We start from the raw sequence: 57,097 nt of genomic DNA, 5'->3' as shown, positions 1-57,097 counted from the left end.
TAACCATAACAGTTAAACGACGACTTCCGAATGGACAAGCGGTGGCCTAATATCCAATCACTACGTGGCGAACCTTGTAGAACGGGCGTCAGATGCCCAAATGCCAACGTCCGTTTCATTGTGGCCACTCTGTGCCACTTTATTTGCTCATCTACAGGAGTTACCCCATGTCCCGTCTTCGCCTGCTGTGCACTGCCGCCCTGTTGGCCGTTGCTGCCAATGCCAACGCGAGCAGCTTTATCGTCACCACCGATTCGATCGTTGGCGCACTGAAAGCCACTTCCGATGCCACCTCTGATGCCACGTCCTCCCTGCGCGACAACAAAGTGGTGCGAGCCGCCCGTGACGACGCGGCCAGTTTTGTCGCCAGCGAAGGCGCCATTCGAGGTGTGAAACTGGAAAGCGCCCTGGCCCAGATCCGCCAACAGGCGCCGCAGTTGAACACCGCCACTGACGCTCAATTGGCCCAGGCCATCCTGGCGATCTAAAACCAGGGGAAGGGCCAGTCGCACTGGCCCTCATCCGGTCATTGCGCTAGCCTTGGCGCTCGTTTTCAGTTGTCGAGTCCCATGGCTTTTTCATACCGTCTGTTGATTGTTCCTGTGATGTTCTGCGCCTGCTGGGCACCGCCGGCTTCGGCCTTTGACGTGTCCATCCAGAGCACCGTTGTCAGCGCGTACGCCACCAGCAAGGTGACCTCTGCGCCGTTCGACAACAAATTGGTACGGGTTGCCAAGGATGATGCTGCTGCTTTCATTGCCACTGACGGCCAATGGCGGGGCGCACGCTTGGAGTCCGCGCTGGATTACCTGCGCCGTACCCAGCCAAAACTTCATGCGAGCGACCTTGAACTGGCGCAGGCAATTCTCGTCCAATAATCATCTTTGTATGTCCATCTTTGTATTGGAGTCACCCCATGCGTAGCCCGTTGATCATCGCCGCCCTCGGCCTGCTGTTTTTGGCCGATGTCGCCCAGGCGCAAACCCTGAAGGCCACCAGTAACATTATCGTCCGTGCTTCGGCGCGCACTATTGATTTCACCTCGGACACCACCACCTCCATCCGCGACTCCAAAATCGTGCGCGAAGCCCACGATGATGCCGCCAGCTTCGTCGCCACCAACGGCGAGATCCGTGGCGCGCAACTTGAGGCGGCGTTCGACACCTTGCGCACCCGCGTGCCGGAAGCCCGTGATGCCAGCGACCAGACGCTCGCCGAAGCTATCCTCGCTCTGTGAGGCGAATCAACGCCTGGCTCCTGGCCGGGGCCGTGCTGCTGTGTGCCGGTACAGCCCAGGCCGGCCTGCAACTGCGGCTCAAGACCGATGGCTTGAGCCCGGCGGAACGGCAGGCCAGCCAGGCGTTGCTCGATGAAGCGATGGGCGCCTTGCCGCCGCGTTTCATCGAGCAGTTGGACCGCCGTATCGACGTCGGCTGGACCGACAAGATGCCTGAAAACGCTTATGGCCAGGCCTCCCTGGTGTCCGAACTGGACCTCAACCAGAACCTGCTTGCCAGCCTGACCGACGGCAGCGCCGCCACGCAGAAAACCAACCGCCCCCACGGCACCGTGCGCAAGGAAATGCTCGCCACCGTGCTGCATGAACTGACCCATATCTACGACCGTGCGCGCCTCTGGTCCAAAGACGAGCGAGCCCTGATCCAGCGATGCAGCCGCCAGAACAGCATCACCGGTTTGATTGGCCTGCCCGATCAATGCCGTGGCCAGAATGACCGGCGCTTCACGCTCAGTGACGACCCACGCTTGCTGGACCTCGCCGGCTGGCCGCAATACGTCGGCCGTCGCGGCGAACGCGAACAGCACAATAATCAAGTGGTGCGCAGCCCGGACATCTACGAAACCACCAGCCCGCTGGAATTCGTCGCGGTCAACATGGAGTACTTCCTCCTCGACCCAAGCTACGCGTGCCGCCGCCCCGCGCTGGCGCGCTATTACAAGGAACATTTCGGCTGGGCACCGCCCGGGCAGGACGCCTGCGGCAATACCTACGCGTTTTTGAACGCCGGCAATGACTTCGCCAAGACCCCGCTGGGCCAGATCGACCCGGAGCGCGTGTACGAAATCGACTACCTGCTCGCCGAAGCCAACCAGAATCTGGTAAGCCGCTGGGGCCATAGCATGCTGCGCCTGGTGATCTGCGCGCCGGGCCGTCCGCGCGGGCCGGATTGCCGGCTGGACCTGGATCAGCATCTGGTGTTGTCCTACCGCGCCTTCGTCGGTGACGTACAGCTGTCGAGCTGGGATGGCCTGGTGGGCAAATACCCGTCGCGCCTGTTTGTGCTGCCGCTGGCCCAGGTCATCGACGAATACACCAAGACCGAGCTGCGCGGCTTGGCATCCGTACCGCTGAAGCTCAACCGCCAGGAAATCAACGACACGGTCGAACATGCCGCCGAGATGCACTGGAGCTACGACGGCAACTACTTCTTTATTTCCAACAACTGCGCGGTAGAAAGCCTGAAGCTTTTGCGCAGCGGCAGCGCCAACCCCCAATTGACCGGCCTGGACAACATCACCCCCAACGGCTTGCTGGAAGTGCTCAACGCCCGTGGGTTGGCCGATACCAGCGTGCTGAACGACAAGCGCGAGGCGTTGCGCCTGGGTTATCACTTCGACTCGTTCCGCGAGCGCTACCAGGCGATGTTCGATGTACTGCGCAAGCGTCTGCCGATCAAGCAGACCCAAGTCGAAGAGTGGCTGTCGCTGAATGCGCAAGAGCGCCGCCAATGGTTCAGCCAGGCCGATTTGCGCACCAGCGCCGCGTTGCTGTTGCTGGAACAAGCCAGCTATCGCAAACAACTGATGCTCGCCCAGGACGAGGTCAAACAACGCTACCTCAATGCCCGGGAGCTGAAAAACGGCGGCATGGAGAAAGCCAATAACACGCTGCAGCAAATTCTCGCCAACAGCGGCTTCCTCAGCCGTCCGGCCGAACTGCTCGACAGTGGTGGCTACGGCCTGCCGCAACCTTCAGAAGCCAAGCGGCTGGAATCGGAAAGTGCCGAGCGCCAGAAGCAACTGCAATCGCTTACCGGTGAACTGGATAAAGAGGTGAGGGCGCTGCTCGAGCCTGCCCGTGCTGCCGAGATTGCCGCTTGCGAAGCCAATCTCAAGCAGATGGGCGAACATCTGCGGGCGTTGCACAAGGCGGCCGGTGGTCTTGAACTGCCCTGAAGATTCAGCGGTACGCAAAACCCAATTGTGGGAGGGGGCTTGCTCCCGATGGCATTGGGTCAGCTGATACATGTGCTGGCTGACCCACCGCTATCGGGAGCAAGCCCCCTCCCACATTTGTATCTGAATAAGCCTCACGACCGAGTATCACCCGTTTTCTCAGCGAAAGCTGGCTGAAAGCTTACCCGTCTAGGATCACCCCCACTGTCGGCAACAGACCGACTATTAACAACAACAATGGTGATTCTCGATGTCCGCCCGTACCCGCCTGTTTGCCCTAGCTCCCCCCGTACGCCACGTGCCTTTCGTTCTGCGCTGACCCCACCCGGTTCGCCATTCCCTAGCCGCGCTACGCCTGGAGTATTCCTATGCTGACTTTCCTTGGCTTTGCCATGGTCATCACGTTCATGTTCCTGATCATGACCAAGCGCCTGTCTGCGCTGATCGCCTTGATCATCGTGCCTATCCTGTTCGCGCTGTTCGGCGGTTTCGCGCCGAAGATCGGCCCGATGATGCTCGAAGGCATCACCAAGCTCGCGCCGACCGGCGTGATGCTGATGTTCGCCATCCTCTATTTTGCTCTGATGATCGACTCCGGCCTGTTCGACCCGGCCGTGCGCAAGATCCTCAAGATGGTCAAGGGCGACCCGCTGAAAGTCTCGGTTGGCACCGCCGTGCTGGCCCTGGTGGTGTCCCTCGACGGTGACGGCGCCACCACTTACATGATCTGCGTCGCCGCCATGTTGCCGCTGTACCAGCGCATCGGCATGAGCCCGCGGATCATGGCCGGCCTGATCATTCTTGCCGGTGGCGTGATGAACATGACCCCCTGGGGTGGGCCGACGGCCCGCGCCGCCAGTGCGCTGCATGTGGACCCATCGGACATCTTCGTGCCGATGATCCCGGCCATGGCCGCCGGCGTGGTGGCGATCCTGGTGATTGCCTATATGTACGGCAAGCGCGAGCGCGCCCGCCTGGGTGAACTGCACCTGCAGGGCGACGAGATCGACCACAGCGACATCAGCGTGTCGCAATTCCCCGACGCCCGCCGTCCGAAGCTGATCTGGTTCAACGGCGCGCTGACCCTTGCGCTGATGTGCACGCTCATCGCCGGCCTGTTGCCGCTGCCGGTGCTGTTCATGGTGGCGTTCAGTATCGCGATGATCGTCAACTACCCGTGCCTGCAGCAACAGAAAGACCGCGTCGCGGCCCACGCCGGCAGCGTATTGGCGGTGGTCGGGTTGATCTTCGCCGCCGGTATCTTCACCGGCATCCTGTCGGGCACTGGCATGGTCGATGCAATGTCCAAGAGCCTGCTGGCGGTCATCCCTGAAGCCATGGGCCCGTACCTGGCGGTGATCACTGCGCTGGTGAGCATGCCGTTCACCTTCTTCATGTCCAACGATGCGTTCTATTATGGCGTGCTGCCGGTACTGGCCGAAGCCGCCAGCCACTACGGCATCACCGCTGTGGAAATGGCGCGTGCGTCGATCGTCGGGCAACCGGTGCATCTGCTGAGCCCACTGGTACCCTCGACCTACCTGCTGGTCGCGCTGGCGGGTATCGAGTTTGGCGATCACCAGCGCTTCACCCTCAAGTGGGCAGTACTGGTATGCCTGTGCATAATGTTCGCCGCGTTGCTGATGGGGATTTTTCCGCTGTTCAGCACTCTATAATCGTACCGACTCACCTACCGCGCGGCGCTACAGCTTGCGCGGTCTAACATTTGCTCAAAGGAATACACATGGAATGGCTGACCAATCCGGAAATCTGGATTGCCTTCTTCACCCTGACGGCCCTCGAGATCGTCCTGGGCATCGATAACATCATCATGATTTCGATCCTGGTCAGCCGCATGCCCAAGCACATGCAGGCACGCACCCGGATCTTCGGCCTCGCGCTGGCGATGGTCACGCGTATCCTGTTGCTGCTGTCGATCACCTGGGTCATGCAACTGACCGCCGACCTGTTCGTAGTGTTCGGCGAGGGCATTTCCGGTCGCGACCTGATCCTGTTCTTCGGTGGCCTGTTCCTGTTGTGGAAAAGCTCCCAGGAGATGTACCACGCCCTGGAAGGTGAAGATGAAACCAACGACGAGCCTAAAGGCGCCGGCGGCAAGTTCATCTACACCATCATCCAGATTGCGATCATCGACATTGTGTTCTCCCTGGATTCGGTCATCACCGCCGTCGGCATGGTTTCTCATGTGCCGGTAATGATTGCCGCTATCGTGGTTGCCGTACTGGTGATGATGCTGGCCGCTGGCACCATCAGCGAATTCATCGACAAGCACCCGTCGCTGAAGATGCTGGCGCTGTCGTTCCTGCTGGTAGTGGGTACCGTGCTGATCGCCGAATCCTTCGACGTGCACGTGCCAAAAGGCTACGTCTACTTCGCCATGGCGTTCTCGCTGGCAGTGGAAGCGGTGAACATCAAGATGCGCACTGCCATCGCGAAAAAGAAGAAACAGCAGGACCCGGTGAAACTGCGCAAGGACGTTCCGGGTCAATAAACCTGTAGGAGCGAGCTTGCTCGCGAAGAACCCAAGGACAACGCGTTAAACCAGGCAGTATGCGTAATCGTTGACGTTCTTCGCGAGCAAGCTCGCTCCTACATATGACAGTTTTGTTTCAATCCCGAGTTTAGCTATGCGATGCTGGCGCAGAGCCCATTCGCCAACTACAGCTTAAGTACAAGACGTAGAACGGCACGCGGCAACTTTCCTTCGCTCCTGTTGGAGCGCACCCACACGGGGGGCCGAGCATGCTGACCTTGCTCAATCTGCTTTCCGCCGTGACCCTGCTTATCTGGGGCACGCACATCGTCCGTACCGGCATCCTGCGGGTCTACGGCTCCAACTTGCGCCAAGTCATCGGGCAGAACATGTCCAAGCGCTGGCTGGCGTTTGTCGCCGGTATCCTGGTGACGGCCATGGTGCAAAGCAGCAATGCCACGGCGATGCTGGTGACGTCCTTTGTCGGCCAAGGGCTGATGAGCCTTACGCCCGCCTTGGCCACCATGCTCGGCGCCGACGTCGGCACCGCGTTGATGGCGCGGGTACTCACCCTGGACCTGTCCTGGTTATCGCCGCTGTTGATCTTCCTCGGGGTGATTTTTTTCCTGTCGCGCAAACAGACGCGGGCCGGGCAACTCGGCCGGGTCGGGATCGGCCTCGGGCTGATCATTCTCGCCTTGCAATTGATCGTCGAAGCCGCCGGGCCGATTACCCATGCCCAAGGTGTCAAAGTCATCTTCGCTTCGCTGACCGGCGACATCTTGCTCGATGCCCTGGTCGGTGCGCTGTTCGCGATGATTTCCTACTCCAGCCTCGCCGCCGTGCTGCTGACGGCAACGCTGGCCGGTGCCGGCGTGATCGGTTTGCACGTGGCCATCGGCCTGGTGATCGGCGCCAACATCGGCAGTGGCATCCTGGCCTTTCTCAGCACCAGCATGCAGAACACCGCCGGGCGGCAAGTCGCCCTGGGCAGCCTGTTGTACAAGTTGATCGGCCTGCTGTTGATCATTCCGGTACTCGACCCCCTCGTAAGCTGGATGGACGGCCTGGACTACAGCACTCAGGCCATGGTCATCACGTTCCACCTGCTCTACAACGTCAGCCGCTGCCTGATTCTGTTGCCTACCATTGGCCCGATGGCACGGCTGTGCGAATGGCTGCTGCCGGAGCGTCCCGAGACCGATGGCAAAGCCAAGCCGCGCCATCTGGACCTGGCCTCACTGAATACGCCGAGCCTGGCGCTGGCCAACGCCGCCCGCGAAACCCTGCGGCTCGGCGACCTGATCGACAACATGCTCACCTCGATGCAGGAAGTGCTGCGCGGCAAACAAACCGCCATTACCCAGGAAATGCGCAGCCTCAGCGATGACGTCGAGGCGCTTTATAGCGCGATCAAACTTTACCTGGCGCAAATGCCCCGTGAAGACCTGAGTGAACAGGACAACCGACGCTGGGCGGAAATCATTGAGCTGTCCATCAACCTGAAGCTGGCGGGCGACTTGATCGAGCGCATGCTGCGCAAAGTCCAGCAGCAGAAGACTTCGCAACGTCGGCAATTTTCCGAGGTCGGCCTGGAAGAACTCAGCGGCCTGCACAGCCAGTTGATCGCCAACCTGCGCCTGGGCCTGTCGGTCTTCCTCAGCGGCGATCCGGAAAGTGCCCGCCAATTACTGCGTGAGAAGCGCCGCTTTCGCGCCCAGGAACGTCGCCTGGCCCACGCCCACGTCAGCCGCCTGCAACGTAAAATCGTGCAGAGCCTGGAAACCAGTTCCCTGCACCTGGAGCTGATTGCCGACATGAAGCGCTTGAACTCGTTGTTCTGCAGCAGCGCCTATGTTGTGTTGGAAACGTCCGACACCGGCGCACTCTCTGCTGAAGATATTGCCGACATCACCCATTCGCCCTGAACGTACGCCAGCCAGCGAAGTCAGTTAACAATGGACCTCGTTCGCCAGGAAGCTTGTTATGCGTCGCCTGTTACTCGCCTGCCTGCTGCTGGGCTCGGCACACACCTTTGCCTTTGACCGCCTGCAAGTCGAGGGCTACACCTTGCCCAACGGCCTGCAACTGTTGCTCAAACCGGGCACCGAGCGCGGGCATGTGGCCATCCGCCTGGTGGTTGGCGTGGGCCTGGACGATTTCAGCTGCGACCAGAAAGAACTGCCGCATTTGTTCGAGCATCTGCTGTTCAGCGGTATCGACGGCGGTGGCGAAGGCGACCTCGAAGACCGCATGCAAGCCCTGGGCGGCGAGTGGAACGCCTACACCAGCAACGCCGACACCACGTTCGTCATCGAGGCGCCCGCGCAGAACCAGCGCAAGGTGCTGGACCTGCTGCTGGCAATCATCACCCGCACCCAACTGACCGACGCCCATATCAACGCTGCCAAGCAGGTGGTCGAGCGCGAGGACGGCGGCCATTACTCGCACTTGCAACGCCTGCTCGACCGCCAGGACCTCGGCCACAACGCCAGCAACCAGTTAGCCGTCGAGCTGGGCCTCAAGTGCGCCGAACGCGCCGAGGTCAGCCACCTCGCGCGCGATCAGTTGGAGGCGCTGCGCAAAAATTGGTACGCGCCGAACAATATGACCCTGATCGTCGTCGGCGATCTGGACAAACTGCTGCCGGCCTACCTGGAACGCACCTATGGCCAACTCGACCCGGTAGAGCCGAGCGAACACCGGCCGCTGCCGCAAATCCAGCATGCCGCTGCCAGCCAGCGTGACCTGATCCACGGCTGGGTCGGCGACAACGCCAAGCTGCACTGGCTGTTCCCGGAACCGGTGCTGGACGACCAGCATGATGAAACCTACGACCTGCTCAAGGACTACCTCGACTGGACGTTGTACCGCCAACTGCGGCTCAGGCACGGTTTGTCCTACGGCCCGTGGACCGAACGCGAAGTGCTCGGCGGCGTCGGTTTCCTCAGCCTGAACGCCGACCTCGAACGGGAAAACCTCGAGCAAGCCGAACAGGTATTGCAAGACCTCAAGGCGCAGCTGCTCAAGGACGGTCTCGACCCGGTGGTGTTCGCTCGCTTGCAGCAAGCCGCCATCGCCCGCCAGGCCTGGGCAGTGCAGGGCAACAGCGCGTTGGCCGACTATTATTGGAGCGCGGCCGGCGAATATGCCGATGGCCGCTTCGGCGACCCGGCCAAACGCATCAAGGCCGTGACCCTGGCGCAGACCAATCAGGCCATGCGCCAGGTGTTGGAGCAGCCGGGCTACTGGCGCGTCGAAAAGCCGTTGTTGAGCTATAACGCCCTGAGCTGGATCGGCGCGGGTGTGCTGGGACTGATCATCCTGGCTGGGGCGGCGCTACGGTTTTCTCGCAAACGGACCCTGTAATGAAGCACCGAACAACGGACTAAGACGTTATTCTGTCTCGGATTTTTCCTACACACATTGTGAATCGTCCATGCCGAACTTACCGCCCCTTATCCAGCGCGTTATAGAACTGATCAAACGCTACCCTGGGGTGATCGCACTCGGCGGTTTCATATCGGGTGTGGGCAGCTTCATCCTGGTGGACCGCCAGCAGGGCATGGCCAGCTGGATCGCCGTGATCATGCTGGTGAGCTGGCTGTGGCTGATGCTGGAAAACAGCTTCACGCAACTGTTTACCAAACTGTTCAACCGCGAAATACCCGAACCGCTGCTGCGCTACGCCACCCAGATGATCCACCAGGAAAGTCTGTTTTTCGTGCTGCCGTTCTTTTTCGTCACCACGGCCTGGAACAGCGGCCAGTCGGTGTTCACCGGCCTGCTCGGTGCGGCGGCGCTGGTGTCGATCATCGACCCGCTGTACTACAAGTGGCTGGCGCCCAAGCGCTCCCTATTCCTCGCCTTGCATACACTGACGTTATTCGCCGCACTGCTGACCGCACTGCCGATCATCCTGCACCTGACCACTGCCGAGAGTTACAAGCTGGCCCTGGGCGTGGCCATGGCCCTGTCGATTCCGAGCCTGGCCGTCAGCCTGCCGCTGCGCAGCATCAAGGGCTGGGCGATGCTGCTGGGGGTCACGGCCGCGATCGGCTGCGCCGGCTGGCTGCTGCGAAGCTGGGTGCCACCTGCCACCCTGTGGATGACCGAAGTGGCCATCAGCACCCAGCTCCAAGACCGCACACCGGGCGACGACCTCAAGCAGGTCAGCGCCGCCCAACTGCGCAGCGGCGGACTGTACGCCTACACCGCCATCAACGCCCCGCGCGGCCTGGATGAGCGGATCTACCATGTGTGGAAATTCAACGGCAAGGAAGTCGACCGCATTGCCCTGGATATCCATGGCGGCCGCAAGGAGGGCTACCGCGCCTGGACCCACAAGCAGAACTTCCCGCCGGACTCGGTAGGCCGCTGGCAGGTGCGGGTGCTGACCGAAGACGGCCAAGTCATTGGCGTGCTGCGCTTCAACGTCACCGACTCAGCACAAACGGACAACCCAGAGTAGGCCCGATCATGCTATTACGTAGGAATTGTGGATAGCCAAACAAGCTCGGAGCTTATGACCACTCGTACGACAGCCGGCGCGGCCCAACTCGATACGTCTAGCACACCGCCGCTGCTGCGGATTACCGGTGACTGGACGCTTGCCCACTATGCAAACCTGAAGAAGTTGTCGGCCACCCTCGACGGCCGATACGACGCCGGCGCGCGCATCGACCTTAACGGCCTCGGCGCCCTGGATACCGCCGGTGCTTCGCTGCTGGTGGAGCTGCTGGGCCCCGACCGCATCGAACATTCCGCCGAGCAGACCGATTGCAGCCTGTCCGCCGCCGACCGGGCGCTGCTCAAGACGGTCTACCGCTCGCTGAATGATTTTTGCGTACCGCTCAAAGAACCGGAAGAGAGCACCAGCATCCAGGTGCTGGCGCGCATCGGCCGCGCCGTGGACACCGTCTGGCAAGACGGGATGAAACTGCTGGGCTTCATCGGCCTGATCCTCGAAACCTTCGTGCGCGGCATCTTGCGGCCTAAACGCTGGCGCCTGACGCCGATGGTGGCGCATATCGAACAGACCGGTCTCGACGCCGCGCCGATCGTCGCGCTGCTGACCTTCTTGGTCGGTGCCGTCGTGGCCTTCCTCGGCGCCACCGTGCTCAAGAGCTTTGGCGCGACGGTATTCACCGTGGACCTGGTGGCGTTCTCTTTCCTACGCGAATTCGGTGTATTGCTCACCGCCATCCTGATCGCCGGCCGCACGGCCAGTGCCTTTACTGCACAGATCGGCTCGATGAAAGCCAACGAAGAAATTGACGCGATCCGCACTCTGGGCCTGGACCCCATGGAGCTGCTGGTGCTGCCACGGGTGTTGGCGCTGCTGGTGGCGCTGCCGATGCTGACCTTCCTGGCGATGCTTTCAGGGATCGTCGGCGGCGGTGTGGTGTGTGCGGTGGCCCTGGATATTTCGCCAGCGATGTTTCTGTCGCTGCTGCAATCGGACATCGGCGTGCAGCATTTCCTGGTAGGCATGGTGAAAGCGCCGATTTTCGCGTTCCTGATCGCCGCAATTGGTTGCCTGGAAGGGTTCAAGGTCAGCGGCAGTGCCGAGTCCGTCGGCGCGCATACCACCTCCAGCGTGGTGCAATCGATTTTCGTGGTGATCGTGCTGGACGCGGTCGCTGCCATGTTTTTCATGGAGATGGGCTGGTGAGTCGTCTACATCGAGCGCCCACTGAGGCGGTGATTGAGGTACGCGGCCTGTGCAACCGCTTTGGCAGCCAGAGCGTGCACGAAAACCTCGACCTGGATTTGTACAAGGGTGAAATCCTGGCGGTGGTCGGCGGCTCCGGCAGCGGCAAGTCGGTGTTGCTGCGCAGCATCGTCGGCCTGCGCCGGCCCAGCGAGGGGCAAGTTCGGGTGTTCGGCAAGAACCTGCCGAGCTTGCCCGAGCATGAACGCTCATTGGTGGAACGGCGCTTCGGCGTGCTGTTCCAGAAGGGCGCGTTGTTTTCCTCGCTGACCGTCACCGAGAACGTCGCCTTGCCGTTGATCGAGCACGCCGGGCTCAGCCGTGCGGATGCCGAGCATTTGGCGGCGGTCAAGCTGGCCCTGGCCGGGCTGCCGTTGTCGGCGGCCGACAAATACCCGGCGTCGCTGTCCGGCGGCATGATCAAGCGCGCCGCCCTGGCGCGCGCGCTGGCCCTGGATCCGGACATCCTGTTTCTCGACGAACCCACCGCCGGCCTCGACCCGATTGGCGCGGCGCAATTCGATCAACTGATCCTGACCCTGCGCGATGCGCTGGGCTTGAGTGTGTTCCTGGTGACCCACGACCTCGACACGCTGTACACCATCACCGACCGCGTGGCGGTGCTGGCGCAGAAGAAAGTGCTGGTGGCCGATGCCATTGATGTTGTCTCGGAAACCGACGACGCCTGGATTCACGAATATTTCCACGGCCCCCGAGGCCGCGCGGCATTGGATGCCGCTCAATCGCTCAACGAGGTATGACATGGAAACCCGAGCCCATCATGTGATGATCGGATTGTTCAGCGTAATTGTGGTGGTCGGCGCGATGCTGTTCGGCCTGTGGCTGGCCAAATCCAGCGTCGACAGTGCTTTCCGCGATTACGAGGTGGTGTTCAACGAAGCGGTCAGCGGCCTGTCCCAAGGCAGTTCGGTGCAGTACAGCGGGATCAAGGTGGGCGATGTCACCAGCCTGCGCCTGGACCCCAAGGACCCACGCCGCGTGCTGGCGCGCATCCGCCTGGCCGGGCAAACGCCGATCAAGGAAGACACCCAGGCCAAGCTGGCCCTGACCGGCATTACTGGCACCTCGATCATCCAGCTCAGCGGCGGCACCCCGCAAAGCCCGGAACTCAAGGGCAAGGATGGCAACCTGCCGGAAATCATCGCGTCACCATCGCCCATCGCACGTCTGCTCAATAACAGCAACGATCTGATGACCAGCATCAACCTGCTGCTGCATAACGCCAACCAGCTGTTCTCCCGGGAAAACGTCGAACGCTTGAGCACGACCCTGGACAACCTGCAGCAAACCACTGGCGCCATCGCCGACCAGCGCGGCGACATCAAAGTGGTGATGCAGCAATTGCTGCAAGTGAGCAAACAGGCCGGCGGTGCGTTGGAGCAGACCACGGCGCTGATGCGCAACGCCAACGGCTTGCTCAATGATCAAGGCAAGCAAGCCTTTGGCAGCGCGGAGCAGGCGATGAAGTCTCTTGAGCAAAGCACCGCCACCCTCAACACGTTGCTGGCCAACAACAAGGACTCGGTGAACAGCGGCCTGCAGGGCCTCAATGAGCTGGCACCGGCCGTGCGCGAACTGCGCGAAACCCTCGGCTCGTTGCGCGCCATCTCGCGCCGCCTCGAAGCCAACCCCAGCGGTTACCTGCTGGGCAGTGACAAGAACAAGGAGTTCACGCCATGAAGCGTGCTTACCGAATGATCGCCCCGGCAGCCTTCGCGCTGATGAGCGCGTGCTCGATCCTGCCCAAGCCGGACCCGTCCGACGTGTACCGCCTGGCTTCGGCCCAGCCCGTCAGCCAAGGCGCACCAGTAAGCTGGTCACTGCGCGTGACCAAGCCACAGACCAGCGAATTTCTCGACAGCCCGCGCATTGCGGTGGTGCCCAATGGCGATTTGATCAGCAGCTATGCGAACTCGCGCTGGAGCGATCCGGCGCCGGTGCTGTTGCGTAATCGCCTGCTGGATGGCTTCCAGCGTGACGGCCGGGTGACGCTGTTGAGTACCGACGAAACCAACCTGCAAGCCGACTATGAGCTCGGCGGCCAGTTGCAGGTGTTTCAGAGTGAATATCACGGCAAGGCCGTGGACGTGGTGATTCGCCTGGATGCGCGGCTGGTGCGCGGCAGTGATCAGCGCATCATTGCCAGTCGCCGGTTTGAAGTGCGCCAGCCAGTGAGCGATACCCAGGTGCCGGCGGTGGTGGCTGGGTTTGGGCAGGCGGGGATAGGTTGAACAGACAGGTGGTGGATTGGGTGGTCGCACAAGGCAATAGCGTTGCGAAACGCTGAGGGCCACATCGGGGGCAAGCCCCCTCCCACAGTTTTTTGAATGTATTCACAGATCTAAATGTGGGAGGGGGCTTGCCCCCGATAGCTATCTAAGCCTCAACCAAAGAACCAGTAACACACCGCAATAGCCGCAACGACTCCGGCGAATTCTGCCAGCAACGCACACCCCACCGCATGCCGCGCCCGTTGGATACCCACCGAACCAAAGTACACCGCCAACACATAAAACGTGGTCTCGGTACTGCCCTGGATCGTCGCCGCCACCAACGCCGGGAAGCTGTCTACACCCTGGGTCTGCATGGTCTCGATCAGCATCGCCCGCGCCGCGCTGCCGGAGAACGGCTTGACCATCGCGGTCGGCAGCGCGTCGACAAAGCGGGTGTCCATGCCGGTCCAGGCCACCAGGTGGCGAATCCCTTCCAGGCCGAAGTCCAGCGCGCCGGACGCACGTAACACACCCACCGCACAGAGCATCGCCACCAGATAGGGCAACAGGTTCTTGGCAACGTCAAAGCCTTCCTTGGCGCCTTCGACGAAGGCCTCATACACCTTGACCTTGCGTAACGCGCCGATCACCAGGAACAGCATGATCAAGCCAAACAGGGTGAGGTTGCCCAGGATCGACGACAAGCCGGCCAGTGCGGTCGCGGACAAAGTCGCCAGCAGCGCCATGAAGCCACCCAACACCAACGCGCCGGGAATCAGATAGGCCAGCACGACCGGGTCCCACAAGCGCAGGCGCTGCATGACCGCCACCGACAGCAGGCCGACCAGGGTCGACGCGCTCGTGGCCAGCAGGATTGGCAGGAACACCAGCGTCGGGTCGGCAGCGCCTTGCTGGGCGCGGTACATGAAGATGGTCACGGGCAACAGCGTCAGCGAGGACGCATTGAGCACCAGAAACAGGATCTGCGCGTTGCTTGCCGTGTTGGGGATAGGGTTGAGTTCCTGCAGCGCCTTCATGGCTTTCAGGCCGATAGGCGTGGCGGCGTTGTCCAGGCCCAGGCCGTTGGCGGCGAAGTTGAGGGTGATCAGGCCGATGGCTGGGTGGCCGGCGGGCACTTCCGGCATCAGGCGGCGAAACAGCGGGCCCAGGGCCTTGGCCAGCCAATCGACGATCCCGGCTTTTTCGGCGATACGCAGAAAACCCAGCCACAACGTCAAGGTGCCGAACAGCAGCACCATGACCTCCACCGACAATTTGGCCATGGCGAAAATGCTTTCCACCATCGCCGCGAAAATCCCGGCGTTACCGCCCACCAGCCATTGCGCCAGTGCTGACACCATTGCCACGACAAAGAAGCCAAGCCACAGGCCATTGAGCATCAGTTAACTCCCCCGAAAGTTGGGGCGAATGATAGCGGGGCTGGCAGAAACGACAAACCCCGGAATTATCCGGGGTTTGTGTCAGCGCAATCGCGCGATCAGCCGCGCGTGATCTCGCCGGCCGGCAGCGCTTCTTTGCTGCGCCAGTGCGGCAGCGAATTCCAGTAGCGCTCGCCCTTGGCATCGTCGTACATGCCTTCCCAGCGCGAGATAACCAGCACGGCCAAAGCGTTGCCGATCACGTTCAGCGCGGTACGCGCCATGTCCATCACACGGTCGACACCCGCGATAAACGCCAGGCCTTCCAATGGGATGCCCACACTGCCCAGGGTCGCCAGCAACACAACGAAGGACACACCCGGCACACCGGCAATACCTTTGGAGGTGACCATCAGGGTCAGGACCAGCATCAGTTGCTGGCCGATCGACAGGTCGATGCCGTACAGCTGCGCGATGAAGATTGCAGCGATGCTCTGGTACAGGGTCGAACCGTCGAGGTTGAACGAGTAACCCGTCGGCACCACGAAGCTGCAGATCGCCTTCGGCGCGCCGTAGGCTTCCATCTTCTCGATCACGCGCGGCAGCACGGTTTCAGAGCTGGCGGTGGAGTAGGCCAGCACCAGCTCATCCTTGAAGATGCGCATCAGCTTGAGGATCGAGAAACCAAACAGGCGGGCGATCATGCCCAGCACCGCAAACGCGAAGAACAGAATCGCGACGTACACCAGGATCACCAGCTTGGCCAACGGCAGCAGCGAGGCGAAGCCGAAGTTAGCGACCGTTACCGCGATCAGGGCAAATACACCGATAGGGGCGTACTTCATGATCATGTGAGTGACTTTGAACATGCTCTCGGACACGCCCTGGAACATGGTCACCAACGGCTCGCGCAGTTCCGGCTTGAGGCTCGACAAGCCCAGGCCGAACAGCACGGAGAAGAAAATGATCGGCAGCATCTCGCCGCGCGCAACGGCAGCGAAGATGTTCGACGGGATCAGGTTGAGAATGGTCTCGATGAACGCATGCTCATGCTGCACCTCGGCGGCGGTTGCCTGGTACTTGGAGATGTCGACGGTACCCAGGGTACTCATGTCGATGCCCGCGCCCGGATGGAACAGGTTGGCCAGCAACAGGCCGACCACAATGGCGATGGTGGTGACGACTTCAAAGTAGAGGATGGTTTTGACGCCGATGCGACCGAGCTTTTTCGCGTCACCAACGCCAGCAATGCCCACGATCAGCGAGGAAATCACGATTGGGATGACGATCATCTTGATCAGGCGGATAAAGATATCGCCCGCCGGCTGCAGCACGTTGCTGATCCACCAGGCCTTTTCAGCACTGAAATGGTTGAGCACTGCGCCGATCGCGATCCCCAGTACCAAACCGATGAGGATCTGCCAGGCGAGGCTTAGCTTTGCCTTCTTCATGTCATTACCCTTACTTCAAGTGAACTTAAGGCAAATGCGCCAGCTGGACCGCTCGAAAGCGAAAAAGTGTGTGCATCTGCCTCCATGGAAGGTCACCGCAGCGTGGCCGAAATGGCTTACTGGCAGGCGAAAAAAGCCGCAACTATTCCCATGCAAGGGAGCGACGTCTAATGCCGTAAACGCCTACCCTATGCCGAATCGGCATGGCTATTCTTGAAAATAATTGTCTGAACGGTCAGTTCGAATGCGCCATTCAAGCGGGTGAACCTGCCGTGAAGCTGCCAATTCCGGTATGCACAGAGATACCGAATGGCTAGAGGGGTTTGCTGAAAATGCTTGGAAAATCCGCAGCCTGGCGTAAGAAACTGCCTATAGCGTCAGCAAAGTTTTCTCGATAGATGGTCGCGCCGACACACAAGGTAATGGTTGGCGGGAGGAAAAACGATGAATGTCGGCTATGGGCGGCATGACGCGCGAACGATGAACAGCATAAGCCCGCCGCAAGTTCAGCAAGCTTGAGGACTTGTGAACTTGCGTCGCAGCTTTTCGCCTGACCCGGCCCTTGCGCAGGCACTCCCTGTACCCGTAGGTCGCGCCGATCCTGATCGATCAGAGCAACCCGGCCCCCTGGTCATGCATCGCCCTTGGCGAGCGATGCAAACAGAAAGAAGCGAACTGGCTTCTTTCTATGGACGCCGGCTCCGTGAGACGGAACCTAGTACCAATTCGGATCTTTCTTCAGCTGCTCCATCAGCAGCTTTTTCATGCCTTCGTCCGGCTTACCGAGAAAACGGTAATCGGCGTGGCGTGTTGGGGACTTGTCCTTCGGCAGACCTGCCGGGACTTCCACCAACATCGCGTAGGCATCTTCCTTATCGAGGCTGAAGGCGACGATCAGGCGCTTGTTCAGGCAGGTATCTGCCGTTTCACACAGCGGCCCTACCAGATACTTGTCGCCATCCTCTTCGACAGCGTTCATCTGCTCAGCCGTACCCGACAGGTTCATCACCCATTCCGGCAGGCGCTCTTCTTTCTTCACTACGCCTTGCCAGGTTTCACGGTACTGCGCATCCGTGCTGAGCAATTCGTTGGCCCGGGATTGGCCGTCGTTGGCGGCCATCACCAGGCCACTGCCGCCCAACAGTACGGCAGCGGCAATGGCTTTAAGGGACAAAGTGGTCATATTCAGCCTCGGCCGCGACGACCAAAGAAGAACGAAGCGATGAACATCACCAGGAACACCACGAACAGAATCTTGGCGATACCCGTGGCGGTGCCCGCGATACCACCGAAGCCCAGGACTGCAGCCACAATGGCGATGATCAGAAATGTGATTGCCCAACTCAACATGGTGATTCTCCTTAAGCTTTCATAGAGGTAACAGCAGTGATGCCATGCGACCGCTCGGCATGAGCGACGTTTTGTTGCTTAGAACACCCAGCGTTCCTGGACCGGCAGTTCGCTCAGGGTGGAATCCTGGTCTGCCACTCTCAGTTGCGGGGCGGTTACATCGACAGCCGTGCTGGCGACGGAACGGAAGTGGGTCTGGGTCATGACGGGACGCTCGAACTGCGCAGTCGGCTGCTGACTCTGCTGCCAATGCTGCATCTGCTGGCCGGCGATCAGCGTGACCATCAACGCCAGGCTGGCGAACAGGCCTTGCTGCAGATGCAGTGGCGATACACGCAATTGGCTTAGGCTTTGGCGAGTCATACTGCTTTCTCCCGCATTCTGATTATTCGTTCATGACGCTCTATGCATTACCTATTGCAGAGCGCATGCCAGGTTTATTACAAAATAAAACCCTTTAAAATCAATAATATATAAATTATTTAAACGCACGCCCCACAGCATCCTGCACGATGCCCCCTGTAGGGCCGTGCGAAATGCACGATGGCCAGTGGTCGGGTCGAAGGAGCGAAAGTAGCTGCAGGATTGCCGAAGCGGCGAGAAGATATGAAAACGCCACTAGCGCGGGGCTTTAGCGGGGCGCGTAGGAAGGTATGCAGATAGCTGCGCGACGTTGCCTTTTATCGATCAGAATAAACCATGCAACTTGCCCGATTATTCCGGGACTAAACACCAACATTCATAGTTAGGAGCGCGGGACAGATGGAATCAGCCAAGGAACTTCAAGGCCGCATTCTTTTAGTGGATGACGAGTCCGCGATCCTCCGTACCTTCCGTTATTGCCTGGAAGATGAAGGCTACACCGTTGCCACCGCCAACAGCGCGGCCCAAGCCGATGCCTTGATGCAACGCCAAGTGTTCGATCTGTGCTTCCTGGATTTGCGCCTGGGCGAAGACAATGGCCTGGATGTATTGGCCCAGATGCGTGTCCAGGCGCCATGGATGCGGGTCGTGATCGTGACAGCCCACTCCGCCGTGGACACCGCAGTAGACGCCATTCAAGCCGGCGCCGCCGATTACTTGGTCAAACCGTGCAGCCCGGACCAGTTGCGCCTGGCCACTGCCAAGCAATTGGAAGTGCGCCAGCTGTCGGCACGCCTGGAAGCGCTGGAAGGCGCGGTACGCCAATCCAAGGACGGTCTCGACTCCCACAGCCCGGCGATGATGGTGGTACTGGAAACCGCACGCCAAGTGGCAGGGACCGACGCCAATATTTTGATTCTCGGCGAGTCGGGCACCGGTAAAGGCGAGTTGGCGCGGGCCATTCACGGCTGGAGCAAACGCTCGAAGAAATCCTGCGTAACCATCAACTGCCCCTCGTTGACCGCAGAACTGATGGAAAGCGAATTGTTCGGCCACAGCCGCGGCGCCTTTACCGGTGCCAGCGAAAGCACGTTGGGCCGCGTTAACCAGGCGGACGGCGGCACCTTGTTTCTTGACGAGATCGGCGATTTTCCGCTCACTTTGCAGCCAAAACTGCTGCGTTTCATTCAGGACAAGGAATACGAGCGTGTCGGCGACCCGGTTACCCGTCGCGCTGACGTGCGCATCCTCGCCGCCACCAACCTCAACCTGGAAGACATGGTGCGCGACGGCCGCTTCCGTGAAGACCTGCTGTATCGCCTCAACGTCATCACCCTCCACCTGCCGCCGCTACGCGAACGCAGTGAAGACATCCTCGCCCTGGCCGACCGGTTCCTGGCGCGCTTCGTCAAGGAGTATGCCCGCCCGGCTCGCGGCTTCAGCGATCAGGCACGCGAAGCACTGCTCAACTACCGTTGGCCCGGCAACATCCGGGAGCTGCGCAACGTGGTGGAACGCGCCAGCATCATCTGCCCTCAGGAAAAGGTCGAGATCAGCCACCTTGGCATGGCCGAGCAACCGACCAACAACGCACCGCGCATTGGTGCGGCACTGAGCCTGGACGAGCTGGAGAAAGCCCATATCGGCGCCGTCCTCGCCACCAGCGATACGCTGGACCAGGCCGCTCGCACCCTTGGCATCGATGCGTCGACGCTGTATCGCAAACGTAAACAGTACAACCTATGAGCTGTACCTCATGAAGCTCGCGATGAAACTGCGTACTCGACTATTTCTGAGCATCTCAGCGCTGATCACCGTGGCCCTGCTGGGGCTGGTCCTGGGCCTGGTCAGCGTGATGCAGATGGCCAAGACCCAGGAATCGTTGATTCGCAGCAACTTCGTCACCCTGGAGCTGGGTCTCAAGTTGCGCCAGAGCTTGGGCGATCAACTGATGATGATGCTCGAAAAGCGCCCTGATCCGACTGCCCTGCAAGCTTCCAAGCAGCAATACTTCGACCTGCTGGACCAGGGCATCGCCCATGAACAGCGTGACGGACTGACCCACGGTTTCAGTCAGGCACGCGACGACTACCAGCACCTGCTGCAGGCATTTGACGAATTCCAGCAGAACCCACCTGTACCGGGCAGCAAGGAAAAGCTCACTGAAACCTTCAATACCCTGCGCAATGGGCTAATCGTTCACCACAAACAGGCGCTGGAAAATATCAGCACGAGCGAGCATAGATCCCGCGAACGGGCGCTGTTGATTGCCAGCTTATTGGGGCTGGTAGGCCTTGCGGTGCTGATCATCGGTTTTGTGACCGCGCATGGCATTGCCCGGCGATTCGGCGGGCCAATCGAAGCGCTGGCCAAGGCTGCCGACAAAATCGGGCAAGGCGATTTCGAAGTGACATTGCCGATATCGTCGGCGGCGGAAATGAACCAGCTGACCCGTCGCTTCGGCATCATGGCCGAGGCATTGCGCCAACATCAGGCCACCAATGTCGATGAGCTGCTCGCCGGCCAGCAGCGCTTGCAAGCAGTACTCGACAGCATTGACGACGGCTTGCTGATGATTGATCGCCAGGGCCATCTCGAGCACCTCAACCCTGTGGCGCAACGCCAGCTGGGTTGGGACGAAGCGCGCCTCGGCCAGGGCCTGGGCGAAGCGCTGGGTCGTCCGGAAATGGATGAACAGCTGCACTTGGTGCTGCGCGGCGGCAACCTGGAACGGGCGCCGGAGGATCTGGAGGTAGAGGTCGAAGGCGAGCTGCGCCTGCTGACGTACAGCCTGACCCCGGTCAGCCATACACAGGGGCACATTCTGGGCGCGGTGATGGTGCTGCATGATGTCACCGAGCAGCGGGCCTTTGAGCGGGTGCGCAGCGAGTTCGTATTGCGCGCCTCCCACGAGCTGCGAACACCGGTGACCGGCATGCATATGGCCTTCGGACTGTTCCGCGAGCGGGCCAAGTTCCCGGCGGAGTCACGCGAAGCGGACCTGCTGGATACGGTCAATGAAGAAATGCAGCGGCTGATGCAGTTGATCAACGATTTGCTCAACTTCTCGCGCTATCAGAACGGCCTGCAGAAACTCACGCTGGGGCCATGCGATGTGACTGACCTGCTCGAGCATGCCCGCGCTCGATTCGCCGAGCCGGCGGGCGCGCAAGGTATTGAACTGATGGTGGAGGTGCAATCTGACCTGCCTCGCCTGTATGCCGACCAGGCACAACTGGAGCGCGTGCTCGACAACCTGCTGGGTAACGCCATGCGACACACGGCCGAGAGAGGGCAGATTCGCTTGCAGGCTCGGCGTCATGGTGAGCGGGTAATTATCAGCGTCGAGGACAACGGCGAAGGCATTGCGTACGGCCAGCAAGGACGCATCTTCGAACCTTTCGTGCAGGTGGGGCGCAAAAAAGGCGGCGCCGGCCTGGGGCTGGCGCTGTGCAAGGAGATCGTGCAATTGCACGGCGGCCGCATGGGTGTGTACTCACGGCCGGGGCAGGGCACACAGTTCTATATGGCCTTGCCTCTGTAGGCGCGCGCTTTTGTGGCGAGGGTGCTTGCTGCCTTGCCACAAAAACTTGCCAGCCATTTCAGCGCTGGTTCAAGGCATGCAGGATCGCCGCACTTTCCGCATCCGGCGTTCCGTCAAACAGCGATGGACGGAAATGCATCTGGAACGCGGCGATTACATGACGCGTGGCCACATCCAACTCGCCGGTCTGTGGGGTCTGGTAACCCAGACGGGCCAGTTCTTGCTGGAACCAACTGATGCTTGGCAGTTGCGTGGCGTACTGCGCCTGGAATCGAGCCACCGCCTGGGCATCCGGCCAAATCCCCAGGCCTTCATCGGCCAGACGCTTCCAAGGGAACAACGGGCCAGGGTCCAGCTTGCGCAGCGGGGCGATGTCGCTGTGCCCAATGATGTTCTTGGGGGCGATCCCGTTACGCTTGCTGATGTCCTTGAGCAACACCACCAGTGATTTCACCTGCGCTTCGGAGTACGGGTACCACACCCGACCGGTCGGGGTGTCGCTATAGCCTGGGTTGACGATCTCGATGCCGATGGAGCTGGAATTGAGCCAGGTGCGCCCCATCCATTCACTTTCCCCTGCGTGCCAGGCACGCTGGCTTTCATCAACCAGCTTGTAGAGGGTGCCTGAAGCGTCATCGCCGATCAGGTAATGGCTGCTGACCTGACCATGGGTCAATAACGCCAGGGAGCGCTCAAGGTTGGCCGAGGTGTAATGCACCACAACGAACTGCACACGGTTGTCGTGATTAACCGAAGGATGGCTGGTGTTCAGGCGCGGGCCGCTGGAGCAACCGGCGAGCACAAGAACGGCAAAAGCAATAAAGAGAGATTTCATGGCAGAAGGCATTACGCAGAGGACGATAATGCAACAGTGTAACGTAACGTCAAATCCCAGGCGGCGAAATTACAAAATGGAACATCTTTTACGCCGCCTGCACCTGGTTACGTCCCGCTGCCTTCGCCCTGTAAAGCGCCTCATCTGCGCGCTTGAGCGCCAGGTCACTGCGCTCGCCTGGTTGAAACTGCGCGACCCCCATGGATACCGTGATGGTTACCGGCACGCCCTTGAAGTGAAACGGGCAAGCCTCGATGGCCGCCCGCAACCCTTCACCCACGGCCAGGGCATCCGCCAAGGCTGAGTCGGGCATCAACAACACAAATTCTTCGCCGCCGAAGCGCGCAATAAAATCGGTCGGCCGCAGGCGCTTGCGCAGCACACTGGCAATGATCTTCAGCACTCTATCGCCGGCCAAGTGGCCGTAGCCGTCGTTGATGCGCTTGAAGTGGTCCAGGTCCAGCATGGCCAGTGACAGACTGTTGCCACGTTGATGCCAGGCATTGACCTCCTGATCCAGGCGCTCACTCCAGGCTGCGCGGTTGGGCAGGCCGGTGAGTGGATCGATCAGCGCCTTCTGGCGCTGTATTTCCAAATGCTCACGATAGCCCTGGGCTTCCTGCTCCATGTTCGCCACCCGCTCCGCCAGGCCCTGGAGGCGTGCGGCCACTTCCTGTTCGCGTTGGTCGCGCTGCTGGCGGTGTTCGTCCATGGTGCCGAGCAAGCCTTCAAGGTGGCTCTCCAGCAGTTGCTTGAGGCTGTCCAGATCGGCAGCTTCCTGCACGCTGCTTTGCAGGCCGTCCACTTGCTCGCGAATCTGCGTGTCCAACTGGCGCGCAGCGGAGCGACTGTCGGCGTGACCTTCGCTGGCAACCTGCAGATGGCCCTGGAATGCCTCAAGGCGTTCGTTGAGCTGTTTAAGGTAAGCCTCGAACTCATGCTGGCCGCTGTCGGTGACAGCCAACATCAGCACCGCCAGGTCGTCGAGGATCGGCAGCAGTTCGTACCAGTTCAAGCCATGGGCAAGGCGTTCGCGCATTGCTTCGGCCTGAGGCCGGTGGCGCTCGGGCAGGGACAGGTCTTCCAGCAGGCCGAGCAAGGTGTTTTCAATGTGCTGGGCAACCGAGCTGTAGGACGGCTCGGGCGAATCGGGCAGCGCGTAGAGCCCCTCCGATTGCACTGCATCGGGATCAGGCTCTGCGGTATCCCATACGGGCGGGAGGGAAAGGCTGCCGAGGAGGGTTTCTTCAGGCGTGTCGACTGAGTCTTGGGGCTCTTCGATAAAGGCAGCAAGTGCGCTTTCGGGAGCGGCTTCCTCAGGCGGCACCGCAGGCTCGGGGGTTTTGTCAGGCGTGGACACGGGTGACGTTTGAGCAGGCGCCTCGAACTCAAACGTTGCGCCGGCAGGCACAGGCTCTTTGACCGGTGCAACGGCCTCAGGCTCGGCGGCCGTCACTGTTTGTGGCAACGGTGCAAACGCGCGCAAGGCTTGTGTCAGTTCTTCGGACTGGGCCGGTTCCGCAGGCTCAGGGCCAGGTTTGGGCGCAACGGATTTTGCCGCAGGGAGCACCTCGGGCTCAGGCGCAGAGGTGTCATTGGAGACCTCTTTGGCACCAAACAAGCGTTGCAACAAACCGGGCCCGGAGCGTGGGGTTTCACCCTCTGGCTCCAGGTTTTGCAGCGCCTGCTCTTGCAGGTTGCTCAACTCGCTGAGCAGCAGCGGAATTTCCCGCGCCTGCCCCACCCGAGCGTCGAGCTGTTTCGCGAAGGTCTTCAGCGGGCGCGACACCTCACGGGGCAGCGGCAGTTTCTGCAACTGCGCGACCAGGGCGGTGAGGGCGGAACTGATCTGGTCAACCCGCGTTTCGCGGCGCTGCTCGGAATCCAGCACGGCCTTTTCCAGACGCGGCAGCAGGGCAGCCAGGGCAGCGTCCATGTCGTCGGTGCGCACCACATCGCGCATTTCCTTCATGCATTGATCGACAGCACGGTCAGTGCCTTCGGCCGCCAGCGTGCTGCGCACCAGCCCTCGGCGTAGCAGGTCGAGGCGGGCGGCCCAGCGGCGTTCGAGCTTGTCTTGTTGCTCGATGCTTTTAAGGTATTTCTCTTTCCAGCGCTGGGCGTCGTCGCTCATGCAAGAGGTCCGCGAGGGCCTGGGCTCAACGCGGGTAATGCATCAGCCGTAAGCGAACCCGGCAGACGAATCTCTACCGCGACCGGCAGGTGATCGGAAATGGGCTGCGCCAGCACCTGCACACTTTCCAGTGTGAGGCTCGGGCTGAGCAGGATATGGTCCAGACAGCGCTGCGGACGCCAGCTGGGAAACGTGGCTTCGACCTGCGGCGCCAGCAGGCCGAGGTCGCGCAGCGGGGAATTCTGCAGCAGGTCGTTGGCATGGGTGTTCATGTCACCCATCAGCACCTGGTGCTTGTAGTTGCCGATCAAGTCGCGCACGTAGGCCAACTGAAGGTTGCGCGTACGCCCGCCGAGGGCCAGGTGCATCATCACCACCACCAACGCTTCCGGACCTTCGCCAAAACGCACAAGGATCGCACCTCGCCCTTTGGGGCCCGGCAACGGGTGATCCTCGATGACGGTCGGCTTCAAGCGGCTGAGCACGCCATTGCTGTGCTGCGCCAGGCGCCCGAGGTTGCGATTGAGTTGCTGGTACCAGTAGGGGAAGGCGCCGAGCTGGGCAAGGTGTTCCACCTGGTTGATGTAGCCGGAGCGCAGGCTCCCGCCGTCGGCTTCCTGCAGGGCGACCAGGTCGAAGTCGCTGAGCAGGTCGCCGATTTTTTGCAGATTGCCGGTGCGCCCTTTGTGCGGCAGCAAATGCTGCCAGCCCCGCGTGAGGTAGTGCCGATATTTCTCGGTGCTGTTACCCACCTGGATATTGAAACTGAGCAGCCGCAGGCGGCTGTCTGCCGGCAGGCCTGTGGATTCCAGATGATGTTCGTTGACCCGCGGATCATGCAGGCCTACAACGCGTTCGGTACCCCAGCGGCGCATGGCGAGCCCCTTACTTGGCTGCGCGCTCTTTGGCGATCAGCTGGTCAGCGACATTGAGCGTCTCTTCAGGGCCACCGGTACTGCCCAGGTCAAAACGGTACTTGCCGTTGACGATCAGGGTCGGTACGCCTTGCACGCCATACTTCTGCGCGAGTTCTCTGGCCTGTTTGATCTGGCCCTGGATGGCAAAGGAGTTGAAAGTGGCCAGGAACTTGTCTTTATCGACGCCTTGGGTAGCAACGAAGTCAGCCATTTCGTCTGGCTTGGTCAGGCGCTTGCCTTCTTTCTGGATCGCGTTGAATACCGCGTTATGGACCTTATGCTCCACACCCATGGCTTCCAGGGTCAGGAACAGTTGGCCGTGGGCATCCCATGGGCCGCCGAACATGGCCGGAATGCGCTTGAAGTTCACGTCCTTCGGCAGCTTCTCGGCCCAAGGGTTGATGGTCGGCTCAAAGGCGTAGCAATGCGGGCAACCGTACCAGAACAGCTCCACCACTTCGATCTTGCCGGGTACCGAAACTGGCACCGGGTTAGCCAGTTCTACATAGGTTTTACCGGCTTCAAGCGGCACGTCGGCAGCTTGTGCGGTCATGCCGAAGAGACTGGCAGTAACGAGGGCGGCGCTGAGGATCAGATTACGCATGCTTTACTCCTGGACAAATACGGTCGCCTCACGCGACCTTTAGGTGTGACAGGTCTACGCGGACATGAGTTCGTTAGTGTAACGGCAGCCGCCACAAAAAAGGGCGGCCGTAGCCACCCTTTTTATGCTTGCATCGATGGATTAATCGAGCGTTAACGTTGCAGGCTGTCAGTGCAAGCCTTGGATGTAACTGGAGACTGCCGCAATGTCTTCGTCACTCAGTTTACGGGCGATGGTGCGCATGGTCATTGCGTCGCCATCGTTGGCGCGGCCGGCTTCTTCCTTGCGGAAGTCGGTCAACTGCTTGGCGATGTAAGTGGCGTGCTGGCCGCTCAGGTGCGGGAAGCCTGCCGGGGCGTTGCCTGCGCCATTGGGCGAATGGCAGCCGGTGCAGGCGGGCAGGCCTTTGTCCAGGTCGCCGCCACGAAACAGCTTCTCGCCACGGGCGACCAGTTTCGGATCGGCAGCTCCCACGCTGCCTTTCTGACTGGCAAAATACGCCGCGATGTCAGCCATGTCCTGATCGCTGGAGTTGGCCAGCAAGCCGGTCATTTCCAGCACCACGCGCTTGCCATCCTTGATGTCGTGCATCTGCTTGGTCAGGTAACGTTCACCCTGGCCGGCGAGTTTGGGGAAGTTCGGTGCCGGGCTGTTACCGTCCGGTCCATGGCAAGCACCACACACGGCGGCTTTCGCCTGCCCCGCGGTAGCGTCGCCTGCAGCATGGGCAACACCGGTGATGCCCAAGGTCAACAGCAGACTCACGATCAGTTTGTTCATCAGCTAATCCAACTACGGCTAAGGGTTTAAGAGTTATCTACCGGGTTTACTCACCATCAACTCAATGATGGCCTGGTAATCCTCAGTACTGCAGTCCTTGCACAAACCACGCGGCGGCATTGCCTTGAAACCCCGGGTCATGCGTTACACCGACATGACCACGCAAACTCGGTTGTACAGCGCTTGCGGTTCCTGTGTAGCCTGGGCGCTTTAACGCGCGATCAGGACACCGAAGCGAGTCACCATCAGGTCATACATCGACCTGTTCAGGGTTTGAGAGCGTTTTGCGTTCTAATGCGCAATGAAGGTCTTTCGCTCCCGTGAACTTCATCCTTCGCTGGGACAAAGCACACACAAAATCTGCGGCATTATATACTGGCGCTACTGAAACGGAAACGACACCGCTTGCCGCACCCTTTTTCGGCACCGCCCACATCGGAAATCTCATGCAACTCAAGAATCCCATCCTCGGCCTGTGCCAACAGTCCACCTTCATGCTCAGCGCCGCCAAAGTGGACCAATGCCCCGATGACGAAGGCTTTGAAGTCGCCTTCGCAGGCCGTTCCAACGCCGGTAAGTCCAGCGCACTGAACACCCTGACCCACGCCAGCCTGGCACGCACCTCGAAAACCCCGGGTCGCACGCAGCTGCTCAACTTCTTCAAGCTAGACGATGATCGGCGTCTGGTCGACCTGCCGGGCTACGGTTATGCAAAAGTCCCTATCCCATTGAAGCTGCATTGGCAGCGTCACCTGGAGGCTTACCTGGGTGGCCGGGAGAGTTTGAAGGGGTTGATCCTGATGATGGACATCCGTCATCCAATGACCGATTTCGACCTGTTGATGCTCGACTGGGCGGTCGCCAGCGGCATGCCGATGCATATCCTGCTGACCAAGGCCGACAAGCTGACCTACGGCGCAGCCAAGAACACCCTGCTCAAAGTGCAGACCGAGATCCGTAAGGGTTGGGGCGACGCAATCAGCATCCAACTGTTCTCCGCGCCAAAGCGCATGGGCCTGGAAGACGCCTACACTGTACTGGCCGGCTGGATGGAATTGGCGGACAAAGGCGCTGAGATCGCCGAGTAACTTTTGCGCGGGCAAAAAAAACCCCGGACTTCGTATGGGGAGGGAAGTTCGGGGTCCAAGGTCCGGACCGCTAGGGCGGGGTCCAGATATCTGCCAACACTTAACACAACATAGGAGCATTGAAGGGCTTCACCACCCATTCAGTAACTCTGAGTGACGGTTCACAGGTTAAGTTCCGGCGGGTTCAAAAAACTCTTGGAAATAACTGACGGCAGTTTCCGATCTAAAGCGCCGTGCCATCACGCGCGGTGATGGCGCAGCCGCAGAATCAATGGGCCTCGTCCCAGTTATCGCCAACGCCCACGTCCACCACCAGGGGCACGTCCAACTGCGCGGCAGCGCTCATGTGTTCGCGGAGTCTCTGGCTGACCTCCGGGATCAGATCCTCACGCACCTCCAGTACCAGTTCGTCATGCACCTGAAGGATGACCTTAGCGTCCAGGCCCGACTCGGTCAGCCAATTGTTCACCTTCACCATGGCTTTCTTGATGATGTCCGCCGCCGTGCCCTGCATGGGCGCGTTGATCGCGGTGCGCTCTGCCGCCGCGCGCTCCTGAGGCTTGTTGGAGTTGATATCCGGCACGTACAGGCGCCGCCCGAAGAAGGTTTCCACAAAACCCTGGTCCGCCGCCTGGGCGCGGGTGCGCTCCATGTATTCGCGCACGCCGGGATAGCGTGCGAAGTACACATCGATATAAGCCTTGGCGGTCTTGGTATCGACGCCAATGTCCTTGCCGAGCTTCTGGGCGCCCATGCCGTAGATCAGGCCGAAGTTGATCGCCTTGGCACTGCGGCGCTGGTTGGAGGTGACCTCGCCCAATTCAACCTTGAATACCTCGGCGGCTGTGGCGGTGTGCACGTCCAGGTCGTTGCGAAAGGCGTTCATCAACCCTTCGTCCTTCGACAGGTGCGCCATGATCCGCAGCTCGATCTGCGAATAGTCCGCTGCCAGCAGCTTGTAGCCTTTGGGTGCGATAAACGCCTGGCGAATGCGTCGCCCCTCGGCGGTGCGCACCGGGATGTTCTGCAGGTTCGGATCGCTGGAGGACAAACGCCCGGTCGCCGCCACCGCCTGATGGTAAGACGTATGAATACGCCCGGTACGCGGGTTGATCTGTTCCGGCAGGCGGTCGGTATAGGTGCTTTTCAGCTTGCTCATGCTGCGGTACTGCATGAGCACCTTGGGCAACGGAAAATCATCCTCGGCCAGTTTGGCCAGCACTTCTTCAGCCGTGGATGCCTGGCCCTTGCCGGTCTTCTTCAACACCGGCATCCCGAGTTTCTCGTAGAGAATCGCCCCGAGCTGCTTGGGTGAACCCAGGTTGAATTCCTCACCGGCGATCTCGAATGCCTGGCGCTCCAGCTCGACCATCTTGTTGCCCAGCTCGATGCTCTGGATGCCCAGCAATGCCTTGTCCACCAGCGCGCCCTGACGCTCGATACGCGCCAGCACCGGCACCAACGGCATCTCGATATCCGTCAGCACACTGGCCAGGCTCGGGATCGCCGCCAACTGCGCGTGCAGCTTCTGGTGCAGGCGCAACGTCACGTCGGCATCTTCGGCCGCATACGGGCCGGCTTGCTCAAGGGCGATCTGGTCGAATGTCAGCTGCTTGGCGCCCCTGCCGGCGATGTCCTGGAAGCTGACGGTGTCGTGGTCCAGGTATTTCTTCGCCAGGCTGTCCATGTCATGGCGGGTCGCGGTGGAGTTCAGCACGTAGGATTCGAGCATGGTATCGAAGGCGATGCCACGCACGGTGATGCCCTGCGCAGGGTCACCGCCGATAGCGCAGTTGGCCAGGATATTCATGTCGAACTTGGCGTGCTGGCCGACCTTGAGCTTGGTCGGATCTTCCAGCAACGGCTTCAAGGCCAGCAGCACGGTGTCACGGTCCAATTGATCCGGCGCACCAGTGTAGGCATGGGTCAGCGGAATATAGGCTGCTTCATGGGGCTGCACCGCGAACGAAAGCCCAACCAACTGGGCCTGCTGGGCGTCGATCCCGGTGGTTTCGGTATCGAAGGCAAACAACGGCGCGTCGTTGAGCTTCTTCAGCCACAGATCGAATGTGGCCTGGTCCAGAATGGTGGTGTAAACCGACTCCACCGGCACCGCTATCACCGCCTCAACCGACGCTTCAGCGACGGGCGCAACCTCGTTCGCCGTCTTGAGCTCGACACGCTTGGTATCGCGCTGGATCTCTTCGTACCAGCTCTTGAATTCAAGCAGCGTGTACAGCTCAAGCAGTTTTTCGCGATCCGGCTCGATCAGGTGCAGGTCGTCGAGGCCGATATCCAGGGGCACGTCGATCTTGATCGTCGCCAGCTGATAAGAGAGGAACGCCATCTCCTTGTGCTCTTCCAACTTCGCCGGCAGCGTCTTGGCGCCACGAATCGGCAGGGTCGGCACGATGTCCAACTGCTCATACAGCTCTTTCAGACCGCCGTTCACACCCACCAGCAAACCGGAGGCGGTCTTCGGACCAATCCCGGGAACGCCAGGGATGTTGTCGGACGAATCGCCCATCAACGCCAGATAATCGATGATCTGCTCCGGAGCGACGCCGAATTTCTCCTTTACGCCCTCGATGTCCATCGAACTACCGGTCATGGTGTTGACCAAGGTAATGTGCCCGTCCACCAGCTGCGCCATGTCCTTGTCACCGGTGGAGATCACCACGGGACGGTCAGCGGCCGCACTGCTGCGAGCCAGGGTGCCGATCACGTCATCGGCCTCGACGCCTTCGACGCACAGCAGCGGGAAGCCGAGGGCGATCACGCTGTGGTGCAACGGCTCGATCTGCAGGCGCATGTCATCGGGCATGCTCGGGCGGTTGGCCTTGTATTCGGCGAACATCTCATCGCGAAAGGTTCCGCCCTTGGCGTCGAACACCACGGCGAACGGGCTGTTCGGGTACTGCTTGCGCAGGCTCTTGAGCATATTCAACACGCCCTTGACCGCGCCGGTGGGCAGGCCTTTGGAGGTGGTCAGCGGTGGCAGCGCGTGGAAGGCGCGGTACAGATAAGAAGAACCGTCCACCAGGACGAGGGGCGCTTGGCTCATGAGCAGGATCAACCTTTTCGGCGGGTCAGGCGCTAGAATAGGCCGGACCAATGAAAACAAAGGGACAAGGTTATCATGCGTACATTCAATCGCCTGCTGTTCACTGGCTGGATTGCACTCGCTCCGATGGCTGTCATGGCGGCAGACGATGCGCCGTCGGGCGATCCGGAAGTAACCATTCGCACGGAAGGCGACAAGACTATCCAGGAGTACCGCCAGAACGGCTTCCTGTACGCCATCAAGGTAACGCCCAAAGGTGCTCCACCGTATTTCCTGGTACGCGCCGACGGAACCGACGCGAACTTCATCCGTTCCGACCAGCCGGATATGCTGATTCCGTCATGGAAGATCTTCGAATGGAAATGATTCCCTAACTTCAACGGCGCCGCCCTGAGCGGCGCCCGTAACGGCAGTTTTAACCATGTCTGTGTTTACCCCCCTGGCTCGGCCCGAGCTGGAAACCTTTCTTGCCCCTTACGGGCTCGGCCGCCTGCTTGATTTCCAGGGGATTGCCGCCGGTAGCGAAAACACCAATTTCTTTATCAGCCTGGAACAAGGCGAATTCGTCCTGACCCTGGTTGAACGTGGCCCTGTTGCGGAAATGCCGTTCTTCATCGAGCTGCTCGATGTGCTCCACGACGCCGACCTGCCGGTGCCTTATGCCCTGCGCACTACCGACGGCGTTGCCCTGCGCACGCTTGCCGGCAAACCGGCGCTGCTGCAGCCGCGCCTGGCCGGCAAGCACATCAAGGACGCCAACGCCCAGCATTGCGCCCAGGTGGGCGACCTGCTCGGTCACCTGCATCTGGCGACCCAGGGCGACAAGGTGCTGGAACGCAAGACCGATCGCGGACTGGACTGGATGCTCAGTGAAGGCGCGCAGTTGATTTCGCACCTGAACGACGCGCAACAGCGCCTTCTGCAGGATGCGTTGAGCGAAATCCAGGCCCACAAGGCGCAGATCCTTGCCTTGCCGCGCGCCAACGTTCATGCCGACCTGTTCCGCGACAACGCGATGTTTGAAGGCACCCACCTGACCGGCCTGATCGACTTCTACAACGCCTGCTCGGGGCCGATGCTGTACGACGTCGCCATCGCCTTGAATGACTGGTGTTCGGATGCCGACGGCGTGATTGACGGGCAGCGCGCCCGTGCGTTGCTTGGGGCTTACGCGGGGCTGCGGCCGTTTACCGCGAAGGAAGCCGAGCTGTGGCCGACCCTGCTGCGCGTGGCGTGCGTGCGGTTCTGGCTGTCGCGGCTGATCGCAGCCGAGTCGTTTGCCGGGCAGGATGTGTTGATTCATGACCCGGCGGAGTTCGAGCATCGCTTGGCGCAACGCCAGCAGATTAGCGTCCACCTGCCATTCGCGCTCTAAAGACCTGCTCGGTCAAAAATGTGGGAGGGGGCTTGCCCCCGATAGCGGTAAGTCAGCCAACTTATGTATCAACTGCCCCAAAGCCATCGGGAGCAAGCCCCCTCCCACATTTGATCTGCAATGGCAGTCAGAGCGATTCCAGGCAGCCAGCCAGGTCATTGCCCAGTTTTTCCAGCACCTGCTCGTAACCCTGGGCCGTGGCCGGGGTGTAGCCGCCCAGCGCGTCCAATTCCGCGAGCTTCACCGGCAAACCCGCCACCAGCGTCTCCGCCAACCTTGGTCGCAACGGTGGCTCGCTGAACACACAGGTCTTGCCCACTTCCTGTAACCGCGTGCGCATCGCCGCCACATGCTGGGCGCCTGGCTGCACTTCGGCTGCAACGGCGAATACGCCGGCGTGCTTCAAACCGTAGGCGTCTTCGAAGTAATCAAAAGCTTCGTGAAACACAAAGTAAGGTTTGCCCTCAACGCCGGCCAAACGCTGCTTCAGGCGCACATCCAGCGCATCCAGGCGAGCCTCGAAGGCCTTTGCGTTGCTCTGGTAACGCGCGGCATTGGCCGGGTCGGCGGCACTGAGGTCAGCCGCCATACGCGCCGCGATCACCCGCGCATTCACCGTCGACAGCCACAGATGTGCATCCACACTGCCGGGGCGATGATCGTGGTCATGTTCGTCGGCTTCATCGGCGTGGGAGTGGCTATCTTCGCCGAACCGGCGCAGTTTCATACCCGGCAGGTCCTGCACGGCCACCGTTGTCGCCGTACGGCCTTTCAGCACGCGCGGCAGAAATGTTTCCATGTCCGGCCCGATCCAGTAGAGCAGGTCTACCGACTGCACGCGCCGTACGTCGGATGGGCGTAATGCGAAGTTATGCGGCGATGCACCCGGTGGCAGCAACACCTCCGGAACCGCTACACCGTCCTGCACAGCAGCGGCAATCAGTTGCAGCGGCTTGATGCTGGTCAGCACCTTGACCTCGGCCTGAGCGGCGCCAGCCATGAACAAACTGGTGACAAATACGACAAAAACGGGAAAAAGTCGGGACACGATGACCACTCAATGGCGTAGGAACGGGTAACATAATAACGTCTCTATCAAATATCTGTCGCCGCTCATGCCTATAACACCGCTTGCCAGCCGTCCCCACGATCACTCTCACTGCGTTCACACGGCGCTGTCGGAGGCCGACACCCTGTGTGCGCAGAAGGGTTTGCGCCTGACCGCGCTGCGTCGACGCGTGCTGGAGTTGGTGTGGCAAAGCCACAAGCCGCTGGGCGCGTATGACATCCTCGGCGTACTCAGCGAGCAGGACGGCCGCCGCGCTGCGCCACCCACGGTTTACCGTGCGCTGGATTTCCTGCTGGAAAACGGCCTGGTGCACCGCATTGCTTCGCTCAATGCCTTTGTTGGCTGCAACCACCCGGAACACGCGCATCAGGGCCAGTTCCTGATTTGCCGCCAGTGCCACGCCGCCATCGAGCTTGAACAGAAAAGCATCAGTGACGCCATCATCAAAAGCGCCGCCGAGGTTGGTTTCAGCGTCGAAGGGCAAACGGTCGAAGTGGTCGGCCTGTGCTCGGGCTGTCAGGGGGCTTGATGAGCAACGCGTTAATTCGCCTGGAACAGGTCGGGGTCACCTTCGCCGGGCAAAACGTGCTGGATGACATTGCGTTGAGCGTGGAGCCGGGGCAGATCGTTACCCTGATCGGCCCCAATGGCGCCGGCAAGACCACCCTGGTGCGCGCCGTGCTGGGCCTGCTCAAGCCCGACCGTGGCAGCGTATGGCGCAGGCCCAAACTGCGCGTGGGCTATATGCCGCAGAAGCTGCATGTAGACCCGACACTCCCGCTTTCCGTACTGCGTTTCCTGCGCCTGGTGCCCGGGGTCGACCGTGCCCGCGCGCAAGCGGCACTCAAGGAGGTCGGCGCCGAACAGGTGATCGACAGCCCGGTGCAGAGCATCTCCGGCGGTGAAATGCAGCGCGTGCTGCTGGCTCGCGCACTGTTGCGCGAACCGGAGTTGCTGGTGCTCGATGAGCCGGTGCAAGGCGTCGACGTCGCCGGGCAGGCCGAGCTGTACAGTCTGATCACCCGTCTGCGCGACCGTCACGGCTGCGGTGTGCTGATGGTCTCCCACGATTTGCACCTGGTGATGAGCACCACCGACCAAGTGGTCTGCCTCAACCGTCACGTGTGCTGCTCCGGCCATCCGGAACAGGTCAGCGGCGACCCGGCGTTCGTCGAGCTGTTCGGTAAGAACGCGCAAAGCCTGGCGATCTACCATCACCACCACGACCATGCCCATGATCTGCACGGCGCCGTGGTTGACGACCCCGCCGCACCCCACCCTCATGTTCATGGAGATAGCTGCAAGCATGGCTGATTTTCTGCTCTACGCCCTGCTGGCAGGCTTGGCTTTGGCGTTGGTAGCGGGCCCGTTGGGCTCGTTCGTGGTCTGGCGGCGCATGGCGTACTTTGGCGACACGTTGTCCCATGCCGCGCTGCTCGGGGTGGCCATGGGCTTCCTGCTGGACGTGAGCCCGACCATCGCCGTAACGGTCGGCTGCCTGCTGCTAGCGGTATTACTGGTGACGCTGCAACAGCGCCAGCCACTGGCCTCCGATACGCTGCTGGGCATCCTGGCGCCGAGTACCTTGTCCCTGGGCCTGGTGGTGCTGAGCTTCATGCATGAAGTGCGCATCGACCTGATGGCCTATCTGTTTGGCGATCTGCTGGCGATCAGCCCTGTTGATCTTATGTGGATTCTCGGCGGCAGCGCGGCGGTGCTGGTGCTGCTGGTGAGCCTGTGGCGCCCGCTGCTGGCGATCACCGTGCATGAGGAACTTGCCACGGTGGAAGGTTTGCCCGTACCGGCCTTGCGTTTGGCGCTGATGCTGTTGATCGCGGTGGTGATCGCTGTCGCGATGAAGATTGTCGGCGTATTGTTGATCACGTCGCTGTTGATCATTCCCGCAGCCGCTGCTCAACGCCATGCTCGTTCGCCGGAGCAAATGGCAATCGGCGCCAGCCTGTTGGGCATGCTGGCAGTGTGTGGGGGCCTGGCGTTGTCATGGTTCAAGGACACGCCAGCCGGGCCGTCGATTGTGGTATCGGCGGCCGCCCTGTTTCTGCTGAGTTTTGTCCTGCCCCGTCGAGGGGTGTAGACTTGCTCGCTTTTTGCGCAAATAGAGAGTCGCAGGAATGAAGCCGTTCACCTTCCGTTATCTGCTCCTTGCCGCATTTTCCCTGCTGCTGGGCGCCTGTCAAAGCACACCGCCCGCCGCCCCCGAAGCGCTGGATCCGCGTGCTGCGGCCATCGCGCAACTGGAGCAAAACCTGGCCAGCAGCGAATTGGCCACCGCCGAAGACCAGCTCGCCACCTTGCAGGCCCAATCGCCCAACGATCCGGCGCTCGAGGCTTACCAGCGGCAATTGGCCGAAGCCTACCTGCAGCGCAGCCAGATCGTGCTGCAAAAGGGTGACGTCAACGCCGCCGCCACAGCCCTGAGCCGGGCCCGCGCACTGATGCCCAAGGCCCCGGCCCTGACCGGTGGCGTCAACAGCGCCATCAGCCATGCGCGCAAAGCCGAGCTGGATCAGGCCGAGGCTGCCTTGAAAGCGGCCGAAGCCAAGCCCGCCGCCAAGGTCATCGACCCGGCGGCGCCGAGCACCACCGTGGCGTTGAACCTGGCGGATGTCGACGCCATGCGCCATCAGCTGGATGCTATCGCCACCGACGTGGTGAATTACCAGTGCGACGTCAGCATCCAGGTGCCGCGCACCGAGGATTACCCGTGGCTGGCCACGTTGCTGACCAAACGGGTGAAACGTATTGATGCAGGGTATGACCTGAAGATTCACCGGCAGATTTTGAAACACATTCCGGCGCAGGTTGTGCTGATTCCGCGTAAAGCCGACTAAAAGCATCGGGGGCAAGCCCCCTCCCACATTTGAATCGTGAATGCATTCAAAGGTGGGAGGGGGCTTGCCCCCGATGGCGATCTAACAAACAACCCAATAATTAAGCCGGAATCGCCTTGGACTTCGGCTCACGCTCCCACACCCGATGCTGGGCAATCGCGGCGAAGAACGCCTTGAACGCCTTGGCATCCGCGCCCACGATCAACCCCGCATCCGCCTCCAGCTTCAGCAGATCCAACAAGGGCTTCACGTCACTGGCCACCGCAATGGCCTTCAGGTGCTTGTACGCTTCCAGTACGTAATGCAGCGCCACGCCGTCGCCGCTCAGCGCCTTGACCGACTCCTTGCCGCCAGGGATAAACACCGCGTCAAACGCAATGGACGGCATGCCTTCCATCGACGCATCCACCGGCAGCGACTTGCCATCGACAGTGGTCACAGGCGCCGAAGTCGGCCCGAGCAACTTGGCATGCGCACCTTCAGCTTCCAGGGCTGCCTTGAGAGCATCAATCGCCGCACCGTCCACGCCGTTAGCCGCCAGAATTGCCACTTTGCGCGTCTTGATGTCGCCGGACAGCAGATTCACCTGGCTCAATGCCGGCGATTCCTTCAACGACGTTTCACGCGCAGGCACTGTGCCTTTGGTCGGCGCCGGTAAGCCCAGGTTCTGCGCGACGCGCTTGGCCAGTTCCAGGTCGATGTTGGCCAGGATCTCGTTGACCTGCCGCGCGCGGATAAACTCACGCTCCACCTTGCCCAGCTCAAAGCTATAAGCCGCGATGATGTGCTCTTTCTCATGATGGCTCATGCTGTTGAAGAACAGCGTGGCCTGGGAGAAATGGTCGCCGAACGATTCACTGCGCTCGCGCACTTTGTTGGCATCGACGCGCTCGTAGTAAGTCTCGAAGCCACCATCGGTCGGGCCGGCAGGGGTTTCCTTCGGCCAGCCGCCATCGATGGAGTTGGGCTCATAGGCCGCGCGCCCTTTGTCGATCACGGTGCGGTGCTGAGCGTCGCGCTGGCCGTTGTGGAAAGGCACCACCGGGCGGTTGATCGGGATCTCATGGAAGTTCGGGCCGCCAAGACGGCTGATCTGGGTATCCGTGTAGGAAAACAGACGGCCTTGCAGCAGCGGGTCATTGGTGAAGTCGATACCCGGAACGATATGGCCTGGGCAAAACGCAACCTGTTCGACCTCGGCAAAGAAATTATCCGGGTTGCGGTTAAGCACCATCTTGCCCAGCGGGGTGATCGGCACCAACTCTTCCGGGATGATCTTGGTCGGGTCGAGCAGGTCGAAATCGAATTTGTGTTCGTCTTCTTCCGCTACGATCTGCACGCCCAGTTCCCATTCGGGGTAATCGCCGCTCTCAATCGATTCCCACAGGTCGCGACGGTGGTAATCGGTATCTTTACCTGCAAGCTTTTGCGCTTCGTCCCACACCAGGGAGCAGGTGCCGACCTTTGGCCGCCAGTGGAATTTGACGAAGCTCGACTTGCCTTCGGTATTGATCAGACGGAAGGTGTGCACGCCAAAACCCTGCATTGCGCGCAGGCTTTTTGGAATCGCACGGTCAGACATGGCCCAGATCACCATGTGCGCCGACTCCGGCTGCAACGAAACAAAATCCCAGAACGTATCGTGCGCCGAGCCGCCCGTAGGAATCTCGTTGTGCGGCTCAGGTTTTACCGCGTGTACAAAGTCAGGAAACTTGATCGCGTCCTGAATGAAGAACACCGGCATGTTGTTGCCCACCAGGTCGAAGTTGCCTTCGTCGGTGAAAAATTTCACGGCGAAACCGCGTACGTCACGCACCGTGTCACCGGAACCGCGCGGCCCCTGCACCGTGGAAAAACGCGCGAACACCGGCGTTTTATGCTCCGGAGTGCGTAGGAAACCAGCCTTGGTCAGCGCCGAATGGTCGCCGTAGCTCTGGAAATAGCCATGGGCGCCGGTGCCACGGGCATGCACGATGCGCTCCGGGATGCGCTCATGGTCAAAGTGCGTGATTTTTTCACGCATGATGAAATCTTCCAGCAGCGAAGGGCCACGGGCACCGACCTTCAAGGTGTTCTGGTTGTCGGAGATCTTCACGCCCTGGTTAGTGCGCAGGGCCTGGCCGGTCGCATCGGAACGGAATTCTTCCAACGCCTGCAATTTGGTGTTGGTATTGCCTCGGTCCAGGGTATCGGTACCCGCGAGTTCACTCTTCGGCGGGGTGCCTGGCTTCTTGGTACTCATCAGTCAAAACTCCTTAGTCAAAGTGGCCAGAGCGGTCCCCGGCTCGTTTGAATGAAGCCCCGGGCACGGCACCCGGAACATCGCATTGCTTTAGTAGTGACTGATAGCGTTATGAGCCGTTCCCTTTTTATGACCTTCGGTCTCGTTATTGCCAAATCGCAGGATAGATACGAAATAAATGCTAAGAATCACTGGATGGACAGGCTAAAATGCGCGCCCGGCTAACCGCTGATCCCTTTTCCATGCGCCCCACAAGGTTCGCTACGTGATCGAGTTTCAAAACGTCCATAAAACCTACCGCGTCGCCGGTAAGGATATTCCAGCCCTGCACTCCACCAGCCTGCGCGTCGAAAACGGCCAGGTGTTTGGCCTGATTGGCCACTCGGGCGCGGGAAAAAGTACCCTGCTGCGCCTGATCAATCGCCTTGAAGAGCCCAGTGGCGGGCAGATCAGTGTCGACGGCGAAGAAGTCACCGCACTGGATGCCAACGGCCTGCGCCGTTTCCGTCAGCAAGTCGGCATGATTTTCCAGCACTTCAACTTGCTGGCGTCCAAGACCGTTGCAGACAACGTGGCGCTGCCGCTGACATTGGCCGGCGAATTGTCGCGCAAGGAAATCGACCTGCGTGTCGCCGAGCTGCTCGCCCGCGTCGGTCTGTCGGACCACGCCCGCAAGTACCCGGCGCAATTGTCTGGCGGCCAGAAACAGCGCGTCGGCATCGCTCGCGCCCTGGCGACCAAACCCAAGATTCTGCTGTGCGATGAAGCCACCAGCGCTCTGGACCCGCAAACCACCGCGTCGGTCCTGCAGTTGCTGGCGGAAATCAACCGCGAGCTGAAGCTGACCATCGTGTTGATCACCCATGAAATGGACGTGATTCGTCGCGTGTGCGACCAGGTGGCCGTGATGGACGCCGGCGTGATCGTCGAGCAAGGCTCGGTGGCCGATGTGTTCCTGCATCCCAAGCATCCGACCACCAAGCGCTTCGTCCAGGAAGCCGAACAGGTCGATGAAGGCGAGCAGCACGATGACTTCGCCCACGTACCGGGTCGTATCGTGCGCCTGACGTTCCAAGGGGATGCGACCTACGCGCCATTGCTGGGTACCGTCGCCCGTGAAACGGGGGTGGACTACAGCATCCTGGCCGGTCGTATCGACCGCATCAAAGACATCCCCTACGGGCAATTGACCCTCGCCGTCACCGGCGGTGACATGGAAGCCGCGTTTGCGCGCTTCACCGCCGCCGACGTTCATATGGAGGTGCTGCGCTGATGGACGTTTTCCTGAGCTTCTTTGCCAACATCGACTGGTCCGAAATCTGGCTCGCCACCGGCGATACCATGACTATGTTGTTCGGTTCGCTGTTCTTCACGGTCGTGCTGGGCCTGCCGTTGGGTGTGTTGCTGTTCTTGACCAGCCCACGTCAGCTGTTCGAGCAAAAAGGCTTGTACGCGCTGCTGTCGTTGATCGTGAACATCCTGCGCTCGCTGCCGTTCATCATCCTGTTGATCGTGATGATTCCGTTCACCGTGCTGCTCACTGGCACATCGCTGGGCGTAGCGGGTGCGATTCCGCCGCTGGTGGTGGGCGCCACGCCATTCTTTGCGCGCCTGGTGGAAACCGCCCTGCGTGAAGTGGACCGCGGCATCATCGAGGCCACGCAGTCGATGGGTGCCAGCACGCGCCAGATCATCATCAACGCGTTGCTGCCCGAAGCACGCCCCGGCATTTTCGCGGCAATTACCGTAACGGCGATTACACTGGTGTCCTACACGGCGATGGCCGGCGTGGTCGGTGCCGGTGGCCTGGGCGACCTGGCGATCCGTTTCGGTTACCAGCGTTTCCAGACCGACGTGATGGTAGTCACCGTAGTGATGCTATTGATCCTGGTGCAAATTCTGCAGACCGTCGGCGACAAGCTGGTGGTGCACTTTTCTCGAAAATAACGACCATGGCCGGCCTGGTGCCGGCAGATGCCCGAACAAGGAGCTTGCTGGATGAAAAAACTACTGGTTGCTTTCGCCGCCGTCGCCGCGTTTTCTGCCCATGCCGAGACCCTCACGGTCGCCGCCTCGCCAGTGCCGCATGCAGAAATCCTGGAATTCGTGAAACCCGCGCTGGCCAAAGAAGGCGTGGACCTGCAGGTCAAAGTCTTTACCGACTATGTGCAGCCGAACGTACAGGTGGCTGAAAAGCGCCTGGACGCCAACTTCTTCCAGCACCAGCCGTACCTGGATGAATTCAACAAGGCCAAGGGCACTCACCTAGTGAGCGTCGGCGGCGTGCACCTGGAACCGCTGGGCGCGTACTCGAGCAAATACAAGAAGCTGGACGAGCTGCCGGACGGCGCAAATGTGGTGATCCCGAACGACGCCACCAACGGCGGCCGCGCCCTGTTGCTGCTGGCCAACAACGGCCTGATTACCCTGAAGGACCCGACCAACATCCTGTCGACCACCAAGGACATCACCGGTAACAGCAAAAACCTGAAGTTCCGCGAACTCGAAGCCGCCACCCTGCCGCGCGTGCTGACCCAGGTCGACCTGGCCCTGATCAACACCAACTACGCGCTGGAAGCCAAGCTGGACCCGTCCAAGGACGCCCTGGTGATCGAAGGCAGCGACTCGCCTTACGTGAACATCCTGGTGACCCGTGAAGACAACAAGGATTCGGACGCGGTGAAGAAGCTGGTAGCCGCCCTGCACACACCTGAAGTGAAGCAATTCATCGAAGAGAAGTACAAAGGCGCGATCAAGCCAGCGTTCTGATCCAACACGCTGGAGATCAAAAATGTGGGAGGGGGCTTGCTCCCGATAGCGGCAGGTCAGTCAACATCTTCATCGACTGACACTCTGCTATCGGGGGCAAGCCCCCTCCCACATTGTTTTGTGTCGTGAGCTATTTACGCTGCAACAGCCCAGGCAACTGCGCCACCAACTTCTGGTTATTCAACGGCGCACGAATGAACCCGCGCTGGGTACCGTCCGGCCCGATCAGCGCCAGATTGCCGCTGTGATCGACGGTGTAGTTGGGCTTGCTGGTGTCCGCCGGGATGAACGGGATGCTCACCGCATTCGAGACCGTCTGCACCTCCTGCACATTCGCACCGGTCAGCCCCTGGAACTGCGGATCGAAATAGCCCAGGTACTGCTTGAGCTGGGCCGGGGTGTCGCGGTTCGGGTCGACGCTGACCAGGATCACTTGCAACTTATCCACCGCGTCCTTGGGCAGTTCGCTCTTGATCTGGCGCAGCTGGGCGAGGGTGGTCGGGCAGATATCCGGGCAGAAGGTGTAGCCGAAGAACAGCAGGCTCCACTTGCCTTTCAGCTCATCGACCAGCACCGGCTGGCCGTCCTGGTTGGTCATGCTCACCGCAGGCAGCTGGCGACTTTGCGGCAGCAGGATGATGCCGGCGTCGATCAGCGCAGTGGGATCGCCCTGGCCTTTGCCCGATAGCACCTTGTTGACAGTCAGGCCCATGATCAACGCCACCAGGGCCACGAGAATGAAGACAGTTTTCTGAGTTCGAGTCATAGGTTCAACAGTAGGTAGTGGTCGACGAGCAGGGCGATAAACAGTAGCAGCAGGTACCAGATGGAGTACTTGAAGGTGTTGATCGCCGCGTGCGGCTGGCTGCCACGGTACAGCACCCAGGCCCATTGCAGAAAGCGCCCGCCCAATACCAGCGCACAGACCAGGTACAGCAACCCGCTCATATGGATCACATAGGGCATCAGGCTCACCGCCAGCAGGGCAAAGGTGTAGAGCAGGATATGCACCTTGGTGTAATGCTCGCCGTGGGTGACCGGCAGCATCGGGATGTCAGCCTTGGCGTACTCCTCCTTGCGGTGAATGGCCAGCGCCCAGAAGTGCGGCGGCGTCCAGGCAAAGATGATCAGCACCAGCAGCAGGGGTTCGGCGCTGATATGCCCGGTTACCGCGACCCAGCCCAACAGCGGCGGCGCGGCGCCGGCCAGGCCACCGATGACGATGTTCTGCGGCGTCGCGCGTTTGAGAAAGCCGGTGTAGATCACCGCATAGCCCAGCAACGAGGCCAACGTCAGCCATGCCGCCAGCGGGTTGGTAAAGGCCAGCAGCAGCGCCAGGCCCGCCACCGCCAGCAACAACGCGAAAGCCAGTGCCGCAGCCGGCGAGACGCGCCCCTCGGCCAATGGTCGTTTGTGCGTACGCGCCATCAACGCATCGATGCGCCGGTCCACCACATGATTGACCGCCGCCGCCGCGCCCGCACACAAGGCGATGCCCAGGTTGCCGAAAACCAGCACCGTCCACGGCACTCCGGCGCGGGTGGCGAGGAACATGCCCACCAGCGAGGTGATCAGCATCAGCACCACCACCTTCGGCTTGGTCAGCTCCAGATAGTCGCGCCAGATAGCCTGGCCGTGACCCGCGCCGATCAAGGACGCCATGGCATCTCTCCTTTAAGGGTTATCAGGCCCGATACCTGTTTGCGCGGAATAAACCGCCAGGCAATCGGGCGTGGAACGCGCACCCGGACCAGGCTGGTACGCGCGTGATAATTGACCAGTACCAGGCTCAGCAATAGCGCCGCGCCCCCGGCGTTGTGAGCCACCGCCACCGGCAGTGGCAAGCCGAACGCCACATTGCTCAGGCCCAGGCTGATTTGCGCCGCCAGGGCGATCAACAGCAAGCCCGCCAGGCGCGTCATGCCCACCGCGCGCAATTGCCAGGCCAGGCCCAGCAGCACCAGCGTGACCAGCACCGCCCCGACGCGATGGGTGAGGTGAATGGCCGTACGCGCATCGCTGTCCAGTTGCCCGCCGAGGTAGTTAGGGCCGATATGCTGGGTCAGGTGAAAGCCGTTGGCAAAGTCCGCTGCCGGCCACCATTGGCCGTGGCACGTTGGCAAATCGACACAGGCCACCGCCGCGTAGTTGGAGCTGACCCATCCGCCCAGCGCAATCTGCCCGATCACCAGCACCAACCCCGCCGTTGCCCAATATTGCAGGCGCCTGGGCACGATCAACGCGGGCAACACACCGGACAAGCGCAGGGTCAACAGGAACAGCAGGCTCAAGGTGGCAAAGCCGCCCAACAGGTGCCCCGTCACGACTTGCGGCCACAGCTTGAGGGTCACCGTCCACATGCCGAACGCCGCCTGCGCGATCACCACCATCAACACGAACAGCGGTAATTTCACCGGCTGGCCGGGGTCGCGTCGGTGGCTCCACGCACGCGCCGCCAGCAGCGCGATCAGCAGGGCGAGGGTGCCGGCAAAGTAGCGGTGAGTCATCTCGGCCCAGCCTTTGTCGGCCTCCACCGGCGTATCCGGATAATGCAGCTCGGCATGGGCCAACTGGGCTGCGCTCTGCGGCACGCTGATAAAGCCGTAGCAACCCGGCCAGTCCGGGCAACCCAGGCCAGCATGGGTCAGGCGGGTATAGGCGCCAAGCAACACGACGATCAGCGCCAGCAAGGTGGCAAACAACGCGAGGCGAAATCCAGGCTTGGCCATGATGATGCCCTTATCCGATGTTCGACAGTTTCAACAGCAGGCGCAGGTCGTTGAGCAAATCCTTGCCGTTGACCTTGGCGTCGTAGCGCAGCACCAGGTTACCGTGGGGGTCGACGATCCACAGGTGCGCATCGCCCGGCGCGGCGGCATTGCGGTTGAAGGTCGACAGGTCCAGTGAGTAGCGTTGCAATTGCGGGTACTCGGCCTTGAGCCTGGCGTCGTAGTCGGTAGCGACCGGCTGCGCACTGGCCAGCGCGTGGCTGGCGCGGGACGCATCGCGACCGAGGCCGATCTGCAGTTGGCGCGCGAGGTACACCAGTTGCTGGCATTCGGCGGCGCAAGCGGCGGGGGCGGTGACCAACAGTTGCCAGCGCTGCTCATCGGCCTGCACGCCGATGTCGGCGCGGGTCTGGCCGTTACCGATCATTTCACCGTGATAACTGCGATTGTCCGGCACCCAGAACTGCAGCTTGTACATAAAGGTCGCCAGCACCATCGGGCCCACCACCATCAGCAGAATCAGGATCAGCTGAAAGCGGCCTTTACGCCGGTCCGGCGCCTCAGACATGTTGAGTGGATTCATGGCGGCTCCCATGGTGCTTCTCCTTTGCGTTGTGCCATCCGAGGTAGAGGTAAAGCGCCAGCAGCGCCAGTGACATGGCAAACCACTGCACCGCATACCCCAGGTGTTTTTCCGGGCCCATGGCGACCACCGGCCAGGTGGTGTCGTAGGTACCGGGGCCGGCTTCGGCGCGCAGCTCGTAGGCGAACCCGCTGCGGCGCAATTCAGCCCACAGCGCGCCGGGATGCAACGCGGTCAACAGGCGCGGCCATTGCGCGGTTGTGGGGTCGACGCGCAATTGGAAGGTTTCGCCAGGGGCGACGTACACCCAGGCAACGAGACTCACCGGTTGATCCGGGGTGGTGAAAAGCGGTGGCGTGCGGCGGTCCGGCCAGGGCAGCCAACCGCGATTGAGCAACAACCACAGGCCGCTGGCCTGGTCATGGAAGGGTTGTAACAGCTCAACCCCGGCCCTGCCGTCGCGCATACGGTTGTCGAGCAGCACGCTGTGTTCGGCATCGAAGTTGCCGTGCAGACGAACCCGGCGGAAGGCTGGGTCGGCACTGGCTGCAAGCTGCTCGCTGCCCAGGGGCTCGGCCGCACGCCGCTCTGCGTAAGTGTCGACCAAGCGCTGTTTTTCCTGACCGCGCGACAGTTGCCAGAAGCCCAGACCGACCATCAACGGCAGCAACAGCAGCACCACCAAGGTCGGCGCGATGCCGGGCCGCAGGCGCTGCCTGGCACTGGCTATACTGAATCTCATTGCCCCCTCCCCCTGAAGCCCGGAGCCAGACCATGCTCAAAGCCGCCATTGCCCTGATGCTGATCGCGACTGTCGCGAGCCTGTTCAGTGGCTTGTTCTTCCTGGTCAAGGACGAGGGCCGTTCCAACCGCCTCGTCACTGCCCTGACCGTGCGTGTCGTGTTGGCCGCCATCACCGTCGGGCTGATCGCCTGGGGCTTTTTCAGTGGCCAGTTGGTCTCGCATGCGCCGTGGTAGAACGGTTCACAGCACATACACAAAGAAAAACAGCCCGATCCACACCACGTCCACGAAGTGCCAATACCAACTGGCCGCCTCGAAACCAAACTGGTGCTCGGCATTGAAATGCCCCTTCAGGATGCGCATCAGCATCACAAACAGAATGATCGTGCCGATGGTCACGTGGGCACCGTGAAACCCGGTGAGCATGAAGAACGTCGCGCCGTACACGCCCGAACCCAACGTCAGGCCCAGCTCTTTATAGGCGTGGATGTACTCCTCGGCCTGGAACCCGAGAAACGCCAGGCCCAGTAGCACGGTGAGCGCCAGCCAGATCTTCAGCGCGCCGCGATGCCCTTTGCGCAAGGCATGGTGGGCGATGGTGATGGTCACGCTGGAACTCACCAGCAGGATGGTGTTTACCAACGGCAGGCCCCACGGGCTGATCGTGCCCTTGGGCGCCGGATACAGCTTGGGGTCCGGGTTGTTCAGCAAGGGCCAGGCGAATTCGAAATTCGGCCACAGCATATGCGCGACGCCCTTGGGTCCCTCACCCGCCAGCCATGGCCCCGCCCAGGTACGCACATAGAACAGCGCGCCGAAGAACGCGATGAAAAACATCACTTCGGAAAAGATGAACCAGGTCATGCCCCAGCGAAACGAACGGTCCATTTGCGCACTGTACAAGCCGGCGCGGCTTTCCTTGATCACCGCACCGAACCAGCCGAACAGCATGTAGGCCAGCAACAGACCGCCGACGAAGAAGATCCACGGGCCGTGGGATTCCGGGCGCAACGCCTTGAGATCGTTGAACCACACGGCCAGCCCATACACGGTGACCAACAGGCCAATCGTGGCAATGATCGGCCATTTGCTTTGCGCTGGTACGTAGTACGTATCATGAGTCGACATGTATTCGCTCTCCTGATTGAGCGGGCAAACAGTAGCTAGCCGCCGCTGTGGGCCGCCACGGGCGGCTGGCGCGCAGTGATATCAAACAGCGTGTAGGCCAAGGTCAAATGCTTCACATCCTTGGGCATGGCGCGATCGACGATGAAGCGCACTGGCATCTCGATACGTTCGCCTGGCTGCAACACTTGCTGGGTGAAGCAAAAACACTCGGTCTTGTGGAAGTACATCGCCGCTTCGGCCGGGGAAATACTCGGCACCGCCTGGGCGGTCATCGGTTTGTCAGTCGGGTTGTACGCGACGAACAGCATCTCGGTCACAGCACCCGGGTTGACCACCACCTCGTCGGCCTTGGCATAGAAATCCCAGACCATATCGATGGCGTTGGTGGACAGGAACTGCACCCGCACCTGGCGCGACGGGTCGACGACCTGCTCGCCTTCGTACTGCCCGCCGGTCTTGCCGTTGATGCCGAATGCCTTGCACATCACGTCATAGATCGGCACCAGGGCAAAACCGAAGGCGAACATTGCCAGCACCAGGATCAGCAGGCGCGTGACCAGGCGTTTGAGGGGCACGGAGTCAGCCATGACGCCCACCTGAGGTGATTGAAATCAAGGTGGGAGGGGGCTTGCCCCCGATGGCGGTGTACCAGTCGACACTTCCTTTGACTGTGAGATAGCAATCGGGAGCAAGCCCCCTCCCACAAGGGATCGAGGGTGACTTATTCATTTCACCTCCGGCGGCGTGGTGAAGGTGTGGTACGGCGCAGGCGAGGGCACGCTCCACTCCAGGCCTTCGGCGCCGTCCCACGGCTTGGCCGGCGCGGGCGGGCCGCCGCGGATGCACTTGATCACGATAAACAGGAAGAAGATCTGCGTGGCGCCGAACATGAACGCACCAATGGACGACACCATGTTGAAGTCGGCGAACTGCAGGTTGTAGTCCGGCACCCGGCGCGGCATGCCGGCCAGGCCCACGAAGTGCATCGGGAAGAACGCCATGTTCATGCCGACGAAGGACAACCAGAAATGCAGCCTGCCCAGGGTTTCGTCATACATGTGGCCGGTCCATTTCGGCAGCCAGTAGTAGGCCGAGGCGAAGATGCCGAAGATCGCGCCAGGTACCAGCACGTAATGGAAATGCGCCACCACGAAGTAGGTGTCGTGGTACTGGAAGTCCGCCGGCGCGATCGCCAGCATCAGCCCGGAAAAACCGCCGATGGTAAACAGGATCACGAAGGCCACCGCGAACAGCATCGGCGTCTCGAAGGTCAGCGAACCTTGCCACATGGTGCTGACCCAGTTGAACACCTTGACTCCGGTGGGCACCGCGATCAGCAGGGTGGCGTACATGAAGAACAGTTCGCCCACCAGCGGAATACCGACCACGAACATATGGTGCGCCCACACGATGAACGACAGGAACGCGATGCTGGCCGTGGCGTAGACCATCGAGGTGTAGCCAAACAACGGCTTGCGCGAGAAGGTCGGAATGATCGAGCTGACGGCCCCGAACGCCGGCAGGATCATGATGTACACCTCAGGGTGGCCAAAAAACCAGAACACGTGCTGGAACAGCACCGGATCACCACCGCCCGCCGCGCTGAAAAAGCTGGTGCCGAAGTGGATATCCATCAGCATCATGGTCACGCAACCGGCCAGCACCGGCATCACCGCAATCAGCAGGAACGCGGTGATCAGCCAGGTCCACACGAACAGCGGCATTTTCATCAGGGTCATGCCCGGCGCGCGCAAGTTGAGGATGGTCGCCACCACGTTGATCGCGCCCATGATCGAACTGATGCCCATCAGGTGGATGGCAAATATGAAGAAGGTCACGCTTTCCGGCGCATAGGTGGTGGAGAGCGGCGCGTAGAACGTCCAGCCGAAATTCGGCCCGCCGCCGGGGCTGAACAGGGTCGAGACCAGCAACAGGAATGCCGCCGGCAGCAGCCAGAAACTGAAGTTGTTCATGCGCGGCAGGGCCATGTCCGGTGCGCCGATCATCAACGGGATCATCCAGTTGGCCAGGCCGACAAAGGCCGGCATCACCGCGCCGAACACCATGATCAGGCCATGCATGGTGGTCATCTGGTTGAAGAACGCCGGCTGCACGATCTGCAGGCCGGGCTGGAACAGTTCGGCGCGAATCACCATCGCGAACGAACCGCCCAGCAGGAACATGGTGAAGGCAAACCACAGGTACATCGTGCCGATGTCTTTATGGTTGGTGGTCAGCACCCAGCGCATCAACCCCTTCGCGGGGCCGTGGGCGTGGTCGGCGTGACCATGGTCATCGATCACAGTGCTCATGACCGTTCTCCTGCAAGCGAGTGGGCGGGGCGGGTCTGGACGGTGGCAAGGGAGGCTGTCATTTACTTTGCGCCTGTTTGATGGCCAGCACGTCTTTTGGCGTGACCATGTCGCCTTTGTTGTTGCCCCAGGCATTGCGTTCGTAGGTCACGACCGCAGCGATATCGACTTCCGAGAGTTGTTTGCCGAACGCGGCCATCGCGGTACCTGGCTTGCCGTGATAAACCAGGTTCAGGTGATCGGCGGCAGGCCCGGTGGCGGTTTTCGAGCCCTTGAGCGCCGGGAACATGGGCGGCAGGCCCTGGCCCTCAGCCTGGTGACAGGCCACGCAGGTGGTGTGGTAGACCTTGTCGCCGCGGGCCACCAGTTCGTCGAGTGTCCATTCCTTGGAGGTCAATTCCTTGAGCTTGGCCGCCTCTTGCTTGCGCTCGCCAAGCCAGGTGTCGTAGTCGGCCCTGGACTTGACCTCGACCACGATGGGCATGAACCCGTGGTCCTTGCCGCACAATTCGGCGCACTGGCCGCGATAGATGCCGGGTTTCTCGACACGGGTCCAGGCTTCATTGACGAAGCCGGGAATGGCGTCACGCTTGACCGCAAAGGCCGGCACCCACCAGGAGTGAATCACGTCGGCGGCGGTCACCAAAAAGCGCACTTTTGCCCCCACCGGCAACACCAGCGGCTGGTCGACTTCGAGAAGGTAGTGCTCGCCCTTGGTGGCCTGGTTATGGATTTGCTCGGCCGGCGTGGCCAGGTTGCTGAAGAACTCCACGTCCTGGCCCAGGTATTTGTAATGCCACTTCCACTGATAGCCGGTGACCTGGATATCGATATCCGACTCACTGCTGTCGTAGATGTTGATCAGCGTCTTGGTCGCCGGAATGGCCATGGCCACCAGGATCAGCAACGGCACCACGGTCCAGAGTATTTCCACCGTGGTGCTTTCGTGGAACTTGGCCGCTACCTGGCCCGTGGATCGGCGGTGCAGGATCATCGACCAGAACATCGCGCCAAACACGACGATGCCGATCACTACACAAATCCAGAAAATGGTCATGTGCAGGTCAAACACAGCGTGACTGACTTCAGTAGCACCTGGCGCCATATTCGTTGTCCAGGCGGCGTGGGCCTGGCCGAATACCGACGACAACACTAAGCCCATCCAAACGTGTGGATGTCGCGTCATTGCGGGTTCCCCTTTTATGTTTCTTGTTATCCCGCCGGTTTGCACCTGCGGCGAAGGGAGCGGCTTCCAAACTGCTTACCACCGCCAAGCCTTGCTGCGTCATGCAGTCGGGCGTCATCAGCCAATTGCCTACAAATCCGAGTATAGACAGCCGCAGCGACCCCGCAATGTGTAGGGGCAAATGAGTGAAAACAGACAGACGGGCCCAATAAAACGGGCGGCGGAATCGTTTATCCGACGAGCGATGGCAATTCGATATAACGTGTGCGTATAACCATGAAATAATTATGACAAATGCGTCTTAGGTGCTCGTATAACCGAGCTACCTTATCCTCTCCCTTTTCCTACGCCTGACCGGAGCCTTCATGAACACCGCCGCATTGCGCGAGCAGATTTCCCGTGCCCATCAACACGAAGCAACCACGGGCCAGCTTGCCCAGCAATTGGAAAAGCAATTGCCGCACCTGCATTCGGCCATTTCCCTGGTTGACGGTGATCGCAACATTGTCATGACCCGCTTTGTCACCGCGTACATCGACCTCGTCCCGGATTTGCTCGAAGCCGCCAACGATGTAGCGCGCGAAGCCGGGATCGAAAGCCAGATCAAGCCTGTGCTGAAGATTGCCGAGCATTTCTTCCTGCAGCCGCCGGCGATTCTGGCGGGCCACGAAGGCCTGGACAGTCTGCTGGACGAAGCCTACCTGGCCCATCGCCTGGTAGAGGAGGTCAACGACCTGTATATCAAGCATTTCGGCCAGCCGCTGATCCCGGCGGACACTACGGTCGCCAACCTGATCGCCCACCAATTGATCGGTGAAGACTTCGCCAACCAGCTGGATGAAGCGGTGCACATGGCAGTGGATGAGATGCTTAACGAAGAGAGCTTTGCGCTGGAGTCGGTCGAGACATACCGCGAACAGTTGAAAAGCCCGGACACAGAAGCGGCATGGAAGCGCTGGCCGTGCCTGTCGCGCCAGCTTGGAGTGGAGTTGGCGCTGGATCAGCCGACTTAATCCCAAATTGGACACAAAACAAATGTGGGAGGGGGCTTGCCCCCGATAGCGGTGAACCAGTCAAAATCTATTTGGCTGACACACCCCAATCGGGAGCAAGCCCCCTCCCACATTTTGAACCGGCTCCGTCAGCCGATTGAGGGCGCCGAGCCGATCCCCGTGGTGGTCCTTATCCGGCCTTCCAACCGGCGCTTCAACCCACGCGCCTCGATCACCAGTTTCGAGCCCTTGGCCGCATTGGCCCGGCCCCATTCCTCCAACAGCTCCAGGCAGGAATGGTCGATATAACTCAGGTTATTGAGCGGCACATGCACGGTGGTTCCCATCGGCACCGTCGACAGCACCTGGGTTAACGCCGGCACTTTCAGGAACGTCGCGGCACCGATCAGTCGCAACTCCATCTCGCCGTCCTGAGGCAAGTCGATCAGGCTGATTTTCAGCCGCGAGGCCTTGAAGGCCAGCTTGACCAGCGTCAGCCCGAAGCCCACCAGTACACCGGTCAGCAGGTCGGTGAAGATGATCGCCAGCGCCGTGGCCGCGTAGGTAAACATCGGCATGCGGCCATAACGCCCCAATGCCTTGAACGCCTTCACGTCCACCAGCTTGATCCCGGTATACACCAGCACGCCCGCCAGGCTCGCCACCGGGATGCTCTGCAGCACACTCGACAGCAACAATACGAAGCCCAGCAGCCACAGGCCGTGGAACATCGCTGACAAGCGCGTGGTGGCGCCCGCCTGGACGTTGGCCGAGCTGCGTACAATCACGCCGGTCATCGGCAGGGCACCGACCAGTCCGCACAGCATGTTGCCTACGCCTTGAGCGGACAACTCCTTATCGAAATCCGAACGCTGGCCGCTGTGCATGCGGTCGACCGCTGCGGCGGACAGCAGCGTTTCGGCGCTGGCGATAAAGGCGACGGCAAATGCGGCGATCAGCAGCTGCGGGTCAGCCAGGTTGAGCAGGTCGCTGGGACGCAGCCAATCGATGGCGTCGGCCAGGTTTTCCGGCACTTCCACACGTTTGACCTGCAACGCCAGCACCAGGCTGGTCACCGTTGCCAGGCCTACGCCCAGTAGAGCCCCTGGCACGAAGCGCAGTTGGTGTGGACGGAATTTGTCCCACAGGTACATCACCAGCATCGTCGATACACCGAGCAAGCCCGCCTGCCAGCCGAGCCCGCCGCCGAGGGTGGGTATCGCTTCGATCAATGCCGCCGGGAAGCCTGCCAGGTTATCCAACCCTGAAGGTTTGGGCGCACTGTCGAGCATCACATGGACCTGCGACAGCACAATCAGTACGCCGATCCCCGCCAGCATGCCGTACACCACCGCCGGCGCCGTCACGCGGAACCAGCAGCCCAGGCGCAGACGCCCGGCCACCAATTGCAGGAAGCCCGCCAGCAACAGGATTGGCCCCAGCATCAGCATGCCGTGCTGGCGTACCAGCTCGAACACCAACACCGCCAACCCCGCTGCCGGGCCACTGACTTGCAGCGGAGAACCCGCCAACCAGCCCACCACCAGACCACCGATGATCCCGGTGATCAAGCCCTTGGCCGGCGGCATGCCGGATGCGATCGCGATACCCATGCACAAAGGCAGGGCGACCAGAAACACCACCACGGAGGCGAGCAGCTCCCGAGGCAAAACAGCTTTCAATTGAGCAGCACGCATGATGACTCTCCCGAGGCATTCGCCGGGCGCGGTAAAGCCTGGCTGCATCCATGGCAGCCACCGCTTTACCCGGCAGGGAAGTGTTAGAAGCGCGCTTTAGGCGTCGCGGATGGAATCGGACCTTCACCGCCCAACGGTCGGAACGCCGACTGATCCGCGTCGTAGGCCCGGATCTCGCTGGTTTCGATGTTGTAGATCCAGCCGTGGATAAACAATTGGCCATTGGCCATGCGCGAAGCCACGGAAGGGTGGGTGCGCAAGTGCTGCAACTGGGCGATGACGTTTTCTTCGGTCAGCACCTTCATGCTCTCGCCTTCATTGGCGCAGTCGCAGTTGTCGTGGACCATGGTCTTGGCCACCTCGGCATGCCGCAACCAGGCCTTGACCGTTGGCATTTTCTCGAGGCTGTCGGGATTGAGCACCGCACGCATGGCGCCGCAGTCGGAGTGCCCGCACACGATGATGTGCTGCACGCCCAGCGCCAGTACCGCGTACTCGATGGCCGTGGACACGCCGCCGTTCATCTGGCCATAAGGCGGCACTACGTTACCCACGTTACGGGTGACGAACAGATCGCCAGGGGAGCTTTGGGTGATCAGCTCCGGCACGATGCGCGAATCGGCGCAGGTGATGAACATCGCACGGGGACTTTGAGCCGTGGCAAGTTTCTTGAAGAGTTCTTCCTGCTGGGGGAAGACGTCGTGATGGAAATGCAAAAAGCCGTCAACAATATGCTGCAGCGCTGCATCGGCGGTTTCCGCCTGAGGGGCTGAAGCCGACGCAGCCAACGGCTGTTTATCCTTATCACTCATGATTCATCCTCTTGATCAATGCAGGGTAAGTGTTCCAGGCCAGTTCGACGTCCGAGCAGTGAAAAAGTTGGGAAACCTCCACAGCCCAGGGCGCCGACTCATCAGTCACTCGCTGAACAAGGTACCCACCGAAACTTAACTCAAACTGAATCAACCGCTCTAGATCGCGGGTTTCAGTGATATCAAAACGCGATTATTCCTACAGATGTTTCGCATTTCTCCTCTTGAGTCTACAACAATGCCATTTGCCGGCCAGGTGGACAAAACGCCGTGCAATCCAGATCGAAGCCTTCACGGCGATTGAGCCCCAGACGTTTGATCGCCTTGCTGAAACGCTGCGCCAGCAAATCGGCAAACGGCCCTTCGCCGCGCATGCGCACGCCGAAGCGGCTGTCGTACACCGCGCCACCGCGCACCTGACGCACCAGGCTCATCACGTGCGCCGCGCGCTGCGGGTAATGCGCCGCCAGCCACTCTTCGAACAGCGGCGCCACCTCGAGCGGCAAGCGCAGCATCATGTATGCGGCACTTTGCGCACCGGCGGCATGGGCCTCGGTGAGCAGGCTTTCCAACTCGCTGTCGTTGATCATCGGAATCATCGGCGAACACAGCACACCGACCGGAATACCCGCCGCGCGCATCACCCGTATCGCCCGTAACCGCGCCTTGGGCGCCGCGGTGCGCGGCTCCAGTATGCGCTTGAGTTCATCGTCCAGGCTGGTAAGGCTGATCATCACGGCCACGAGTCGTTGGCTGGCCAGCTCGGCGAGCAGGTCCAGATCGCGCAGGATCAGGGAGCCTTTGGTGATGATGGTCACCGGGTGCCGATAGCGCAGCAGCACCTCAAGGGTTTGCCGGGTAATCTTGTATTCGCGCTCGATCGGCTGGTAAGGGTCGGTGTTGGAGCCCAGGTTGATCGGCGCGCACACATACCCCGGCTTCGACAGCTGCTGCTCCAGCACGTCGGCGGCGTTGCTCTTGGCAATCAGTTTGGTTTCGAAATCCAACCCCGGCGACATGTCCCAATACGCGTGGCTGGGCCGCGCATAGCAGTAGATGCAGCCGTGCTCGCAGCCACGATAAGGGTTGATCGAGCGATCGAACGGCAAGTCCGGCGAGTTATTGCGGGTGATGATGGTCTTGGCCGTTTCGATACGCACTTCGGTGCCCTGGGTGGGCGGCACTTCCTGAAACCAGCCGTCGTCCTCGGCCACGCTGACGGTGGGCGCGAAACGGTTGTGCAGGTTGGTGGCCGTGCCCCGGCCACGGGGTGGCAGTGCAGTCGTCATGAAAAACGCCTCGATACTGTTTTTATATACAGTATCGAGGCGTAAGGGTTCTGACCAGTGCCGTCTGGCGGTCAGTGCTTTTGCGTGACCTGCCCCAAATCGTCCCCCGAGGTGGTGCGCATATCGTTCTTGCGCAGGTCGGTCACGTCACTGGCGCTCACTGGCGTGCCTTGATTGCCCCAACTGCCACGGATGAAACTGACTACATCCGCCACTTCCTGGTCCGACAGGCGCCAGGCAAATGCCGGCATGGTGAAGGTCGACGGCGCGGCGTGGGTGGCTGGCAAGGTGCCGCCGTTCAACACGATGTTGATCAGCGACGTGGCATCTGCCGTCTGCAGCACCGGGTTGCCCGCCAGCGCCGGGAACACCCGCGTGTAGCCATGCCCGTCGGTACGGTGGCAGGCCGCGCAGTTGTCGATGTACACCGAGGCGCCCGGCTGGCTGTCATCACCCTTCCAGAGCGCCTGGGCCACTTGCTTGTCGTACTGGTGCGGCGGGTTCTTGGGATCCACCGCCGGCAGGCTCTTGAGGTAACGGGCGATAGCAGTCAGGTCGTCTTCCGACATGTATTGCATGCTGTGGACCACAACATCGCTCATGCCGCCAAACACCGCACTACGATCACTGCGCCCGGTCTTGAGAAATTGCACCAATTGCTCTTCGCTCCAACTGCCGAGGCCGTCCTTGTGGTCGCCGCGCAGGCTTTTCGCAATCCAGCCTTCCAGCGGCGCGCTGCCGGACAGGAACGCGTTGCCGTCAGCGGCGCTCAGGGCCTTTTCCTGCATGGTCAGGGCGCGCGGCGTGTGGCACGCACCGCAATGGCCGAGGCCTTCAACCAGGTAAGCGCCACGGCTGACCACAGGGTCGGCGGCGGCCTGTACCTGTTGCTCCTCGACAGACGGCGCGAACATCCAGCGCCACGCTGCCAGGGGCCAGCGCATGCTCAACGGCCAGGGAATATCGCTGTCCTTGTTCTGCTGGGCGACCGGCTCAACGCCTTTCATGAAGTAGGCATACAAGGCCTGCATGTCGCTGTCGCTGACACGCGCGTAAGACGGGTAGGGCATCGCTGGGTAAAGCGTACTACCGTTCTTGGCGACGCCATGGCGCACGGCCTTGTCGAAGTCTTCGAAGCTGTAGTCGCCCAGGCCGGTCTTGTCCGGGGTGATGTTGGTGGAATAAATCACACCGATGGGGGTTTCCATCGGCAGGCCGCCGGCGAATGGCTTGCCGCCCTTGGCGGTGTGGCAGGCCACACAGTCACCGGCGCGGGCCAGGTATTCCCCTTGCTTGATCAGCTCGGCTTGCGCCGCGCTGACCGAGCAACTGCTGAACAGCGCCAAGGAGGCGATAACGAGTGCTTTCATGGTCATCGCTCCTTATGCCTGGACCAGCGGGCCGGGGTTTTTCAAGTACTGTTCGCGGATCGCCCGAGCCGACCAGTAGGTCAGCGCTGCTACCAGGCCGGTAGGGTTATAGCCCAGACCTTGTGGGAATGCCGACGCCCCCGGGACAAACACGTTGTGTACATCCCAGCTCTGCAAGTAGCGGTTCAACGCGCTGGTTTTCGGGTCGGTGCCCATGATCGCGCCGCCGTTGAGGTGCGTGGTCTGGTACGCCGCCGTATTGAAATGCTCGCCGACTTTCTTGCCCAACACGGCGATCGCCTTGGGATTCATGGCTTGGGCGACCTTGCTCATTTTGTCCATCATGAAGCGGTTCATCTTGATGTCGTTTTCCTGCCAGTCGAAGGTCATACGCAACAGCGGCAGGCCGTAGGCATCGCGGTAAACCGGGTCCAGATCCAGATAATTGCTCCGGTAGGACTGATGGGCGCCGTGGGAGTCCATCGATACCTGATGGGTGTAGTAATCGGCGGTGGCGCGTTTCCACGCGCTGCCCCAGGCCGGGGTGCCTGGTGGATTGGAGGTGCCAGCAATCGGCCGACTGCCCGCCTGGTTGACCCACATCGGCGAGCCGCCCACGAAGCCGTGGGGGCCGTGGTCAAAGTTGTCGGCGTTGAAGTCGTCGATGGCCACGCCATTGCCGCCCGCGCCGATAAAGTTGTTGGTGTGGGTGTCCTTGTCGAAGAATGCCTTGATGGTGCCCATGTTCTGGTAGGCAAAGTTGCGGCCCACCACGCCTTCATTGGTAATCGGGTCGTACGGCT

General features: G+C 60.9%; 53 protein-coding genes and 2 pseudogenes (1 of these 55 running past the window's edge). 27 read left to right on the top strand and 28 right to left on the bottom strand.

The annotated features are described in order from the left end of the window. Nucleotides 1-167 precede the first annotated feature (167 nt). The 13 genes and pseudogenes from C4J87_RS00535 (at nt 168) to C4J87_RS00475 (ending at nt 13,710) form a co-directional block, all read left to right on the top strand. The gene (locus C4J87_RS00535; RefSeq protein WP_057725665.1) at nt 168-488 is read left to right on the top strand and encodes a DUF2388 domain-containing protein; all 321 of its coding nucleotides are present in this window, start codon (nt 168-170) and stop codon (nt 486-488) included. Between the two features lie 81 nt (nt 489-569). Continuing rightward, entirely contained in the window at nt 570-878 is a 309-nt protein-coding gene (locus C4J87_RS00530) for a DUF2388 domain-containing protein (protein ID WP_124360666.1), read from the top strand. A 38-nt stretch (nt 879-916) separates the two neighbouring features. Further along, on the top strand, nt 917-1,237 hold the full coding sequence (locus tag C4J87_RS00525) for a DUF2388 domain-containing protein (RefSeq protein ID WP_124365308.1): 321 nt from the start codon (nt 917-919) through the stop codon (nt 1,235-1,237). Continuing rightward, entirely contained in the window at nt 1,234-3,195 is a 1,962-nt protein-coding gene (locus C4J87_RS00520) for a DUF4105 domain-containing protein (RefSeq protein ID WP_124365307.1), read from the top strand. The genes C4J87_RS00525 and C4J87_RS00520 overlap by 4 nt, the downstream gene beginning before the upstream one ends. A 368-nt stretch (nt 3,196-3,563) precedes the next feature. After that, nucleotides 3,564-4,871, top strand: coding sequence for a CitMHS family transporter (locus tag C4J87_RS00515; RefSeq protein WP_049710719.1), 1,308 nt, complete (start codon nt 3,564-3,566; stop codon nt 4,869-4,871). A 68-nt stretch (nt 4,872-4,939) separates the two neighbouring features. Beyond that, the gene (locus C4J87_RS00510; protein ID WP_124360663.1) at nt 4,940-5,707 is read left to right on the top strand and encodes a TerC family protein; all 768 of its coding nucleotides are present in this window, start codon (nt 4,940-4,942) and stop codon (nt 5,705-5,707) included. 251 nt (nt 5,708-5,958) lie between these two features. Continuing rightward, nucleotides 5,959-7,617, top strand: a complete 1,659-nt coding sequence (locus tag C4J87_RS00505) for a Na/Pi cotransporter family protein (protein WP_124365306.1) — start codon at nt 5,959-5,961, stop codon at nt 7,615-7,617. 58 nt (nt 7,618-7,675) lie between these two features. Then, the gene (locus C4J87_RS00500) at nt 7,676-9,058 is read left to right on the top strand and encodes a pitrilysin family protein (protein WP_124365305.1); all 1,383 of its coding nucleotides are present in this window, start codon (nt 7,676-7,678) and stop codon (nt 9,056-9,058) included. 70 nt (nt 9,059-9,128) lie between these two features. After that, nucleotides 9,129-10,160: a DUF5924 family protein gene (locus C4J87_RS00495; RefSeq protein WP_124365304.1), complete on the top strand. Its 1,032-nt coding sequence runs from the start codon at nt 9,129-9,131 to the stop codon at nt 10,158-10,160. A gap of 54 nt (nt 10,161-10,214) precedes the next feature. After that, entirely contained in the window at nt 10,215-11,363 is a 1,149-nt protein-coding gene (locus C4J87_RS00490; RefSeq protein ID WP_124365303.1) for an ABC transporter permease, read from the top strand. Further along, a complete protein-coding gene (locus C4J87_RS00485; protein ID WP_124365302.1) occupies nt 11,360-12,163 on the top strand; it encodes an ABC transporter ATP-binding protein in 804 nt (267 codons plus the stop codon). The genes C4J87_RS00490 and C4J87_RS00485 overlap by 4 nt, the downstream gene beginning before the upstream one ends. A gap of 1 nt (nt 12,164) precedes the next feature. Further along, a complete protein-coding gene (locus tag C4J87_RS00480) occupies nt 12,165-13,103 on the top strand; it encodes an MlaD family protein (protein ID WP_124365301.1) in 939 nt (312 codons plus the stop codon). Next, nucleotides 13,100-13,710, top strand: a pseudogene (locus tag C4J87_RS00475) (ABC-type transport auxiliary lipoprotein family protein). The gene C4J87_RS00480 and the pseudogene C4J87_RS00475 overlap by 4 nt, the downstream one beginning before the upstream one ends. 96 nt (nt 13,711-13,806) lie before the next feature. Here C4J87_RS00475 and C4J87_RS00470 read toward each other — a convergent pair. The 5 genes from C4J87_RS00470 to C4J87_RS00450 form a co-directional block, all read right to left on the bottom strand. Further along, nucleotides 13,807-15,036 carry a nucleoside recognition domain-containing protein gene (locus tag C4J87_RS00470; RefSeq protein WP_048721443.1) on the bottom strand — a complete coding sequence of 410 codons (1,230 nt, stop codon included), beginning with the start codon at nt 15,034-15,036 and terminating at the stop codon, nt 13,807-13,809. A gap of 98 nt (nt 15,037-15,134) precedes the next feature. Then, entirely contained in the window at nt 15,135-16,466 is a 1,332-nt protein-coding gene (gene gltP, locus C4J87_RS00465; RefSeq protein WP_124360655.1) for a glutamate/aspartate:proton symporter GltP, read from the bottom strand. Nucleotides 16,467-17,181: 715 nt separating this feature from the next. Continuing rightward, on the bottom strand, nt 17,182-17,649 hold the full coding sequence (locus C4J87_RS00460; protein ID WP_124365300.1) for an inhibitor of vertebrate lysozyme family protein: 468 nt from the start codon (nt 17,647-17,649) through the stop codon (nt 17,182-17,184). Nucleotides 17,650-17,651: 2 nt separating this feature from the next. Further along, entirely contained in the window at nt 17,652-17,816 is a 165-nt protein-coding gene (locus C4J87_RS00455) for a DUF1328 domain-containing protein (RefSeq protein WP_003170804.1), read from the bottom strand. A 78-nt stretch (nt 17,817-17,894) separates the two neighbouring features. Next, entirely contained in the window at nt 17,895-18,179 is a 285-nt protein-coding gene (locus C4J87_RS00450) for a hypothetical protein (RefSeq protein WP_124360653.1), read from the bottom strand. Between the two features lie 399 nt (nt 18,180-18,578). On the opposite strand from C4J87_RS00450, the gene algB reads away from it, so the two are divergent. Then, complete coding sequence (gene algB, locus C4J87_RS00445; RefSeq protein WP_124360652.1) at nt 18,579-19,925, top strand: sigma-54-dependent response regulator transcription factor AlgB; 1,347 nt, start codon at nt 18,579-18,581, stop codon at nt 19,923-19,925. A 10-nt stretch (nt 19,926-19,935) separates the two neighbouring features. After that, entirely contained in the window at nt 19,936-21,723 is a 1,788-nt protein-coding gene (locus C4J87_RS00440) for a KinB sensor domain-containing domain (RefSeq protein ID WP_124365299.1), read from the top strand. 58 nt (nt 21,724-21,781) lie between these two features. On the opposite strand, the gene C4J87_RS00435 is transcribed toward C4J87_RS00440, so the two are convergent. The 6 genes and pseudogenes from C4J87_RS00435 to C4J87_RS26220 all read right to left on the bottom strand — a co-directional run bounded on the left by C4J87_RS00435 (nt 21,782) and on the right by C4J87_RS26220 (nt 27,239). Next, nucleotides 21,782-22,558, bottom strand: coding sequence for an N-acetylmuramoyl-L-alanine amidase (locus tag C4J87_RS00435; protein ID WP_124365298.1), 777 nt, complete (start codon nt 22,556-22,558; stop codon nt 21,782-21,784). Nucleotides 22,559-22,646: 88 nt separating this feature from the next. After that, nucleotides 22,647-24,692, bottom strand: coding sequence for a GGDEF domain-containing protein (locus C4J87_RS00430; RefSeq protein ID WP_124365297.1), 2,046 nt, complete (start codon nt 24,690-24,692; stop codon nt 22,647-22,649). After that, on the bottom strand, nt 24,689-25,567 hold the full coding sequence (locus C4J87_RS00425) for an endonuclease/exonuclease/phosphatase family protein (RefSeq protein WP_124360648.1): 879 nt from the start codon (nt 25,565-25,567) through the stop codon (nt 24,689-24,691). The genes C4J87_RS00430 and C4J87_RS00425 overlap by 4 nt, the downstream gene beginning before the upstream one ends. Nucleotides 25,568-25,577: 10 nt before the next feature. Further along, nucleotides 25,578-26,213 (bottom strand): thiol:disulfide interchange protein DsbA, encoded by a 636-nt coding sequence (gene dsbA, locus C4J87_RS00420; RefSeq protein ID WP_124365296.1) that lies wholly within the window; start codon nt 26,211-26,213, stop codon nt 25,578-25,580. A gap of 168 nt (nt 26,214-26,381) precedes the next feature. Beyond that, nucleotides 26,382-26,993 carry a cytochrome c4 gene (locus tag C4J87_RS00415; RefSeq protein WP_124365295.1) on the bottom strand — a complete coding sequence of 204 codons (612 nt, stop codon included), beginning with the start codon at nt 26,991-26,993 and terminating at the stop codon, nt 26,382-26,384. 33 nt (nt 26,994-27,026) lie between these two features. Next, nucleotides 27,027-27,239, bottom strand: a pseudogene (locus C4J87_RS26220) (cytochrome). Nucleotides 27,240-27,439: 200 nt separating this feature from the next. Between C4J87_RS26220 and yihA the strand changes: the two are divergent. Further along, complete coding sequence (yihA, locus tag C4J87_RS00405) at nt 27,440-28,081, top strand: ribosome biogenesis GTP-binding protein YihA/YsxC (protein ID WP_124360645.1); 642 nt, start codon at nt 27,440-27,442, stop codon at nt 28,079-28,081. A 268-nt stretch (nt 28,082-28,349) separates the two neighbouring features. Here the strand turns inward: yihA and polA are convergent, their stop codons facing one another. Beyond that, entirely contained in the window at nt 28,350-31,145 is a 2,796-nt protein-coding gene (gene polA, locus C4J87_RS00400; RefSeq protein ID WP_124365294.1) for a DNA polymerase I, read from the bottom strand. Nucleotides 31,146-31,220: 75 nt separating this feature from the next. On the opposite strand from polA, the gene C4J87_RS00395 reads away from it, so the two are divergent. After that, nucleotides 31,221-31,511 (top strand): DUF2782 domain-containing protein, encoded by a 291-nt coding sequence (locus tag C4J87_RS00395; RefSeq protein ID WP_124365293.1) that lies wholly within the window; start codon nt 31,221-31,223, stop codon nt 31,509-31,511. Nucleotides 31,512-31,566: 55 nt separating this feature from the next. Further along, complete coding sequence (locus C4J87_RS00390; RefSeq protein ID WP_124365292.1) at nt 31,567-32,520, top strand: homoserine kinase; 954 nt, start codon at nt 31,567-31,569, stop codon at nt 32,518-32,520. 127 nt (nt 32,521-32,647) lie between these two features. On the opposite strand, the gene C4J87_RS00385 is transcribed toward C4J87_RS00390, so the two are convergent. Beyond that, entirely contained in the window at nt 32,648-33,577 is a 930-nt protein-coding gene (locus C4J87_RS00385) for a zinc ABC transporter substrate-binding protein (protein WP_124360641.1), read from the bottom strand. 58 nt (nt 33,578-33,635) lie between these two features. On the opposite strand from C4J87_RS00385, the gene zur reads away from it, so the two are divergent. Genes zur through C4J87_RS00365 form a run of 4 tightly spaced genes read left to right on the top strand, consistent with a single transcriptional unit; the run spans nt 33,636 to nt 36,441 of the window. Next, nucleotides 33,636-34,118 carry a zinc uptake transcriptional repressor Zur gene (gene zur, locus C4J87_RS00380; protein ID WP_124365291.1) on the top strand — a complete coding sequence of 161 codons (483 nt, stop codon included), beginning with the start codon at nt 33,636-33,638 and terminating at the stop codon, nt 34,116-34,118. Then, complete coding sequence (znuC, locus tag C4J87_RS00375; RefSeq protein ID WP_124360639.1) at nt 34,118-34,903, top strand: zinc ABC transporter ATP-binding protein ZnuC; 786 nt, start codon at nt 34,118-34,120, stop codon at nt 34,901-34,903. The genes zur and znuC overlap by 1 nt, the downstream gene beginning before the upstream one ends. Further along, nucleotides 34,896-35,684 (top strand): zinc ABC transporter permease subunit ZnuB, encoded by a 789-nt coding sequence (gene znuB / locus C4J87_RS00370; protein ID WP_124360638.1) that lies wholly within the window; start codon nt 34,896-34,898, stop codon nt 35,682-35,684. Before znuC ends, znuB begins: the two co-directional genes overlap by 8 nt. A 37-nt stretch (nt 35,685-35,721) precedes the next feature. Next, nucleotides 35,722-36,441: a PA5502 family lipoprotein gene (locus tag C4J87_RS00365; RefSeq protein WP_124365290.1), complete on the top strand. Its 720-nt coding sequence runs from the start codon at nt 35,722-35,724 to the stop codon at nt 36,439-36,441. A 100-nt stretch (nt 36,442-36,541) separates the two neighbouring features. Here C4J87_RS00365 and katE read toward each other — a convergent pair whose 3' ends face one another. Beyond that, entirely contained in the window at nt 36,542-38,683 is a 2,142-nt protein-coding gene (katE, locus tag C4J87_RS00360; protein ID WP_124365289.1) for a catalase HPII, read from the bottom strand. A gap of 265 nt (nt 38,684-38,948) precedes the next feature. Between katE and C4J87_RS00355 the strand changes: the two genes are divergently transcribed. The 3 genes from C4J87_RS00355 to C4J87_RS00345 are packed head-to-tail and all read left to right on the top strand — an operon-like array spanning nt 38,949 to nt 41,452. Further along, on the top strand, nt 38,949-39,956 hold the full coding sequence (locus tag C4J87_RS00355) for a methionine ABC transporter ATP-binding protein (RefSeq protein ID WP_124365288.1): 1,008 nt from the start codon (nt 38,949-38,951) through the stop codon (nt 39,954-39,956). Continuing rightward, nucleotides 39,956-40,630 (top strand): methionine ABC transporter permease, encoded by a 675-nt coding sequence (locus C4J87_RS00350; RefSeq protein WP_124365287.1) that lies wholly within the window; start codon nt 39,956-39,958, stop codon nt 40,628-40,630. The genes C4J87_RS00355 and C4J87_RS00350 overlap by 1 nt, the downstream gene beginning before the upstream one ends. A 51-nt stretch (nt 40,631-40,681) precedes the next feature. Beyond that, complete coding sequence (locus C4J87_RS00345) at nt 40,682-41,452, top strand: MetQ/NlpA family ABC transporter substrate-binding protein (RefSeq protein ID WP_124365286.1); 771 nt, start codon at nt 40,682-40,684, stop codon at nt 41,450-41,452. Nucleotides 41,453-41,582: 130 nt separating this feature from the next. On the opposite strand, the gene C4J87_RS00340 is transcribed toward C4J87_RS00345, so the two are convergent. From C4J87_RS00340 to C4J87_RS00320, 5 genes are read right to left on the bottom strand one after another with little or no spacing between them, the layout of a single operon-like run. Further along, complete coding sequence (locus tag C4J87_RS00340; protein ID WP_124360632.1) at nt 41,583-42,218, bottom strand: SCO family protein; 636 nt, start codon at nt 42,216-42,218, stop codon at nt 41,583-41,585. After that, nucleotides 42,215-43,114 carry a heme o synthase gene (cyoE, locus tag C4J87_RS00335; protein WP_124365285.1) on the bottom strand — a complete coding sequence of 300 codons (900 nt, stop codon included), beginning with the start codon at nt 43,112-43,114 and terminating at the stop codon, nt 42,215-42,217. The genes C4J87_RS00340 and cyoE overlap by 4 nt, the downstream gene beginning before the upstream one ends. Next, on the bottom strand, nt 43,102-44,181 hold the full coding sequence (locus tag C4J87_RS00330; protein ID WP_124360630.1) for a heme A synthase: 1,080 nt from the start codon (nt 44,179-44,181) through the stop codon (nt 43,102-43,104). The genes cyoE and C4J87_RS00330 overlap by 13 nt, the downstream gene beginning before the upstream one ends. 10 nt (nt 44,182-44,191) lie before the next feature. Next, nucleotides 44,192-44,776 carry a hypothetical protein gene (locus C4J87_RS00325; protein ID WP_124365284.1) on the bottom strand — a complete coding sequence of 195 codons (585 nt, stop codon included), beginning with the start codon at nt 44,774-44,776 and terminating at the stop codon, nt 44,192-44,194. Continuing rightward, entirely contained in the window at nt 44,742-45,506 is a 765-nt protein-coding gene (locus tag C4J87_RS00320) for an SURF1 family protein (protein WP_124365283.1), read from the bottom strand. The genes C4J87_RS00325 and C4J87_RS00320 overlap by 35 nt, the downstream gene beginning before the upstream one ends. A gap of 32 nt (nt 45,507-45,538) precedes the next feature. Between C4J87_RS00320 and C4J87_RS00315 the strand changes: the two genes are divergently transcribed. Continuing rightward, entirely contained in the window at nt 45,539-45,742 is a 204-nt protein-coding gene (locus tag C4J87_RS00315) for a twin transmembrane helix small protein (RefSeq protein ID WP_124365282.1), read from the top strand. 6 nt (nt 45,743-45,748) lie between these two features. On the opposite strand, the gene C4J87_RS00310 is transcribed toward C4J87_RS00315, so the two are convergent. The 4 genes from C4J87_RS00310 to coxB all read right to left on the bottom strand — a co-directional run bounded on the left by C4J87_RS00310 (nt 45,749) and on the right by coxB (nt 50,134). Continuing rightward, nucleotides 45,749-46,636: a cytochrome c oxidase subunit 3 gene (locus C4J87_RS00310; protein ID WP_124365281.1), complete on the bottom strand. Its 888-nt coding sequence runs from the start codon at nt 46,634-46,636 to the stop codon at nt 45,749-45,751. Nucleotides 46,637-46,671: 35 nt separating this feature from the next. Continuing rightward, a complete protein-coding gene (locus tag C4J87_RS00305) occupies nt 46,672-47,223 on the bottom strand; it encodes a cytochrome c oxidase assembly protein (RefSeq protein WP_124365280.1) in 552 nt (183 codons plus the stop codon). Nucleotides 47,224-47,361: 138 nt separating this feature from the next. Further along, nucleotides 47,362-48,948, bottom strand: coding sequence for a cytochrome c oxidase subunit I (ctaD, locus tag C4J87_RS00300; RefSeq protein WP_124365279.1), 1,587 nt, complete (start codon nt 48,946-48,948; stop codon nt 47,362-47,364). A gap of 58 nt (nt 48,949-49,006) precedes the next feature. Continuing rightward, nucleotides 49,007-50,134, bottom strand: coding sequence for a cytochrome c oxidase subunit II (gene coxB, locus C4J87_RS00295; protein ID WP_124365278.1), 1,128 nt, complete (start codon nt 50,132-50,134; stop codon nt 49,007-49,009). A 365-nt stretch (nt 50,135-50,499) separates the two neighbouring features. Between coxB and C4J87_RS00290 the strand changes: the two genes are divergently transcribed. After that, nucleotides 50,500-51,147: a hypothetical protein gene (locus tag C4J87_RS00290; RefSeq protein WP_124365277.1), complete on the top strand. Its 648-nt coding sequence runs from the start codon at nt 50,500-50,502 to the stop codon at nt 51,145-51,147. A 128-nt stretch (nt 51,148-51,275) separates the two neighbouring features. Here C4J87_RS00290 and C4J87_RS00285 read toward each other — a convergent pair whose 3' ends face one another. From C4J87_RS00285 to C4J87_RS00265, 5 genes are all read right to left on the bottom strand, one after another. Next, a complete protein-coding gene (locus C4J87_RS00285; RefSeq protein WP_124365276.1) occupies nt 51,276-52,823 on the bottom strand; it encodes a SulP family inorganic anion transporter in 1,548 nt (515 codons plus the stop codon). Between the two features lie 83 nt (nt 52,824-52,906). Next, nucleotides 52,907-53,635: a carbonic anhydrase gene (locus C4J87_RS00280; protein WP_124365275.1), complete on the bottom strand. Its 729-nt coding sequence runs from the start codon at nt 53,633-53,635 to the stop codon at nt 52,907-52,909. Between the two features lie 230 nt (nt 53,636-53,865). Beyond that, nucleotides 53,866-54,924, bottom strand: coding sequence for a PA0069 family radical SAM protein (locus tag C4J87_RS00275; RefSeq protein ID WP_124365274.1), 1,059 nt, complete (start codon nt 54,922-54,924; stop codon nt 53,866-53,868). Between the two features lie 71 nt (nt 54,925-54,995). Continuing rightward, nucleotides 54,996-56,294, bottom strand: coding sequence for a cytochrome c (locus C4J87_RS00270; RefSeq protein WP_124365273.1), 1,299 nt, complete (start codon nt 56,292-56,294; stop codon nt 54,996-54,998). 12 nt (nt 56,295-56,306) lie between these two features. Then, nucleotides 56,307-57,097 carry the end of a GMC family oxidoreductase gene (locus C4J87_RS00265; protein ID WP_124365272.1) on the bottom strand. The gene runs 994 nt beyond the window's last position, so the window shows 791 of its 1,785 coding nt (coding positions 995-1,785); its start codon lies off the right edge, out of view — the gene reads right to left on this strand; it ends in the stop codon at nt 56,307-56,309.

This window comes from Pseudomonas sp. R1-43-08, assembly GCF_003852255.1.
Lineage (GTDB): Bacteria > Pseudomonadota > Gammaproteobacteria > Pseudomonadales > Pseudomonadaceae > Aquipseudomonas.
Note: the sequence above shows the minus strand (reverse complement) of the source record. Positions and strands in the feature narration are given on the sequence as shown.

Coding starts and splice junctions, on each gene's coding strand:
- ctaD (WP_124365279.1), bottom strand. CDS start 48,948: ATGAGCACTGTGATCGATGACCATGGTCACGCCGACCACGCCCACGGC.
- C4J87_RS00500 (WP_124365305.1), top strand. CDS start 7,676: ATGCGTCGCCTGTTACTCGCCTGCCTGCTGCTGGGCTCGGCACACACC.
- C4J87_RS00275 (WP_124365274.1), bottom strand. CDS start 54,924: ATGACGACTGCACTGCCACCCCGTGGCCGGGGCACGGCCACCAACCTG.
- C4J87_RS00325 (WP_124365284.1), bottom strand. CDS start 44,776: ATGGGAGCCGCCATGAATCCACTCAACATGTCTGAGGCGCCGGACCGG.
- zur (WP_124365291.1), top strand. CDS start 33,636: ATGCCTATAACACCGCTTGCCAGCCGTCCCCACGATCACTCTCACTGC.
- C4J87_RS00270 (WP_124365273.1), bottom strand. CDS start 56,294: ATGAAAGCACTCGTTATCGCCTCCTTGGCGCTGTTCAGCAGTTGCTCG.
- katE (WP_124365289.1), bottom strand. CDS start 38,683: ATGAGTACCAAGAAGCCAGGCACCCCGCCGAAGAGTGAACTCGCGGGT.
- C4J87_RS00450 (WP_124360653.1), bottom strand. CDS start 18,179: ATGACTCGCCAAAGCCTAAGCCAATTGCGTGTATCGCCACTGCATCTG.
- C4J87_RS00350 (WP_124365287.1), top strand. CDS start 39,956: ATGGACGTTTTCCTGAGCTTCTTTGCCAACATCGACTGGTCCGAAATC.
- C4J87_RS00430 (WP_124365297.1), bottom strand. CDS start 24,692: ATGAGCGACGACGCCCAGCGCTGGAAAGAGAAATACCTTAAAAGCATC.
- C4J87_RS00345 (WP_124365286.1), top strand. CDS start 40,682: ATGAAAAAACTACTGGTTGCTTTCGCCGCCGTCGCCGCGTTTTCTGCC.
- C4J87_RS00455 (WP_003170804.1), bottom strand. CDS start 17,816: ATGTTGAGTTGGGCAATCACATTTCTGATCATCGCCATTGTGGCTGCA.
- C4J87_RS00530 (WP_124360666.1), top strand. CDS start 570: ATGGCTTTTTCATACCGTCTGTTGATTGTTCCTGTGATGTTCTGCGCC.
- znuB (WP_124360638.1), top strand. CDS start 34,896: ATGGCTGATTTTCTGCTCTACGCCCTGCTGGCAGGCTTGGCTTTGGCG.
- C4J87_RS00515 (WP_049710719.1), top strand. CDS start 3,564: ATGCTGACTTTCCTTGGCTTTGCCATGGTCATCACGTTCATGTTCCTG.
- C4J87_RS00290 (WP_124365277.1), top strand. CDS start 50,500: ATGAACACCGCCGCATTGCGCGAGCAGATTTCCCGTGCCCATCAACAC.
- C4J87_RS00490 (WP_124365303.1), top strand. CDS start 10,215: ATGACCACTCGTACGACAGCCGGCGCGGCCCAACTCGATACGTCTAGC.
- C4J87_RS00340 (WP_124360632.1), bottom strand. CDS start 42,218: ATGACTCGAACTCAGAAAACTGTCTTCATTCTCGTGGCCCTGGTGGCG.
- C4J87_RS00415 (WP_124365295.1), bottom strand. CDS start 26,993: ATGAACAAACTGATCGTGAGTCTGCTGTTGACCTTGGGCATCACCGGT.
- C4J87_RS00425 (WP_124360648.1), bottom strand. CDS start 25,567: ATGCGCCGCTGGGGTACCGAACGCGTTGTAGGCCTGCATGATCCGCGG.
- polA (WP_124365294.1), bottom strand. CDS start 31,145: ATGAGCCAAGCGCCCCTCGTCCTGGTGGACGGTTCTTCTTATCTGTAC.
- coxB (WP_124365278.1), bottom strand. CDS start 50,134: ATGACGCGACATCCACACGTTTGGATGGGCTTAGTGTTGTCGTCGGTA.
- C4J87_RS00285 (WP_124365276.1), bottom strand. CDS start 52,823: ATGCGTGCTGCTCAATTGAAAGCTGTTTTGCCTCGGGAGCTGCTCGCC.
- gltP (WP_124360655.1), bottom strand. CDS start 16,466: ATGAAGAAGGCAAAGCTAAGCCTCGCCTGGCAGATCCTCATCGGTTTG.
- C4J87_RS00395 (WP_124365293.1), top strand. CDS start 31,221: ATGCGTACATTCAATCGCCTGCTGTTCACTGGCTGGATTGCACTCGCT.
- C4J87_RS00320 (WP_124365283.1), bottom strand. CDS start 45,506: ATGAGATTCAGTATAGCCAGTGCCAGGCAGCGCCTGCGGCCCGGCATC.
- C4J87_RS00315 (WP_124365282.1), top strand. CDS start 45,539: ATGCTCAAAGCCGCCATTGCCCTGATGCTGATCGCGACTGTCGCGAGC.
- C4J87_RS00480 (WP_124365301.1), top strand. CDS start 12,165: ATGGAAACCCGAGCCCATCATGTGATGATCGGATTGTTCAGCGTAATT.
- algB (WP_124360652.1), top strand. CDS start 18,579: ATGGAATCAGCCAAGGAACTTCAAGGCCGCATTCTTTTAGTGGATGAC.
- C4J87_RS00330 (WP_124360630.1), bottom strand. CDS start 44,181: ATGGCCAAGCCTGGATTTCGCCTCGCGTTGTTTGCCACCTTGCTGGCG.
- yihA (WP_124360645.1), top strand. CDS start 27,440: ATGCAACTCAAGAATCCCATCCTCGGCCTGTGCCAACAGTCCACCTTC.
- C4J87_RS00535 (WP_057725665.1), top strand. CDS start 168: ATGTCCCGTCTTCGCCTGCTGTGCACTGCCGCCCTGTTGGCCGTTGCT.
- C4J87_RS00280 (WP_124365275.1), bottom strand. CDS start 53,635: ATGAGTGATAAGGATAAACAGCCGTTGGCTGCGTCGGCTTCAGCCCCT.
- C4J87_RS00310 (WP_124365281.1), bottom strand. CDS start 46,636: ATGTCGACTCATGATACGTACTACGTACCAGCGCAAAGCAAATGGCCG.
- C4J87_RS00510 (WP_124360663.1), top strand. CDS start 4,940: ATGGAATGGCTGACCAATCCGGAAATCTGGATTGCCTTCTTCACCCTG.
- dsbA (WP_124365296.1), bottom strand. CDS start 26,213: ATGCGTAATCTGATCCTCAGCGCCGCCCTCGTTACTGCCAGTCTCTTC.
- znuC (WP_124360639.1), top strand. CDS start 34,118: ATGAGCAACGCGTTAATTCGCCTGGAACAGGTCGGGGTCACCTTCGCC.
- C4J87_RS00460 (WP_124365300.1), bottom strand. CDS start 17,649: ATGACCACTTTGTCCCTTAAAGCCATTGCCGCTGCCGTACTGTTGGGC.
- cyoE (WP_124365285.1), bottom strand. CDS start 43,114: ATGGCGTCCTTGATCGGCGCGGGTCACGGCCAGGCTATCTGGCGCGAC.
- C4J87_RS00525 (WP_124365308.1), top strand. CDS start 917: ATGCGTAGCCCGTTGATCATCGCCGCCCTCGGCCTGCTGTTTTTGGCC.
- C4J87_RS00505 (WP_124365306.1), top strand. CDS start 5,959: ATGCTGACCTTGCTCAATCTGCTTTCCGCCGTGACCCTGCTTATCTGG.
- C4J87_RS00305 (WP_124365280.1), bottom strand. CDS start 47,223: ATGGCTGACTCCGTGCCCCTCAAACGCCTGGTCACGCGCCTGCTGATC.
- C4J87_RS00470 (WP_048721443.1), bottom strand. CDS start 15,036: ATGCTCAATGGCCTGTGGCTTGGCTTCTTTGTCGTGGCAATGGTGTCA.
- C4J87_RS00495 (WP_124365304.1), top strand. CDS start 9,129: ATGCCGAACTTACCGCCCCTTATCCAGCGCGTTATAGAACTGATCAAA.
- C4J87_RS00365 (WP_124365290.1), top strand. CDS start 35,722: ATGAAGCCGTTCACCTTCCGTTATCTGCTCCTTGCCGCATTTTCCCTG.
- C4J87_RS00440 (WP_124365299.1), top strand. CDS start 19,936: ATGAAGCTCGCGATGAAACTGCGTACTCGACTATTTCTGAGCATCTCA.
- C4J87_RS00435 (WP_124365298.1), bottom strand. CDS start 22,558: ATGAAATCTCTCTTTATTGCTTTTGCCGTTCTTGTGCTCGCCGGTTGC.
- C4J87_RS00390 (WP_124365292.1), top strand. CDS start 31,567: ATGTCTGTGTTTACCCCCCTGGCTCGGCCCGAGCTGGAAACCTTTCTT.